The sequence below is a fragment of the Nocardioides antri genome (assembly GCF_008373765.1).
Taxonomy (GTDB): Bacteria; Actinomycetota; Actinomycetes; order Propionibacteriales; family Nocardioidaceae; genus Nocardioides; species Nocardioides antri.
This window is the reverse complement of record NZ_VUJW01000003.1, coordinates 113,712-170,921: the sequence shown is the minus strand read 5'-3', so window position 1 is coordinate 170,921 and position 57,210 is coordinate 113,712. Positions and strand designations below refer to the sequence as shown.

At 71.0% G+C, this 57,210-nt stretch carries 52 protein-coding genes (2 of these 52 running past the window's edge); 42 read left to right on the top strand and 10 right to left on the bottom strand.

Translation table 11 applies throughout. The features are described from left to right. The 4 genes from F0U47_RS06980 to F0U47_RS06965 form a co-directional block, all read left to right on the top strand. Positions 1 to 10: the 3' end of an SCO4848 family membrane protein gene (locus F0U47_RS06980; RefSeq protein ID WP_149749607.1), read on the top strand. Its footprint begins 215 nt before the window's first position; only the last 10 of its 225 coding nucleotides appear in the window; its start codon lies beyond the left edge, outside the window; it ends in the stop codon at positions 8 to 10. Between the two features lie 105 nt (positions 11 to 115). Next, positions 116 to 1,987: an ELWxxDGT repeat protein gene (locus tag F0U47_RS06975; protein WP_149749606.1), complete on the top strand. Its 1,872-nt coding sequence runs from the start codon at positions 116 to 118 to the stop codon at positions 1,985 to 1,987. Further along, on the top strand, positions 1,984 to 3,096 hold the full coding sequence (locus tag F0U47_RS06970; RefSeq protein WP_149749605.1) for a TIGR03032 family protein: 1,113 nt from the start codon (positions 1,984 to 1,986) through the stop codon (positions 3,094 to 3,096). Before F0U47_RS06975 ends, F0U47_RS06970 begins: the two co-directional genes overlap by 4 nt. 257 nt (positions 3,097 to 3,353) lie before the next feature. Next, positions 3,354 to 3,740, top strand: coding sequence for a hypothetical protein (locus F0U47_RS06965; protein ID WP_149749604.1), 387 nt, complete (start codon positions 3,354 to 3,356; stop codon positions 3,738 to 3,740). A gap of 283 nt (positions 3,741 to 4,023) precedes the next feature. On the opposite strand, the gene F0U47_RS06960 is transcribed toward F0U47_RS06965, so the two are convergent. Continuing rightward, positions 4,024 to 5,109, bottom strand: a complete 1,086-nt coding sequence (locus F0U47_RS06960) for a saccharopine dehydrogenase (protein WP_149749603.1) — start codon at positions 5,107 to 5,109, stop codon at positions 4,024 to 4,026. Positions 5,110 to 5,462: 353 nt separating this feature from the next. Here F0U47_RS06960 and F0U47_RS06955 point away from each other — a divergent pair, with 353 nt between their 5' ends. Next, the gene (locus F0U47_RS06955) at positions 5,463 to 5,903 is read left to right on the top strand and encodes an HIT family protein (RefSeq protein WP_149749602.1); all 441 of its coding nucleotides are present in this window, start codon (positions 5,463 to 5,465) and stop codon (positions 5,901 to 5,903) included. Positions 5,904 to 5,981: 78 nt separating this feature from the next. Here the strand turns inward: F0U47_RS06955 and F0U47_RS06950 are convergent, their stop codons facing one another. The 4 genes from F0U47_RS06950 to F0U47_RS06935 all read right to left on the bottom strand — a co-directional run bounded on the left by F0U47_RS06950 (position 5,982) and on the right by F0U47_RS06935 (position 10,620). After that, entirely contained in the window at positions 5,982 to 6,734 is a 753-nt protein-coding gene (locus F0U47_RS06950) for a class I SAM-dependent methyltransferase (protein WP_149749601.1), read from the bottom strand. Between the two features lie 358 nt (positions 6,735 to 7,092). After that, positions 7,093 to 7,836, bottom strand: a complete 744-nt coding sequence (locus F0U47_RS06945) for a succinate dehydrogenase/fumarate reductase iron-sulfur subunit (protein WP_149750508.1) — start codon at positions 7,834 to 7,836, stop codon at positions 7,093 to 7,095. A gap of 11 nt (positions 7,837 to 7,847) precedes the next feature. Beyond that, positions 7,848 to 9,869: a fumarate reductase/succinate dehydrogenase flavoprotein subunit gene (locus F0U47_RS06940; protein ID WP_149750507.1), complete on the bottom strand. Its 2,022-nt coding sequence runs from the start codon at positions 9,867 to 9,869 to the stop codon at positions 7,848 to 7,850. Positions 9,870 to 9,906: 37 nt separating this feature from the next. Next, a complete protein-coding gene (locus tag F0U47_RS06935) occupies positions 9,907 to 10,620 on the bottom strand; it encodes a succinate dehydrogenase cytochrome b subunit (protein WP_246159500.1) in 714 nt (237 codons plus the stop codon). A gap of 202 nt (positions 10,621 to 10,822) precedes the next feature. Here F0U47_RS06935 and sdhC point away from each other — a divergent pair, with 202 nt between their 5' ends. The 3 genes from sdhC to F0U47_RS06920 all read left to right on the top strand — a co-directional run bounded on the left by sdhC (position 10,823) and on the right by F0U47_RS06920 (position 14,342). Next, a complete protein-coding gene (sdhC, locus tag F0U47_RS06930; protein ID WP_246159499.1) occupies positions 10,823 to 11,623 on the top strand; it encodes a succinate dehydrogenase subunit SdhC in 801 nt (266 codons plus the stop codon). A 75-nt stretch (positions 11,624 to 11,698) separates the two neighbouring features. Next, positions 11,699 to 13,558, top strand: a complete 1,860-nt coding sequence (locus F0U47_RS06925) for a fumarate reductase/succinate dehydrogenase flavoprotein subunit (protein WP_246159498.1) — start codon at positions 11,699 to 11,701, stop codon at positions 13,556 to 13,558. A gap of 7 nt (positions 13,559 to 13,565) precedes the next feature. After that, entirely contained in the window at positions 13,566 to 14,342 is a 777-nt protein-coding gene (locus F0U47_RS06920) for a succinate dehydrogenase/fumarate reductase iron-sulfur subunit (protein WP_149749599.1), read from the top strand. Positions 14,343 to 14,361: 19 nt separating this feature from the next. Here the strand turns inward: F0U47_RS06920 and F0U47_RS06915 are convergent, their stop codons facing one another. Next, on the bottom strand, positions 14,362 to 15,012 hold the full coding sequence (locus F0U47_RS06915; RefSeq protein WP_149749598.1) for a hypothetical protein: 651 nt from the start codon (positions 15,010 to 15,012) through the stop codon (positions 14,362 to 14,364). Between the two features lie 107 nt (positions 15,013 to 15,119). On the opposite strand from F0U47_RS06915, the gene F0U47_RS06910 reads away from it, so the two are divergent. From F0U47_RS06910 to F0U47_RS06900, 3 genes are all read left to right on the top strand, one after another. Further along, positions 15,120 to 17,162 carry a GAF domain-containing sensor histidine kinase gene (locus tag F0U47_RS06910; protein WP_149749597.1) on the top strand — a complete coding sequence of 681 codons (2,043 nt, stop codon included), beginning with the start codon at positions 15,120 to 15,122 and terminating at the stop codon, positions 17,160 to 17,162. Then, positions 17,162 to 17,800: a response regulator transcription factor gene (locus tag F0U47_RS06905; RefSeq protein ID WP_246159570.1), complete on the top strand. Its 639-nt coding sequence runs from the start codon at positions 17,162 to 17,164 to the stop codon at positions 17,798 to 17,800. The genes F0U47_RS06910 and F0U47_RS06905 overlap by 1 nt, the downstream gene beginning before the upstream one ends. A gap of 146 nt (positions 17,801 to 17,946) precedes the next feature. After that, on the top strand, positions 17,947 to 18,153 hold the full coding sequence (locus F0U47_RS06900; protein ID WP_149749595.1) for a hypothetical protein: 207 nt from the start codon (positions 17,947 to 17,949) through the stop codon (positions 18,151 to 18,153). Positions 18,154 to 18,163: 10 nt separating this feature from the next. Here the strand turns inward: F0U47_RS06900 and F0U47_RS06895 are convergent, their stop codons facing one another. After that, positions 18,164 to 19,216, bottom strand: coding sequence for a glycosyltransferase (locus F0U47_RS06895; RefSeq protein WP_149749594.1), 1,053 nt, complete (start codon positions 19,214 to 19,216; stop codon positions 18,164 to 18,166). A gap of 351 nt (positions 19,217 to 19,567) precedes the next feature. Here F0U47_RS06895 and F0U47_RS06890 point away from each other — a divergent pair, with 351 nt between their 5' ends. The 15 genes from F0U47_RS06890 (at position 19,568) to F0U47_RS06820 (ending at position 40,550) form a co-directional block, all read left to right on the top strand. Continuing rightward, complete coding sequence (locus F0U47_RS06890) at positions 19,568 to 21,352, top strand: methylmalonyl-CoA mutase family protein (RefSeq protein ID WP_149749593.1); 1,785 nt, start codon at positions 19,568 to 19,570, stop codon at positions 21,350 to 21,352. Further along, positions 21,349 to 23,493 carry a methylmalonyl-CoA mutase gene (scpA, locus tag F0U47_RS06885; protein WP_149749592.1) on the top strand — a complete coding sequence of 715 codons (2,145 nt, stop codon included), beginning with the start codon at positions 21,349 to 21,351 and terminating at the stop codon, positions 23,491 to 23,493. The genes F0U47_RS06890 and scpA overlap by 4 nt, the downstream gene beginning before the upstream one ends. Next, the gene (gene meaB, locus F0U47_RS06880) at positions 23,493 to 24,470 is read left to right on the top strand and encodes a methylmalonyl Co-A mutase-associated GTPase MeaB (RefSeq protein ID WP_149749591.1); all 978 of its coding nucleotides are present in this window, start codon (positions 23,493 to 23,495) and stop codon (positions 24,468 to 24,470) included. Before scpA ends, meaB begins: the two co-directional genes overlap by 1 nt. Before the next feature lie 45 nt (positions 24,471 to 24,515). Next, positions 24,516 to 24,968: a WXG100 family type VII secretion target gene (locus F0U47_RS06875; RefSeq protein ID WP_149749590.1), complete on the top strand. Its 453-nt coding sequence runs from the start codon at positions 24,516 to 24,518 to the stop codon at positions 24,966 to 24,968. Further along, positions 24,965 to 25,777 (top strand): ESX secretion-associated protein EspG, encoded by an 813-nt coding sequence (locus tag F0U47_RS06870; protein WP_149749589.1) that lies wholly within the window; start codon positions 24,965 to 24,967, stop codon positions 25,775 to 25,777. The genes F0U47_RS06875 and F0U47_RS06870 overlap by 4 nt, the downstream gene beginning before the upstream one ends. Then, complete coding sequence (locus F0U47_RS06865) at positions 25,774 to 27,120, top strand: lipase family protein (RefSeq protein WP_149749588.1); 1,347 nt, start codon at positions 25,774 to 25,776, stop codon at positions 27,118 to 27,120. The genes F0U47_RS06870 and F0U47_RS06865 overlap by 4 nt, the downstream gene beginning before the upstream one ends. Beyond that, positions 27,117 to 27,521, top strand: a complete 405-nt coding sequence (locus F0U47_RS06860) for a hypothetical protein (RefSeq protein WP_149749587.1) — start codon at positions 27,117 to 27,119, stop codon at positions 27,519 to 27,521. The genes F0U47_RS06865 and F0U47_RS06860 overlap by 4 nt, the downstream gene beginning before the upstream one ends. Before the next feature lie 12 nt (positions 27,522 to 27,533). Further along, a complete protein-coding gene (locus tag F0U47_RS06855; RefSeq protein WP_149749586.1) occupies positions 27,534 to 28,775 on the top strand; it encodes an amidohydrolase in 1,242 nt (413 codons plus the stop codon). 111 nt (positions 28,776 to 28,886) lie between these two features. Continuing rightward, positions 28,887 to 29,987 (top strand): BMP family lipoprotein, encoded by a 1,101-nt coding sequence (locus F0U47_RS06850; RefSeq protein WP_246159497.1) that lies wholly within the window; start codon positions 28,887 to 28,889, stop codon positions 29,985 to 29,987. 101 nt (positions 29,988 to 30,088) lie between these two features. Continuing rightward, positions 30,089 to 31,609, top strand: a complete 1,521-nt coding sequence (locus F0U47_RS06845) for an ABC transporter ATP-binding protein (RefSeq protein WP_149749584.1) — start codon at positions 30,089 to 30,091, stop codon at positions 31,607 to 31,609. 5 nt (positions 31,610 to 31,614) lie between these two features. Next, positions 31,615 to 32,820 carry an ABC transporter permease gene (locus F0U47_RS06840; RefSeq protein ID WP_149750504.1) on the top strand — a complete coding sequence of 402 codons (1,206 nt, stop codon included), beginning with the start codon at positions 31,615 to 31,617 and terminating at the stop codon, positions 32,818 to 32,820. Beyond that, the gene (locus F0U47_RS06835; protein WP_149749583.1) at positions 32,817 to 34,148 is read left to right on the top strand and encodes an ABC transporter permease; all 1,332 of its coding nucleotides are present in this window, start codon (positions 32,817 to 32,819) and stop codon (positions 34,146 to 34,148) included. The genes F0U47_RS06840 and F0U47_RS06835 overlap by 4 nt, the downstream gene beginning before the upstream one ends. Before the next feature lie 9 nt (positions 34,149 to 34,157). Next, on the top strand, positions 34,158 to 34,559 hold the full coding sequence (locus tag F0U47_RS06830) for a cytidine deaminase (RefSeq protein WP_149749582.1): 402 nt from the start codon (positions 34,158 to 34,160) through the stop codon (positions 34,557 to 34,559). Then, positions 34,556 to 35,863: a thymidine phosphorylase gene (locus F0U47_RS06825; RefSeq protein WP_149749581.1), complete on the top strand. Its 1,308-nt coding sequence runs from the start codon at positions 34,556 to 34,558 to the stop codon at positions 35,861 to 35,863. The genes F0U47_RS06830 and F0U47_RS06825 overlap by 4 nt, the downstream gene beginning before the upstream one ends. 115 nt (positions 35,864 to 35,978) lie before the next feature. Next, a complete protein-coding gene (locus F0U47_RS06820) occupies positions 35,979 to 40,550 on the top strand; it encodes an FtsK/SpoIIIE domain-containing protein (RefSeq protein WP_149749580.1) in 4,572 nt (1,523 codons plus the stop codon). Positions 40,551 to 40,629: 79 nt separating this feature from the next. Here F0U47_RS06820 and F0U47_RS21040 read toward each other — a convergent pair whose 3' ends face one another. Then, on the bottom strand, positions 40,630 to 40,932 hold the full coding sequence (locus tag F0U47_RS21040; RefSeq protein ID WP_188111204.1) for a WXG100 family type VII secretion target: 303 nt from the start codon (positions 40,930 to 40,932) through the stop codon (positions 40,630 to 40,632). A gap of 275 nt (positions 40,933 to 41,207) precedes the next feature. Here F0U47_RS21040 and F0U47_RS06810 point away from each other — a divergent pair, with 275 nt between their 5' ends. The 15 genes from F0U47_RS06810 to F0U47_RS06740 all read left to right on the top strand — a co-directional run bounded on the left by F0U47_RS06810 (position 41,208) and on the right by F0U47_RS06740 (position 55,197). After that, entirely contained in the window at positions 41,208 to 41,783 is a 576-nt protein-coding gene (locus tag F0U47_RS06810; RefSeq protein ID WP_149749578.1) for a hypothetical protein, read from the top strand. Then, positions 41,780 to 42,796: a hypothetical protein gene (locus tag F0U47_RS06805; RefSeq protein ID WP_149749577.1), complete on the top strand. Its 1,017-nt coding sequence runs from the start codon at positions 41,780 to 41,782 to the stop codon at positions 42,794 to 42,796. The genes F0U47_RS06810 and F0U47_RS06805 overlap by 4 nt, the downstream gene beginning before the upstream one ends. 63 nt (positions 42,797 to 42,859) lie before the next feature. Further along, on the top strand, positions 42,860 to 43,588 hold the full coding sequence (locus tag F0U47_RS06800) for an SAF domain-containing protein (RefSeq protein ID WP_149749576.1): 729 nt from the start codon (positions 42,860 to 42,862) through the stop codon (positions 43,586 to 43,588). After that, positions 43,585 to 44,364, top strand: coding sequence for a CpaE/TadZ family protein (locus tag F0U47_RS06795; RefSeq protein ID WP_149749575.1), 780 nt, complete (start codon positions 43,585 to 43,587; stop codon positions 44,362 to 44,364). The genes F0U47_RS06800 and F0U47_RS06795 overlap by 4 nt, the downstream gene beginning before the upstream one ends. Before the next feature lie 5 nt (positions 44,365 to 44,369). After that, positions 44,370 to 45,686, top strand: a complete 1,317-nt coding sequence (locus tag F0U47_RS06790) for a TadA family conjugal transfer-associated ATPase (protein ID WP_149749574.1) — start codon at positions 44,370 to 44,372, stop codon at positions 45,684 to 45,686. Further along, the gene (locus F0U47_RS06785; RefSeq protein ID WP_149749573.1) at positions 45,683 to 46,555 is read left to right on the top strand and encodes a type II secretion system F family protein; all 873 of its coding nucleotides are present in this window, start codon (positions 45,683 to 45,685) and stop codon (positions 46,553 to 46,555) included. Before F0U47_RS06790 ends, F0U47_RS06785 begins: the two co-directional genes overlap by 4 nt. Next, positions 46,552 to 47,469, top strand: coding sequence for a type II secretion system F family protein (locus F0U47_RS06780; protein ID WP_149749572.1), 918 nt, complete (start codon positions 46,552 to 46,554; stop codon positions 47,467 to 47,469). Before F0U47_RS06785 ends, F0U47_RS06780 begins: the two co-directional genes overlap by 4 nt. Positions 47,470 to 47,523: 54 nt before the next feature. Further along, positions 47,524 to 47,715 (top strand): Flp family type IVb pilin, encoded by a 192-nt coding sequence (locus F0U47_RS06775; protein ID WP_149749571.1) that lies wholly within the window; start codon positions 47,524 to 47,526, stop codon positions 47,713 to 47,715. Further along, entirely contained in the window at positions 47,715 to 48,104 is a 390-nt protein-coding gene (locus tag F0U47_RS06770; RefSeq protein ID WP_149749570.1) for a TadE/TadG family type IV pilus assembly protein, read from the top strand. The genes F0U47_RS06775 and F0U47_RS06770 overlap by 1 nt, the downstream gene beginning before the upstream one ends. Before the next feature lie 23 nt (positions 48,105 to 48,127). After that, a complete protein-coding gene (locus F0U47_RS06765) occupies positions 48,128 to 48,511 on the top strand; it encodes a TadE family protein (protein ID WP_149749569.1) in 384 nt (127 codons plus the stop codon). Then, complete coding sequence (locus F0U47_RS06760) at positions 48,508 to 48,918, top strand: hypothetical protein (protein ID WP_149749568.1); 411 nt, start codon at positions 48,508 to 48,510, stop codon at positions 48,916 to 48,918. The genes F0U47_RS06765 and F0U47_RS06760 overlap by 4 nt, the downstream gene beginning before the upstream one ends. After that, entirely contained in the window at positions 48,918 to 51,671 is a 2,754-nt protein-coding gene (locus tag F0U47_RS06755; protein WP_149749567.1) for an AfsR/SARP family transcriptional regulator, read from the top strand. Before F0U47_RS06760 ends, F0U47_RS06755 begins: the two co-directional genes overlap by 1 nt. A 10-nt stretch (positions 51,672 to 51,681) precedes the next feature. Continuing rightward, on the top strand, positions 51,682 to 52,005 hold the full coding sequence (locus F0U47_RS06750) for a hypothetical protein (RefSeq protein ID WP_149749566.1): 324 nt from the start codon (positions 51,682 to 51,684) through the stop codon (positions 52,003 to 52,005). A 1-nt stretch (position 52,006) separates the two neighbouring features. Beyond that, on the top strand, positions 52,007 to 54,592 hold the full coding sequence (locus F0U47_RS06745) for a WXG100 family type VII secretion target (protein WP_149749565.1): 2,586 nt from the start codon (positions 52,007 to 52,009) through the stop codon (positions 54,590 to 54,592). An 8-nt stretch (positions 54,593 to 54,600) separates the two neighbouring features. Beyond that, a complete protein-coding gene (locus F0U47_RS06740; RefSeq protein ID WP_149749564.1) occupies positions 54,601 to 55,197 on the top strand; it encodes a hypothetical protein in 597 nt (198 codons plus the stop codon). Positions 55,198 to 55,211: 14 nt separating this feature from the next. Here the strand turns inward: F0U47_RS06740 and F0U47_RS06735 are convergent, their stop codons facing one another. After that, entirely contained in the window at positions 55,212 to 55,667 is a 456-nt protein-coding gene (locus F0U47_RS06735; RefSeq protein ID WP_149749563.1) for a MaoC family dehydratase, read from the bottom strand. Positions 55,668 to 55,715: 48 nt separating this feature from the next. Between F0U47_RS06735 and F0U47_RS06730 the strand changes: the two genes are divergently transcribed. Continuing rightward, positions 55,716 to 56,813: an adenosine deaminase gene (locus F0U47_RS06730; RefSeq protein WP_149749562.1), complete on the top strand. Its 1,098-nt coding sequence runs from the start codon at positions 55,716 to 55,718 to the stop codon at positions 56,811 to 56,813. Here F0U47_RS06730 and F0U47_RS06725 read toward each other — a convergent pair. Continuing rightward, positions 56,810 to 57,210: the 3' portion of a hypothetical protein gene (locus F0U47_RS06725; protein WP_149749561.1), read on the bottom strand. Its footprint extends 127 nt past the window's final position; 401 of the gene's 528 nt are visible here — the last part of the coding sequence; its start codon lies off the right edge, out of view; it ends in the stop codon at positions 56,810 to 56,812. The genes F0U47_RS06730 and F0U47_RS06725 overlap by 4 nt on opposite strands.

Here is a 57,210-nt window from a genome sequence, read left to right as displayed (position 1 = left end):
CAAGGCGTGAACCGGTTCTGACGGCAATCGCGCGACTGCCTGACGAACGCCCGTGTGGCGTGCATACTTCGGATCGGCGAGGGCTCGGTCTGCGGGCCGACCAAGGAGGTCCGGGATGAGTCGACGACAGCGGTCCGAGCGGGAGAAGGCACTGCGGTCGCGGGTCGCCCGCGCCAAGACGCTGCGGCGCCGGGCTCGTGCGGCCCAAGCGCGCCGAGCGGCGACCGCTGCCGCGGCGGCGGTGACCCTGGCCGGCACCGGGACCGCTGCGGCAGCGCCGTCCGCGACCGCCCCGACGTCGGAGGTCGCGGGTTCCTCGCTCGTCCACTGCGACGGGGCGACGACCCCCGGCAGTTCGCCGAACAGCCTGACCGACGTCGACGGGACACTGTTCTTCACCGCCTCCGACACCCGCGGCACCGGCCTGTGGCGGTCCGACGGCACCGCGGACGGGACCGTGCGGCTCAAGCACCTCGGGTCCGGCGGCGACGGCGACTACGAGTACCACTACGACGGAAGCAGCATGGTCGGTGTCAACGGCGCGCTGTTCTTCACGGTCGAGGGTGGGGGCGGCGACGAGCTGTGGCACTCGGACGGCACCAAGGCCGGCACCGTCCTGGTCAAGCGGTTCGAGCCCTCCGACGACGGTGGGTACGACGAGGACGGCGGTCTCTCGAGCCTGACCGCGGTCGGTGACACGCTGTTCTTCACCGCGGACGACGGCGTCCACGGCGAGGAGCTGTGGAAGTCCGACGGGACGCCGGGCGGCACCGTCCTGGTCAAGAACATCCGGCCGGGCGACGACGGCGGCTACTACGACTACGGCCCGTCGAACCTGACGGCGGTCGGTGACACGCTGTTCTTCACCGCCGACGACGGGACCCACGGTGACGAGCTGTGGCGCTCCGACGGCACCACGGCGGGGACCGTCCTGGTCAAGGACATCCGCCCGGGCTCCTACAGCAGCAGCTCCGGCCGGCTGGTCGGCGTCGGCGACGTCCTGTTCTTCCGGACCAGGGACGGTGTCCACGGCCGGGAGCTGTGGACCTCGGACGGCACGGCAGCCGGGACGACCCTGGTCAAGGACGTCTACCCCGGCGCGCGGTCCAGCGACCCCGAGGCGATGGTGGCGCTGGGTGACACGGTGTTCTTCGCCGCCGACGACGGCACCCATGGCCGTGACCTGTGGACCTCCGACGGCACGGAGGCGGGCACGGTCCTGGTCAAGGACCTCCCGTCCGACGACGAGTACTACGGCCTCAGCGACCTGGAGCCTGTGGGCGACACGTTGTTCTTCGCCGCCGCCGACGGCGCCCACGGCCAGGAGCTGTGGCGATCGGACGGCACGGAGGCCGGCACCGTACTGGTCAAGGACATCCGGCCCGGCGAGTACCCCGGCTACCCCTCGCAGCTGACCGAGGCCGGAGGCGCGTTGTTCTTCACCGCCCGCGACGGCGTGCACGGGCGGGAGCTCTGGCGTTCCGACGGCACCGAGGCGGGCACCTCCCTGGTCGAGGACATCGGACGCGACACCGAGGGCCGCAGTCCGAACACCCTGGTCGAGTCCGACGACGAGCTATTCTTCGCCGCCGACGACGGCACCCATGGTGAGGAGCTGTGGCGCTCGGACGGCACCGAAGCCGGCACGGCCCTGGTCAGGGACATCAACACCGGCGGTGATTTCGCCGTCGCCTCCCGGGGTGACGCCAACACCACCACCGGCACGCTGCGGGTCCGGGTCGTCGTCGACGGTGCCGGGACGCTCGTGCTCGCCCCGGCCGGTGAGCGCCGCTGGATCAAGCGGGCAGTGCGCGAGGTGAGCGGCTCGGACCGGATCAGGACCAGCATGACCCTGGAACCGACCCGTGCCGCGAAGAGACAGCTACGACGCAACGGGGAGCTCCGGGTGCGGGCCCGGTTCACGTTCACCTCGTGTGGCGGGACCGTCAGCAGCGTGACCCGTCGCTACACACTGAAGATGCGGTGACCGCACCGCACGACACGCCGGCCCCCTCGCCTGGCGGGCCCCCGCCGACCGAGGTCCGGTTCCACCACAGCATCGGCCTCCCGGGACTGCTCGACGAGGCGCAGTGTGCACTGCTGGTCTCCACCTACCAGGCGGGGCAGGTCGTCGCCGTCGGGGCCGCCGACGAGCGGCTGACCTTCTCCTTCCGCCGGTTCGACCACGCCATGGGCCTCGCCCTGGGTGCCGACGGTCTCGCGGTCGCCGGGAAAGGGCAGGTATGGATGCTCCGCGACCACTCCGAGCTCGCGCCCGCCATGTCTCCCGCCGGCCGTCACGACCGCTGCTGGCTGCCGCGCTCCTCGGTGGTCACGGGCGGAATCCAGTGCCACGAGATCGCGTGGGGGACGACCCCGGCCGGCGAGCCCGACCTCTGGATCGTGAACACCCGGTTCTCCTGCCTCGCCGGGCTCGACGAGCGCTTCAGCTTCGTGCCGCGCTGGCGTCCGCCGTTCATCTCGGCCCTGGCGCCGCAGGACCGGTGCCACCTCAACGGCCTCGCCATGCGCGACGGGTCCCCGGCCTTCGTGACGGTGATGGCCCTCTCCGACGAGCCGGGCGGGTGGCGCAAGCGGCGCAACGACAGCGGGGCCGTGCTCGACGTGGCGTCGGGCTCGCCGGTGACCACCGGGCTGGCGATGCCGCACTCGCCGCGGTGGTACGACGGCCAGCTGTTCGTGCTGAACTCCGGGATGGGGCGGCTCGAGCGGGTGGACCTCGCGACGGGAGGGCGCGAGGTGGTGGCCGCCCTTCCCGGCTATGCCCGGGGCCTCGCGATCCACGGCGGCCTCGCCTTCGTCGGGCTGTCGAAGATCCGCGAGACGGCCATCTTCGGCGGTGCCCCCATCGCGGCCTACCACGACCAGCTCAAGTGCGGCGTCGGCGTCATCGAGCTCAGCACCGGCACCACGGTCGGCACCTTGGAGTTCGCCTCCGGCGTCGAGGAGATCTTCGACGTCCAGGTGGTCCCGGGCGCGCTCAGCCCCACCTTCGGGGAGACGGACGGGGACGCCGACGACATCTGGGTGCTGCCGCACCAGCGCGAGCCGCACCGTGAGGAGGTCGGACGATGAGTCGACCTCAGCGTCCGCCGCCAGGTGGAGCCCGCTCGTCCGAGCCGCCGCTGGACCTCGCCTTCCAAAGCAGCGCGTCGCGCCATCAGCTCCTCGTATCGATCTCCAGCCACGATCGCTTCCTCCCATGGCTCGCGTCAGCAATGCGCTCTACACCAGACGCGGAAGTAGCGTGCGGCTCCGCACGCCGTGCGGCGTGAGCGGGCGTGCAGGGGGCGCCGACGGGGTCGTCGTGTCGTTGACCGATCATGAACCTCATGGAGGACCAGCAGGTGCCGCAGTCTGCCGAGGGTGAGGCGAAGGTCATCACGCTCTGCGGCTCGACCAGGTTTGAGGCTGAGTTCGCGGAGGTCAACCAGCGGCTCACGATGGAAGGTTGCGTAGTGATCAGCCTCGGAATGTTCAGCCTCCCCGATCTTCCGGACTACGACTGGACAGCCGACAGCTCGGACCTGAAGGGGCGGCTCGGCGGCGTGCACTTCCAGAAGATTCGCATGGCTGACGAGGTGTACATCGTGGATCCGGGCGGCTACGTAGGTGAGTCGACCCGACGGGAGATTGCCTACGCGGAGTCGCTCGGCAAGCCGGTTCGGTATCTGAGTCGCGAGCGCTTGGCTCGAACGGGAGACGGCCCCCAAGGGTGAGCCGGCAGGACGGTCCCGGTTACCACTGGTGGCGGAGCGACCTCATCTTCCGGCGGTCAGCGGCTGTTGTGAGAACTCATGCCTACCGCGACTATCCCCACCAGGCCAGCGGCGACGCACGCGCAGCCTGTGAGAGTCAGCCAGTCGCCGCCCATCGCGTCCTCGAGGACCGTCCCTCCGACGCTGAAGAGGACGATGCCGATCACGGCGTACAAGCCGCCCACGTCCAGGCCTGCACTCTTGCGTCTGGCCGACCTGGCTGTGCGCCTGCCGCGCGCCAGGGCTAGGAGGAGCCTTCGGGTGCCTCGAGCCTTCTCATCGCCTCATCGAAGGCGCGACCGGCTGCCCGCCAGGGCCCCGACGGCCCGCCCTCCTCGGCCAACCCGAGCAGGTGCGGGGTCAGGTCACCGCTGAAGCCCTCGCTGGCTTCGCGCGGCAGCAGCGAGGGCAGGTTGTCGATGGCGACGACCTCCAGCGGCGCGGTGCCGCGCTCCGGGGCGCCGGAGTGCAGTCGCCGGACCGGCTCCTGCCATGTGGTGATCTCGGTGTTCACCGGGAGCATGTTGGAGGGACCGGTGACGTCGCAGGTCACGTCCGCGAGCACCCGCAGCCGCCGCTCGTGGTCCAGGTCCGCATGCTCCACGAACGGAGTCGTCGGGGTGTGCGTGACCACGCAGTTCACCAACAGGTCATGGCCGAGGAGCGCCTGCTTGTGCAGGTCCCGGGTCTCCTGGCGATCCCATCGGGTGATCGCCAAACCGGCGGTCATGAGTGCCCGTTGGGCACCGCGACCGGATCGCCCCTGCGCCCCGGTGACGAGCGCCAGCAGTTGATCGGTCCCGGCCTTTCCGGCCTGCTCCAGCGCGGCGTCGAGCTCGTGCCTGGCCGTCGGGGCGAGCGGCGCGGCCAGCGATCCGGCCAGGTGCAGCACGCCGAGTGCGGCACCCACGTAGCCGGCCCAGTAGCCGAACGCGACCACCCGCTTGCCGTCATTGTCGGTGAGGTACTCGATGTCGAGCAGCCGACCGCCGCCGCGGCGGAACCGCTCCAGGGTGCGCCGAGCGCCCTCTTGGCCCTTGAACGCGTGCGCGAAGTAGATGTGCCGGTGGCGCAGCGACGCCGGCTCGTCGGGGAGCTCCTTGATCCCGAGGACGTAGGCGTCCTGGGGCGCGTCGGGCCACGTGCCCTGGCCCACGACGGACGCCCCGGCCGCGGCGTACTCCTCGACGGCGAAGATGCGTTGGGGCGACTCCTCGACCGTCACCTCGAACCCGGCGTCCAGCAGCAGCGGGACGTCGCCGGGTGCGAGAGGCGCACGCCGCTCGGTGCTGCGGGACTCCGAACGGATCCACACATGGACGGGCTGCATGCGGTCAGGATGCCACCACCCCCACGGAGAACGCGCGACACCAGTCGTCCAGAACCAGTCACAATGCTGTGGTGCCAGTCATCCTCGTCCTGATCTGCGTGGTACTCCCGCTGGTGATCCTGACGGGAATCGGAGCACGCCGTCGTGGGCTGGCCGTGCTCCCTGCGTCGATCGCAGGACTGCTCTTCCCAGTGAGCTGGACCGTCTGGTACGTACGTGACGAGCACCCCTATCAGCGTGCCCACCGACGAGCAGCCTGACGACACAGCGCTCTGCTTTCGGCAAGTGCGCGGACCTTGGTGCGGCAGTAGCGTGCGCTTCTCATCATGGCGGCCGATGCGTAGCCTTCGAGCGTGACCGACCCGGCATGTCCCATCTGCGCCGGTCATCGTGGGGAGGGCGATCTCGTCGCTCCAGTGGTGTGGCGCGACGAGCTGGTGTGGGTCAAGCATCTGGTCAACCGACCCATGCCCGTCACGTTGGGGCATCTCATTGTCGAGACCGACCGGCACGCGCCGTTCGTTGACTCCCTCACGGATGAGGAGTCGGCAGCGGTCGGACGAGCGGTTCGGGACGCGGCGAGAGCGTTGCGCTCCGAGCTTGATATCGATGCAGTGCATGCGATGGTGATCAACACACGGCTCGAGCATTTCCATGAGCACGTGGTGGTTCGGCACCGCGGCACCCCGGACGACTACTCCTGGCACCAGGTCGATGAGTGGTCGGATGCTCCCACGGGTGGACCTTCCGAGGTAGCCAGTCTGTGCAAGCGTCTGGCTCGACACTTCCGGTAGATGGCGACCGCTCATCGGCATGTGCGCGCAGGGCGGAACAGGCACCGTGCCAGACATTGGTAGTCCAGTCTTCGCGGTTCAGTCCGGTTCGCAGATGTAAAGCTGGAGCGCCGCATCTGCGGTGAGTGGCGCACGGGACCAGTCGCCGAATCGTTCAACAACCCGGAGGCCGCCGAGCCTGAGCAGCAGCGGTAACTCCTGGGGGAAGATGCTCCTGATCTCAAGCGGGGCGACCACGAAGTCGGCCTCGGAATCGGTCGAGAAGTACCACCTCCCGCGAGTCACCTGCGCGGCCGCGTCGTAGGTCTCCGCGACATCGACATGCACTACGCCACGATCGGGATCCACGAACGACAACGCGTCGCGCCTTCGTCGAACGCCGTCGGCCTCGGCAAGCATGCGCACGCTCGGGTTGAACACGTCGAAGACGAGCTGCGCTCCGGGCGCCAGGTGCCTTCGCACGGACCGGAAGCAGCCCACCAAGTCCTCAGCCTCATGCAGATGGAGCAATGAATTGGCGGCGATCAACACGAGGTCGAACGTTCGGCCCAGGTCGAACTCGCGCATGTCGCCCTGCACCCACTCCACCTCCACGCCGCGCTCGCCCGCCTTGCGCTGAGCCTCGGTAAGCATGTCCGGCGAGAGCTCCAGGCCCATGCACGGATGCCCGTCGGACGCGATCGGGATCAGCTTGGTTCCGGTGCCACACCCGAGTTCCAAGACACACCCGCCTTGCCGATCGGCCTCGACCCTGTAGAACTCGAGGGCCTGTTCGCCTCCGGGGAACAACCGGTCGTACAACCTCGCGTCCGAGTAGAACTGCTCGCTCATGAAGCGCACCCTCCTGGCCGGATCTTGGGCAAACCTGCCTCTCGGCCGACAAGCAGCACCCGGGCCATTGTCGCGATCAGGCCGAGATCGCTCCACGGCTTATCGAAGCGACCGCACATCGGCAGCGCCCTCGGCGCGGCAATAGCGGGCGTCGGGGTGCAGAGACAGTCGCCGGCCCTCACGCCCGGGTAGTGGCTACGACACCCGGGCAGTGGCCGAATCGACAACTACCATGGAGCTGTTGTCACTACCCGGGTGGTCGACCACCCGGACAGGGACCACAGCACCCGGGCAGTCCGCGGCGTCGCGCTCTTCTCGGCAGCTGCGGGGATGAGCCGGGGCGAGATGGCGCTTGGTGTCAGTGGCCGTGCCGCATCGCCGTGCGAAGGTCCTTGTTGAGCTGGCTGATCACGTCCAGCGGGATCTCCTTCGGGCACGCAGCGGCGCACTCGCCGATGTTGGTGCAGCCGCCGAAGCCTTCGTGGTCGTGCTGGGCGGTCATGTCGACGACCCGGCTCCACCGCTCCGGCTGGCCCTGCGGCAGCTCGGCGAGGTGGGTGATCTTGGCGCCGAGGAACAGCGACGCCGAGCCGTTCGGGCACGCGGCCACGCAGGCACCGCAGCTGATGCAGGTCGCGACGTTGAACGCCCGGACCGCGTTGTCGCGGGGGACTGGGACCGAGTTCGCCTCAGGTGCCGAGCCGGTGTTGGCCGAGATGTAGCCGCCGGACTGGATGATCCGGTCGAGCGCCGAGCGGTCGACGCAGAGGTCCTTGAGCACCGGGAACGCGCCCGACCGCCACGGCTCGATGGTGATCGTGTCGCCGTCCTTGAAGGAGCGCATGTGGAGCTGGCAGGTCGTGGTGACCTCGGGTCCGTGCGCTTCCCCGTTGATCATCAGCGAGCACATGCCGCAGATGCCCTCGCGACAGTCGGAGTCGAACGCGATCGGCTCCTCGCCGAGCTCGTTGAGCTGCTCGTTGAGGACGTCGAGCATCTCCAGGAAGCTCATGTCCTCGGAGATCCCGGACACCTCGTAGGTGTGGATCCGGCCCTTGTCGGCAGCCCCGCTCTGGCGCCAGATCTTCAGGGTGAGGTTCATCGTCCCGGCGCTCACTTGTAGGACCTCTGCTTCATCTCGATGGCGGTGTAGACCAGGTCTTCCTTGTGCAGGACCGGCGGCTGGTCCTCGCCGGCCCACTCCCAAGCGGCGACGTAGGCGAACTCGTCGTCGTGGCGCAGGGCCTCGCCGTCCTCGGTCTGCGACTCGGCCCGGAAGTGGCCGCCGCAGGACTCGCGCCGGTTGAGCGCGTCGATGCACATCAGCTCGCCGAGCTCGAGGAAGTCGGCGACGCGGCCGGCCTTCTCGAGGCTCTGGTTGAGCGAGTCCGCCGTGCCGAGCACCTTGAGGTCGGTCCAGAACTCGCGCTTCAGCTCGCGGATCATGTCGATCGCCTTGCGCAGGCCCTCGGCGTTGCGCTCCATGCCGCAGTACTCCCACATGATGTGGCCGAGCTCGCGGTGGAAGCTGTCGACCGAGCGGGAGCCGTTGATCGACATCAGCTTGTCGATGCGCTCCTGCACCGAGGCCTTGGCCTCGGCGACGGCCGGGTGCGACTCGTCGAGGGGCTCGAACGGTCCCTCGGCGAGGTAGTCGCGGATGGTGTGCGGCAGGACGAAGTAGCCGTCGGCCAGGCCCTGCATCAGCGCCGACGCGCCGAGGCGGTTGGCGCCGTGGTCGGAGAAGTTCGCCTCGCCGGTCACGAACAGGCCGGTGATGGAGGACTGCAGGTCGTAGTCGACCCACAGCCCGCCCATGACGTAGTGCACGGCGGGGTAGATCCGCATCGGGACCTCGTAGGGGTTCTCACCCGTGATCCGCTCGTACATGTCGAAGAGGTTGTCGTACTTCTCGCGGACCGCATCCTCACCGAGACGCTCGATCGCGTCGGCGAAGTCGAGGTAGACGCCGCGGCGGAAGTCGCCGACCATCGGGCCGACACCACGGCCCTCGTCGCACACGTTCTTCGCCTGCCGGGACGCGATGTCGCGGGGGACCAGGTTGCCGAAGGACGGGTAGATCCGTTCCAGGTAGTAGTCGCGGTCCTCCTCGGGGATGTCCCGCGGGTCCTTGGTGCAGTCCTCGGCCTTCTTGGGGACCCAGATCCGGCCGTCGTTGCGCAGCGACTCCGACATCAGGGTCAGCTTCGACTGGTGCTCACCCGACACCGGGATGCAGGTCGGGTGGATCTGCGTGTAGCAGGGGTTGGCCATGTAGGCGCCCTTGCGGTGTGCGCGCCACGCGGCGGTGACGTTCGAGCCCATCGCGTTGGTCGAGAGGTAGAAGACGTTGCCGTAGCCACCGGAGGCGAGTACGACGACGTCGGCCAGGTGGGTCTCGATCTCGCCGGTGACCATGTTGCGCGCGATGATGCCGCGGGCCCGACCGTCGGCGACGATCACCTCGAGCATCTCGTGACGGGTGTACTCAGTGACGGTGCCGGCCTTCACCTGGCGCTCCATCGCCTGGTAGGCGCCGATGAGGAGCTGCTGGCCGGTCTGGCCGCGGGCGTAGAAGGTCCGCGACACCTGGACGCCGCCGAACGAGCGGTTGTCGAGGAGGCCGCCGTACTCACGCGCGAACGGGACGCCCTGCGCGACGCACTGGTCGATGATGTTGGTGCTGACCTCGGCCAGCCGGTAGACGTTCGACTCGCGCGAACGGTAGTCGCCGCCCTTGACGGTGTCGTAGAAGAGCCGGTGGACGGAGTCGCCGTCCTCCTTGTAGTTCTTGGCCGCGTTGATGCCGCCCTGCGCGGCGATGGAGTGTGCCCGGCGCGGGGAGTCCTGGTAGCAGAAGGACTTCACGTTGTAGCCGGCCTCGCCGAGCGTGGCGGCTGCGGCGCCACCGGCCAGGCCGGTGCCGACGATGATGATCGAGAGCTTGCGGCGGTTGGCCGGGTTGACCAGGCGGGCCTCGAACTTGCGGGTCTGCCAGCGGTCGGCGATCGGCCCGTCGGGCGCCTTGGTGTCGGCGATCGGCGCGCCCGGCGTGTAGTAGCCGGCGGCGTCGTCGTACTGGCCGGGGGACGGCTCGTCGTGGGAGCGGTCGGACGTGAGGGTGGTGTCCGGCATGTCAGTCATGTCAGGTCTCCGTTGAACCTTGGCGCGGTCAGTCGATGATGCCGGCGAGGATGGCGATCGGGACGATCGAGAAGCCGCCCGCGATCAGGATCGCGATGGCGAACGAGATCGTCTTCGCGCGCGCCCGGCTCGCCGCCGTACCCGTGAGGCCGAGTGTCTGCAGCGAGCTCCAGACGCCGTGGTGGAGGTGGGCGCCGAGCATCGCCATCGCCGCGAGGTAGATCAGCGTCATCCACCAGACGTCGAAGGTGTCGACCAGCAGGTTGTAGGGGTCGTCGGTCTCACCGCCCTGCACGTTGACCTTGCCGAACGTGAAGTTCACCAGGTGCCAGACGATGAAGAGGAGGAGGGTGAAGCCGCCCCAGCGCATGAGCCGGCTGGCCGGGATGGCGCCGGTGTGCTTCTTGACGACGTACTTCACCGGCCGCGCCTTGCGGGCCCGCCGGGTCAGTTCGACCGCGGCCGCGACGTGCACGATCAGCGCGATCAGCAGTCCGACGCGCATGAGCCAGATGAAGCCCATGTGGGGAAGCAGCGGCTCGCCGAACTCGCGAAGGTGGTGGGCGTACTCATTGAAGGCGTCGTGGCCCGAGAAGGCCTTGAGGTTGCCGTACATGTGCCCCAGCACGAAGCCGACGAACGCGAGGCCGCTGACGGCCATCAGGAGCTTCAGCGCGATCGACGTGCGGGACGCGCGAGCTCCGTCGACGAGAGTTGGCCTGGTCGTTACGGGATCTGCCACGGCCGGTCACGCTACCGCGCGACGCCTGTCACAGTGAAAGCAGTCTCGTGTGACTTACGTCCGGTTAGGTTACCCTTACCAGATTTTGGCAGCGCTCCCTATGCACCCCGTCGGTGTGGCCCCTTTCACAATCGCTGTCGAGTGTGCAGACTCAGGCCCGGCAGAGCGGGATGGGCATCCGGAGGTGCAGGTGGCGACTGGCGTGCAAGGCCCAGGTCGAGCAGAGATCGAGGAGCGGACGCTCCGGACCGACCGATGGTGGTTGTCGCCGCTGGCGACCTTCCTCGTGTTCAGCGCCTTCGTCGTGTACGCGACGATCCGCGCGTTCATGGGGACGGACTACTTCGCCGACCCCTACCTGTCGCCGTTCTACTCGCCGTGCCTCGGCGACTGCGTCGAGGGTGCGTCGGACTTCGGCCAGCCGTTCCAGTGGTGGCCGCTGTCGGCGGCGCTGATCATCCTGATCTTCCCGCTCGGCTTCCGGATGACCTGCTACTACTACCGGAAGGCCTATTACCGGGCGTTCTGGCTGTCGCCGCCGGCGTGCGCGGTCGCGGAGCCCCACGGCTCCTACAGCGGCGAGACCAGGCTCCCGCTGCTCCTGCAGAACCTCCACCGCTACTTCTGGTACGCCGCGGTGCTGGTCGCGCTCATCCTGAGCTTCGACGTGATCCTCGCGTTCCGCGCGATGCCGGACGAGTACGCCGTCGGTGACGGCGAGACCTCCGGCATCCACATGGGCCTCGGCACGGTGCTGATGGCTGTGAACGTCGTGCTGATCTGGCTCTACACGCTCTCCTGCCACTCCTGCCGCCACATCGTGGGCGGCCGGCTGCGGCACTTCTCCAAGCACCCGGTGCGCTACCGCATGTGGACCTGGGTGTCGAAGCTCAACGCCCGCCATCCCCAGTACGCCTGGTACTCCCTGTTCTCCGTGGCACTGGTCGACCTCTACATCTTCCTGCTCGCCACCGACGTGATCGACGACCTGAGGTTCTTCTGACCACCCCACGAAGTGCTCAGCTCCCCCGCTTCGTTCCTCCGCTGACAACTCCGCGGGGACCCCGGAAGGCAACCAATGACTGATTCTCCAACCGGCACCAGGCACCCGATGACCGGCAACGAGATGTCCGGCGACGCCCAGGGCGGGATCGAGCGCCACCAGTACGACGTGATCGTGATCGGCGCCGGCGGGTCCGGCCTGCGGGCCGCGATCGCCGCGCACGAGGCGGGCGCCCGGGTCGCGGTGGTGTGCAAGTCGCTGCTCGGGAAGGCGCACACCGTGATGGCCGAGGGTGGGTGCGCCGCGGCCATGGGCAACCTCTACCCGGACGACAACTGGCAGGTGCACTTCCGCGACACGATGCGTGGCGGAAAGATGCTCAATCACTGGCGGATGGCGCAGATCCACGCCCAGGAGGCGCCCGAGCGGGTGATGGAGCTCGAGGACTGGGGGGCGCTCTTCGACCGCACCCAGGACGGGCTGATCAGCCAGCGCGACTTCGGTGGCCACCGCTACGCGCGGCTCGCGCACATCGGCGACCGCACGGGTCTCGAGATCATCCGCACCCTCCAGCAGCGGCTGGTCGCCCTCGGCATCGACGTCTACATGGAGTGCACGGTCACCGACCTGCTGAAGCGCGACGGCGCGATCGCGGGCGCGTTCGGCTACTGGCGGGAGTCCGGGCGGTTCATCGTCTTCGATGCCCCGGCGGTCGTCCTCGCCACCGGCGGCTTCGGCAAGGCCTGGAAGGTCACGTCGAACTCGTGGGAGTACACCGGCGACGGCCACGCGCTGGCCCTGCGCGCCGGCGCGACCCTCATCAACATGGAGTTCGTGCAGTTCCACCCCACCGGGATGGTGTGGCCGCCCTCGGTCAAGGGGCTGCTGGTCACCGAGTCGGTGCGCGGTGACGGCGGCATCCTCAAGAACTCCGAGGGCAAGCGGTTCATGTTCGACCACATCCCCGACTACTTCCGGAAGGAGACCGCCGACTCGATCGAGGAGGCGGACCGGTGGTACGAGGACAAGAAGAACAACCGGCGTCCCCCCGAGCTGCTGCCGCGCGACGAGGTGGCGCGCGCCATCAATGCCGAGATCAAGGCCGGCAGGGGTTCACCGCACGGTGGCGTCTTCCTTGACATCGCCTCGCGTCGTACGCCGGAGTTCATCAAGAAGCGGCTGCCGTCGATGTACCACCAGTTCAAGGAGCTGGCCGACGTCGACATCACGGCGGAGCCGATGGAGATCGGCCCCACCTGCCACTACGCGATGGGCGGCATCGAGGTCGACCCTGACACCGAGGTCTCCGTCGTCCCCGGCCTGTACGCCGTCGGCGAGTGCTCGGGCGGCATGCACGGGTCCAACCGGCTCGGCGGCAACTCGCTGTCCGACCTCATCGTCTTCGGGCGTCGCGCCGGGGACGCAGCAGCGTCGTACGCGACGTCGCTGCCGTCGCGACCGGAGGCCGCCGACGACGACATCGCCGCCGCCCAGGCGAGCGCGCTAGCACCGTTCGAGCTGGAGGGTCGCGAGAACCCCTACACGATCCAGCAGGACCTCCAGCAGACGATGAACGACCTGGTCGGCATCATCCGCGAGGGGAGCGAGCTGGAACGCGCGCTGGAGGAGGTCGAGCGGCTCAAGGAGCGCGCGGCGAGCATGTCGGTCGAGGGGCACCGGCAGTACAACCCGGGCTGGCACCTCGCGATCGACCTCCGCAACATGCTGCTGGTGGGGGAGTGCGTCGCCAAGGCAGCGCTCGCCCGGCAGGAGTCGCGAGGTGGCCACACCCGCAACGACTACCCCGGCCCCGACCCGGAGTGGGGCGACAAGAACCTCGTGCTGCGGCTCAACGACGACGGCACCGGGGTCGACATGACCGAGCAGGCGCTCCCGGCGATGCCCGACGATCTGAAGAAGTTCTTCGAGGAGTGAGCAGGCGATGGGCTATCAGCTGAAGATGCGGGTCTGGCGCGGTGACGCCGACGGCGGCGCCCTCGGTGACTACACCGTGGAGGTGTCCGAGGGCGAGGTCGTGCTCGACGCCCTCCACCGCCTCCAGGCGACCCAGACCGGGGACCTCGCCATCCGGTGGAACTGCAAGGCCGGCAAGTGCGGGTCCTGCAGCGCCGAGATCAACGGCAAGCCGCGGCTGCTGTGCATGACCCGGCTCTCCGACTTCGACACGAGCGAGACGATCACGGTGACGCCGCTGCGCGCCTTCCCGGTGATCCGCGACCTCGTCACCGACGTCTCCTACAACTACGAGAAGGCGCGCGAGCTGCCGAGCGTCGAGCTCGGTCCGCGCGACGCCGACGGCAAGCGCCGGATGATGCAGGTCGACGTCGAGCGGGGCCAGGAGTTCCGCAAGTGCATCGAGTGCTTCCTGTGCCAGAACACCTGCCACGTCGTACGCGACCACGAGGACAACAAGCCGGCGTTCGCCGGACCGCGGTTCTTCCTGCGCTACGCCGAGCTCGACATGCACCCGCTCGACATCCGCGACCGCCGGGAGACGACCCGGCGCGACGCCGGCATCGGTCTGTGCAACATCACGAAGTGCTGCACCGAGGTCTGTCCCGAGGGCATCAAGATCACCGACAACGCGATCATCCCGATGAAGGAGCGCGTCGTCGACAAGAAGTACGACCCGCTGGTGTGGCTGGGCAACAAGATCGGCCTGCGCAACAAGGACGACGACGGCCGCACCGAGGTCTGACGCTCCTGGAGCGCGACCGTCACCGCCCCCGGACCAGGCCGACGACGCCGGTCGCGACGCACCAGACCCCGATGAGGGACGCGACCGGGAAGATCGGGTCGAACAGGTCGGTGAACGCGATCGTCGCGGTGGCCAACGCGAACGCGAGGCCGCCGACGAGCCCCAGGGCGAGGACGATGCGGTTGCCGACCGTGCGTGTCACTCCACCGACGACAGCCAGCGTCGCGATCGCCAGCCCCCAGAGCGGGTTCACGACGGTCTCGACACCGGTGAACACGAGGACCAGGAACGACGTCCCACCGTCCTCGATCGCATCGGACTGGGTCGCGGCGAAGAGGTGGATGACCGCGCCGAGGGCGCCGATCACGGCGACGACGGCCAGGACCCGCACCACGCGTGCGACCCCCGACGGCAGCTCGGTGCGCCGGCCGAGGATGACGAGGGCAGCCGCGATGCCGGCCATCGCGAGCAGCATCACGGTGTGCGCGGGATACCAGAGAGAGTCGACGAGCATCGAGTGCAGCTGCTCGCTCTTGTCGCCGTGGTCGGACCCCTTCGGGTGGAGGGCGCCTCCGGCGAAGAAGGCGATGCCGCCGAGGATGAGGAGGAGCCAGGAGGACCGGCTCTCGGTGGTGCGGGTCGGGGTGGCGCTGGGAGCAGTGGTGGTCATGGCTCCACGGTCGTGCCGTCCCACCCCTGCGCGCACGAGGGCGGCCCCTGCGTTCTTCCAGGGTTAACCCTCGTACGACGAGCCCTCCGCTGTGCCAACATCAGGACATGTCAGCCGCGGCGTCCGCGGACCGTGCTCCGGCGGAGCCGCCGCGCCCGCCGGCTGCCGATGACGACGCACCGTCGCCGGTCCGCGAGGTCGGCGTCGCAGTGGTCGGCCTGGTCGTCCTCGGCCTGGTCGGCTACGGCGCCTGGCTCGGCCTGCACGTCAGCAACCTGCACAACGGTCTGCTCGCGCTGACCTTCACCGCCGTGGGTCTGTACGTCCTGCGGATGAGGCCGGGCCACCGGATCGGCCTGCTGTTCGTGGTCGCCGGCGTCCAGTCGGCGGTCATGTACTTCGGCCGTCAGTACGGGCTCCACGACGACCCGCTTCCGGCGGGCGACTGGCTGGCGTGGTTCTCGATCTGGCAGATCCCGATCAGCATGGCGGTCGTCGGGCTGTCGGTGATGATCTTCCCGACCGGCCGACTGCTCTCCCCGCGGTGGCGGGTCGCGGCGACCGTGATGGTCGTCCTCTGCGTGCTGCTCGCGGTCGCCTCGGCCCTGTGGCCGATCGAGGACGACTGGCGCAGCGACGCGCTGGAGTTCCCGTTCGAGTTCGGGATGCACGAGGAGGTCACCGGGTGGCTCGAACCGGTCCAACGGGTCGGCTACCAGGCTCTCCTCGTGCTGTGGGTCGCTGCCGTCGTTGTACGGATCCGTCGCGCGAGCGGCGACGAGACCCGCCAGCTGCGCTGGTTCGTGTCCGCGGTTGCGGTGATGGCGGTGGTGCTGACCGGTGGTCTGGTCACCATCGGATCGGCGGTCCCCGGCCTGATCGCGACCGCGCTGGTCCCGGTGGCTGCCGGCGTGGCGATCCTCAAGTACCGGCTCTACGGCATCGACCCGGTGATCAACAAGGCCATCGTGGTCGGCGTCCTCGCGCTCGCGATCACTGCCGGGTACGTCGCCGTCGTGGTCGGCGTCGGGCGGCTGCTGCCCGTCGGCAGCGGGATCCTGTCGCTGGCTGCCACGGCGCTGGTGGCGGTCGCCTTCGAGCCGGTACGACGACGGGCGCAGGGTCTCGCCGACCGCCTGGTCTACGGCCACCGTGCCACGCCGTACGAGACGCTCGCCCAGCTTTCCGCCCAGCTCGACGAGGGGTCGGACGCGCTGCTCGACGGAATCGCCGCGACGGTCGCCAAGGGCGTAGGAGCGACGATGGTCGAGGTGTGGGTCGGAGACGACGACGCCCTGACGAGGGCGGCCGCCTGGCCGGAGCCGGCCGGCTCTCGCCCGCGCGCCGCGCTCGCCGACCTCGGCGGGCGGCGTCGGCACGTCCTCCCGGTCGTCCGGCACGGGGAGGTGCGGGGCGCGATCGTCGTGGCCAAGCCGGCCGGGGCGCAGCTGACCCAGGTCGAGCGTCAGCTGCTCGTGGACCTCGTGGCGCAGACCGGCCTCGTGATCGACCACCAGGCGCAGGAGCAGCAGCTCCGGGCGGCCGCGCGTCGGATCGTGACCGCCGCGGACGAGGCGCGGCGCAGGATCGAGCGCGATCTTCACGACGGTGCGCAGCAGCGGCTGGTCGCGCTGAGCATCGACCTCGCGGTGCTCGCCGAGCGAGCCGAGGCCGTAGGAGCACCGGACCTGGCGGCGCGGGCCTCCTCCGCCCGGGCCGGCCTCGCGGAGGCGACGACCGAGCTGCGCGAGCTGGCTCGCGGCGTGCACCCGACGATCCTCACCGAGTCCGGTCTGGCAGCGGCGATCGACGCGCTCGCCGACCGCGCCACCGTCCCGGTCCGCGTCGACCTCGACCTGGACGGGCGTCCGCCGCCGGAGGCGGAGGTCACGGCGTACTTCGTCGTCGCCGAGGCGCTCACGAACGCCGCGCGTCACGCGCACGCGACCGCGGTGGAAGTGTCGGTGGCCCGGGTCGACGATTGCCTGCGGGTGGCGGTCACGGATGACGGCGTGGGCGGCGCAGACCCCGGGCGGGGGACCGGCCTCCAGGGACTCGCGGACCGGCTGCGGACGCTCGGAGGCACGTTGTCGGTCGTCAGCCGACCCGGGCGTGGTTCGACGATCTCGGCGGTGATCCCGTGCGGGTGATGCTGGCCGACGACGCCGTCCTCTTCCGCGAGGGCGTGGCGCGCATCCTCGAGGCCGACGGGTTCGAGGTCGTCGGCCGTGCGGGGGACGCAGCGACCCTTCTCGCCATGGTCGCGGCCGACCCGCCGGACGTGGCGATCATCGACCTCCGGATGCCGCCGGGCTTCGGCGACGAAGGCATCGAGGCCGCCGTCCGGATCCGGAAGCAGGCCCCGAAGGTCGGGCTGTTGCTGATGTCGCAGTACGTGGAGGTCCATCACGCGCTCAGACTGATGGACGACTTCGACGGCGGTGTCGGCTACCTGCTGAAGGACCGGGTCTCCGACCTGGCCGCCTTCGGCGTGGACGTACGGCGAGTCGCGGCGGGTGAGGTGATCATCGACCCGGAGCTGGTGTCCCGGCTGGTCGCGCGCCGTCGTACGCAAGACCCGCTCGAGCGGCTCTCTGCGCGCGAGCGGGCGGTCCTCGAGCTGATGGCGCAGGGGAGGTCCAACGCCGCCCTCTCGGCCGAGCTCCACCTGAGCCCGAAGACGGTCGAGGGCCATGTCCGCAGCATCTTCACCAAGCTGGACCTGGCCCCCGACGAGGGCGAGAACCGCCGCGTCCTGGCGGTGCTGCGCTTCCTGCGCCAGGCGTGATCATCGCCGCCACCTCAGCGACGTGGCTCGGCGGCCGCACGAAGGTCTGAGGCACCCCCTGGCTGAAGATAAGGCGTCCTCCCGATGCCGACGCCGCGGCTTAGCGCGAGCGTCGGAGCCGTTCGATCGGCACCGAGGAGGCCACGATGTTCAGCGATCCGCACTTCCAGGCAGCAGTCGCCCGTCAGCGGCAGGACGACATCCGCGCGGCGGCCCAGGCGTCTCGGACCGCACGCGTGCTCCGGCTGGCCCGCCGCGAGGCCCGTCGCGAGCGCCGTGCGGCGGCCGCCCTGGTGGCTCCGCCGGCACCTGTCCCGACCGGGGTGACCCGGGTCGCCGACGCGACCGCGTGACTGCGGCGGATCAGGCCGCGAGGGGCGTCGGCACGGGGTAGTGGGAGCCGACCAGCTCGTCGACCGCGTCGACCCAGGTACGACGCACGGCCGTCGCGCGCGCCGCCTCACCGAGCAGTCCTCGATGCCGGTCGGCGGCGACGGCGGCGACCGCGCGGCGCAGGTCGCGCGGGTCGGCGGGGTCGTAGAGCACCCCGGTCTCCAGGTGCCGCACCACGTCGGTGGCGCCGCCCGAGCGCGGCGCCACCGCGGGCACGCCGGAGGCGGCCGCCTCGCGGAGCGCGTGGCAGTCGGTCTCGTGCTCACCGGGATGCACGAGCACGTCCAGGGTCGGCAGCGCGACGGTCAGGTCGCCGGTCTGCAGCGGCCCGGTGAACCGAGCACCCGGCAGCCTCTTCTCCAGCCATTCCCGCTCCGGGCCGTCGCCGATCACCACGAGCCGGGTCCCGCCGACCTGGGCGAGATCGGCGAGCCGTCGTACGCCGTTGCGCCGGTGCAGGCTGCCGACGTACCCCACGACGACCTGGGCGCCGTCCTTCGACCGGGCCCGCGACCAGGAGTCGTGGAGCCACGGGTCGCGCAGGGTGGGGTTGAAGGCCAGCGTGTCGACGCCGGGCTCCCACAGCGCGGCCTCCGCGCCGAGCTCGGCCACCCGGTCGACCATCCACGGAGCCGTGACGAGCAGGGTGTCGGCGCGGTCCGCGACCTTCGCGCGCCAGTAGTCCGCGGTGAGGTCGAGGACCGGCGACTGCTCGACGACCAGCGTCGGCACGCCGGTCCGGCGGGCGTGCTTGAGCGCCTTGCGTCCCACGAACCGCGGTGAGGCCGCGTGCACGAGGTCCGGTTCGAACGCGTCGAGCGCTGCGCGGATCTGGCCGCCGGTCGGCTCGAGCGGACGGACGCGGACGACATCGCAGCCGCGGTACGACGCCAGGCCCGGTCCCGGCGCGATGATCCGGACCGTGTGCCCGAGGTCCACCAGCCGGTCGGCGGTCGCCTTGAGCGTGGTCGTTGTGCTGTCGGCGGCCGGGTAGAACGTCTCCGTCACCAGTGCGATCCTCATGGCCCCAGCGTGGGCGGCCGACCTGTCCGGTTCCCCATCCGCCGGTGGCGGCCCGGTGAACGGTTGCCGCTGGTTGAGGCGCGAGGGCAGCGAGCCTCGGAACCATGGCGACTGTCCAGGATCGGTCGGGCACCTCGCGCCGCCCGTGGGATACCCGGTCAACCTCCTTTCCCACGGGTTGTCAGCCGTTGCAGAAGCGGACAACCCGCGGAATACCCGGTCGACCGGGTATTCCGCGCCCCTCCCCGACCCCCCACCGCGATCCCGTGTCGCACACACGCCCGCATCCCGGACGTCTCAAACCTCACACTGTGTAGCGACCCACACACGAGGGTTCGTAGGGTGCGCCCTATGACTGACCCCGCCGCTGGAGCTTCTGAGGGCGCGGGGGCCGTTTCCCTCGCCCTCGTGCAGCCCGAGGACCGGCACACCCGGGAGGAGTGGGAGGCGGCCACCGCAGCCGTGCTCCGCAAGACCCGCAAGCTCACCGACGAGGACCCCGACTCGGCGGTCTGGGACAAGCTGACCAGGACCACCCTCGACGGCATCGCGATCCCTCCGCTCGGCGTGCCGGGCGCCGCGCAGGCGGCGGTCCGGCCGAGCCGCGTCGGCGCCTGGGACATCCGCTCGCTGGTCTCGAACCCCAACGCCAAGCTCGCCAACGAGGAGGCGCTCGTCGACCTCGACGGCGGCGTGACCAGTCTCTGGGTCGCTGCCGACGAGACGACCGACCTCCCCACGGTGCTCGACGGGGTGCTGCTCGACCTCGCTCCCGTCGTCCTCGACGCGCCGACGGCGGCGAGCCAGGCGGCCCGGGCCCTGCTGGACTACGCCGACGAGCGCGGGCTCGACCTCCACCCCGACAGCAACCTCGGCGCGGACCCGCTCGGGGCCATGCTGCGCGAGCTGCCGCTCGCCGTCGACGAGGCCGTGGCCGAGCTGCGTGACTTGGCGATGGCTGCCCACGCCGCCGGCGTCCGCGCCGTCGTCGTCGACGCGACCGCGGCTCACGACCTCGGCGCGAGCGACGCGCAGGAGCTCGGCTGGTCGATCGCCGTCGGCGTCGCCTACCTGCGCTGGCTCACCGACCACGGGCTCGACCTGGCGGACGCGGCGAACCTGGTCGAGTTCCGCTACGCCGCGACCGACGAGCAGTTCCCGACGATCGCCAAGCTCCGGGCCGCGCGCCAGCTGTGGGCGAGCGTCCTCCAGCACTCCGGCCTCCCCGCCGACGTCGACGTCGAGCAGCGCCAGCACGCCGTGACCAGCCGGCCGATGCTCAGCAAGTACGACCCCTACGTCAACATGCTCCGCAGCACCGTCGCGGCGTTCGCCGCCGGCGTCGGCGGCGCCGAGTCGCTGACGGTCCTCCCGTTCGACGCGGCGCTCGGCCAGCCTGCCGGCTTCGGCCGGCGGATCGCCCGCAACGTCAGCCACCTGCTCATCGACGAGTCCCACGTCGCCGCGGTGGCCGACCCGGCCGGCGGTGCGTACGCCGTCGAGCAGCTCACGACCAGCCTCGCCGAGGCCGGCTGGGCAGCCTTCCAGCAGCTCGAGGAGGAGTGGGAGGGCGGCCACGACCTGTCGCCGTTCCGCGACCGGATCGCGGTGACGGTGGCCGAGCGTGAGCGCCAGATCGCCCGCCGCAAGCGGCCGCTGACGGGGCTCACGGAGTTCCCCAACCTCGCCGAGGAGCTCCCCGAGCGCGAGCCCGACCCGCTCAACGACCGGGTGACCCGTTACGGCGCCTCCTTCGAGGCGCTGCGTGACCAGCCCGCGTCCACCCCGGTCTTCCTCGCCACGCTCGGCACCATCGCCCAGCACACGGCGCGCGCGACCTTCGCGGCCAACCTGTTCGCCGCCGGCGGCATCCCGGTCGAGGTCGCCGGGCCGACGTCGGGCGTCGACGAGCTGCTGGCGGCGTACGACGGCCAGCGGGTCGTGTGCCTCGCCGGCACCGACGCCGCCTACGAAGAGTGGGGGGCCGCCGCCGTCGAGGCGCTCCGCGGGGCCGGTGCCCAGCACGTGATCATCGCCGGCAAGCCCGACGCCGTGGAGGCGGAGGTCGACGACGCCGCCGCCCTCGGCGTCGACGCACTGGCGTTCCTGACCGCTACCAGGGAGAAGCTGTCGTGAGCATTCCGAAGAGCTTTGCCGGGCTGCCCCTCGCCGGCGCCAGGGCCGCGGTCGAGGCCCCGACCGGCGAGGGCTGGCACAGCCCGGAGGGCATCGAGATCAAGCCGTCGTACGACGCCGACGACCTCGCAGGTCTCGACGCGCTCGACACCTGGCCGGGTCTGAGCCCGTTCCTGCGCGGCCCGTACCCGACGATGTACACCACCCAGCCGTGGACGATCCGGCAGTACGCCGGGTTCTCCACCGCCGAGGAGTCCAACGCCTTCTACCGCCGCAACCTCGCGGCCGGCCAGAAGGGCCTCAGCGTCGCGTTCGACCTGGCCACCCACCGCGGCTACGACTCCGACCACCCGCGGGTGCGCGGCGACGTCGGCATGGCCGGCGTGGCGATCGACTCGATCTACGACACTCGCACGCTCTTCGACGGCATCCCGCTGGACCAGATGAGCGTCTCGATGACGATGAACGGCGCGGTGCTCCCGGTGCTCGCCCTCTACATCGCCGCGGCCGAGGAGCAGGGGGTGAAGCCGGAGCAGCTCTCAGGGACCATCCAGAACGACATCCTCAAGGAGTTCATGGTCCGCAACACCTACATCTACCCGCCGGCACCGTCGATGCGGATCATCTCCGACATCTTCGCGTTCACCAGCCAGCGGATGCCGCGGTTCAACTCGATCTCGATCTCCGGCTACCACATGCAGGAGGCCGGGGCGACCGCCGACCTCGAGCTGGCCTACACGCTCGCCGACGGCGTGGAGTACATCCGCGCCGGCCTCGAGAGCGGGCTGACCATCGACCAGTTCGCGCCGCGACTGTCGTTCTTCTGGGCGATCGGCATGAACTTCTACATGGAGGTCGCGAAGATGCGCGCGGCCCGGGCGCTGTGGAGCCGGCTGGTGCGTCAGTTCGACCCGCAGAACCCGAAGTCGCTGTCGCTGCGGACCCACTCGCAGACCAGCGGCTGGAGCCTCACCGCCCAGGACGTCTTCAACAACGTCGGCCGCACCTGCATCGAGGCGATGGCCGCGACCCAGGGCCACACCCAGTCGCTCCACACCAACGCCCTCGACGAGGCGATCGCGCTGCCGACGGACTTCTCGGCCCGCATCGCGCGCAACACCCAGCTGCTGCTGCAGCAGGAGAGCGGCACGACGTACACCATCGACCCGTGGGGCGGCTCCTACTACGTCGAGAGGCTGACGCACGACCTCGCCGAGAAGGCGTGGGCGCACATCGAGGAGGCCGAGGCCGCCGGCGGCATGGCCGCGGCGATCGAGCAGGGCATCCCGAAGATGCGCATCGAGGAGGCTGCCGCCCGCACCCAGGCGCGGATCGACTCCGGCGCGCAGAAGGTGATCGGCGTCAACACGTTCCGGCTCGCGGCCGAGGACAAGCTCGACGTCCTCCGGGTCGACAACGACGACGTCTACCGCCAGCAGATGGCCAAGCTCGAGCGGCTGCGCGCCGAGCGCGACCAGGGTGAGGTCGACGCCGCGCTCGAGGCGCTCACCCGCAGCGCCGACACCGGCGAGGGCAACCTGCTCGACCTCGCGGTCGGTGCCGCGCGGGTCAAGGCCACCGTCGGCGAGATCTCCAACGCGCTGGAGAAGGTCTACGGCCGCCACCAGGCGGTGATCCGTACCATCTCCGGCGTGTACCGCGACGAGGCCCAGGAGTCTGGGGACACCCTGCTCACGCAGGTGCGGGCGGCGACGGACGAGTTCGCCGAGGCCGAGGGCCGCCGCCCCCGCATCCTGGTCGCGAAGATGGGCCAGGACGGCCACGACCGCGGCCAGAAGGTCGTCGTCTCGGCCTTCGCCGACATGGGCTTCGACGTCGACGTGGGCCCGCTGTTCTCCACGCCGGAGGAGGTCGCGCAGCAGGCGATCGACGCCGACGTGCACATCGTCGGTGTCTCGTCGCTCGCCGCCGGCCATCTCGCCCTGCTCCCGGCGCTCAAGAGTGCGCTCGCCGAGCACGGCCGCGAAGACATCATGGTCGTGATCGGCGGCGTGATCCCGCCCGACGACGTGCCGACGCTGAAGGAGATGGGCGCCGCCGCGGTGTTCCTGCCCGGCACGGTCATCGCCGAGTCGGCGCTCGACCTGCTGGCCAAGCTGCGCGACCAGCTCGACCACTGATGGACGTCGGCCGGCTGGTCGAAGGGATCCGCGAGGGCAGGCGTGCCCAGGTCTCGCGGGCGATCACGCTGGTCGAGTCGACCAGCCCGAAACACCGCGCCCTGGCGCGCGACCTGCTCGCGGAGCTGCCCCACGGCGACGCGGTCCGGGTCGGGATCTCCGGCGTTCCCGGGGTCGGGAAGTCGACGTTCATCGAGGCGCTCGGCAGCCGGCTGACGGCCGCCGGCCAGCGGGTCGGCGTCCTCGCCGTCGACCCCTCGAGCGTCCGCACGGGCGGCTCGGTGCTGGGTGACAAGACCCGGATGGCCAGGCTGTCGACCGACCCGAACGCCTTCATCCGGCCGAGCCCGTCGGCGGGGACCCTCGGCGGTGTCGCCCGCGCGACGACCCAGGCGATGGCCGTCCTCGAGGCGGCGGGGTACGACGTGATCCTGGTCGAGACCGTCGGCGTCGGCCAGTCCGAGGTGACCGTGGCCGGCATGGTCGACACCTTCCTGTTCCTCACCCTGGCGCGCACCGGCGACCAGCTCCAGGGCATCAAGAAGGGCATCCTCGAGATCGCCGACGTGATCGCGGTCAACAAGGCCGACGGCGACCGCGAGCAGGAGGCCAGGGGAGCGGCGCGCGAGCTCGCGGGGGCGCTGCGGCTGGTCCGCGGCCACGGAGAGTGGGCGCCGCCCGTGATCACCTGCTCCGGGCTCAACGACGTCGGTGTCGACGACGTGTGGCAGCAGGTCCTCGACCACCGCGCCCACCTGACGCCCGACGGGCTGGCGAGGAAGCGCGCCGAGCAGCAGCTGGACTTCACGTGGGCCCTGGTCCGCGACGAGCTGGACCAGCGGCTCCGCCACTCGCCGGGGGTCAAGGCGGTGCAGGCCGAGATCCGCAATGCTGTCCTGTCCGGCGAGCTGACCGCGCCGCTGGCCGCCGATCGCCTGCTCGCGGCGTACGACGCCGACCCGCGCCGCACGGACTGACGCCGCGCGGTTTGCGCCACGCCCCGTCCGGGAAGAGCGCACGTCATGGGATTCGCCGACCCGGACCAGCTGGAGCAGCTGGCGGGCCAGATCGAGGGCAGGGCTGCCGACGTGCGAGCCGAGTGCAGGACCTTCCGCACCCAGGTCTCCACCGTCGGCTGGCAGTCCGCCAAGGCCGCCGAGTACCGCGCCAAGTGCGAGGCCTTGCACCAGGGCCTTCTCGACGACGCTGACGGGCTGGACGAGGCCGCAGCGGCGCTGCGACGCCACGCAGCGGCGGTCCGCGCTCGGATCGAGTGGATCCAGGACCGGATCGACGACCTCGAGGCGCTGGCCCGTGAGGGCGTCGAGATCACGCAGGACATGATCGACGACGTCGCCCGGTTCGGCGGTGAGGTCGCCGACGAGGTGCGGGACCGGGTCGACGACGTGCTCGACGGGCTCACCGACCTCGGCGGCAGCATCAGGGACGGCATCGGCGCGGTGATCCCGGGATGATCAGGATCGGGGAGCGCGCGCCGCTCGCGCGACCGCGTCGGCTCGCGCTCGGCGTCGACAAGTGGATGGCGCTGCAGCAGGCCGCCGAGGCCACCGGCCTGACGCTGCCGAAGGACCTCCGGGTCATCCTCGACCCCATCGACGCTGCCGTGGCCGGCCTCGACGTCGAGGCCGGGCTGGACGCGGCCGCGGACCAGCTGCGCCGGCACGGCGTGCTCGACGACGACGGCCCGGTGCCCGCCGTCGCCGCGAACCTGGCCGCGCTCGGCAGCGCCGCGCGCCGGGTGCGGACTTCAGTCGCCGGCCCCGGCCTCCACCGGCTCGGTTACTACTGGGCCGACGCCCGCCTCGGCGGGTCCCTGGTGCGGGACGGCTTCACCCACACTCTCTCCCTGTACGACGCCCGCTCGCTCGGCGACGAGCTGCTGGCCCTGGTCCCGGCGCCCGAGGGAGAAGCCAGGGGGCGGGAGCCGTTCGCCGCGCCGCTCGACGCCGTCGGACCGGTCGCCGCGCTCGACGAGGTGCCCGACGCCGTTGCGCGCGCCCTCGGCGAGTTCGTCGACATGCCGGCCGACGACGTGGCGCGCCTGCGCGAGCGGGTCGAGAGCAACCGGGCGGTGCTGCACGTGACCGCGGTCGGGCCGGGCCGGCCGCCGTACGCCCTGGTGTGGTTCCTCTCCCGCGACGGCTGGTGGGCCGGTGCCACCCGCCGCCGCTCCGACGGCGTGCGCATGCTGACCCTGACGCCCCGCCGGCGCGAGGAGCTGCGCACCGACCTTGCCGGGCTGATGACGGGAGCGTGGCTGTGACGGGCTCCGAGTACGACGTCCACGGCGGCGCCCACGGCGTCGAGGCCGACATGGACGACATGGACGCCGTCGGCGGCACCATCCGCAGCACCGGCTTCGAGATCGTCGAGGTCGCCGGTGCGAGCCACGCGTTCCTGGTCGACGGCAACCTGCTGGAGAGCGCGGTGCTGTCACCCGGGACGTTCGCGACGTTCGAGGCGGAGATGATCGCCGCCCTGGACGGCCCTCACGCGCTGGCCGCCCACGGCCTCTCGATGTCCGCCGCGGGGATCTTCATGCAGGGGATGGCCAAGGCGTACGCCTTCACCGACCGGGCGGTGCAGATCAGCGACGACATCGGCGACTGGGCGCAGGGCTACACACTGCCGCTCCAGCTCGGGTGGAAGCTCTCGCCCGCAGGGCTGCCGGCCACGGTGCTCGACCTCGCCGAGCTCGCCGACGAGGGTCTGTTCTCCGATCCCGCGAAGTGGCTGGTGGAGCACCCCGACCAGCTCGAGGAGCTGGTCGCGAGCTCTCCCGGGTTCGTCGCCCTGCTCAGCACCCTGGCGCCCTCGTGGGCAAGCCCCCTCGTCGGCTTCCCGCTGGACGTCGAGCAGGCGTCCTCGACCCTCGCCGGCCTCTACAACCAGGAGCTCGAGGGCCTGACGGCGGCGGAGACCTACGCCTCGCAGTCGCCCAGCGACATCGAGGGCGCGCTGACGCGGCTGGACGAGGTCGCCAACCACGACGACCAGTTCCAGGTCGAGGTCGTCGACGGGGTCTACAACGTCTACCTGCCGGGCACGAAGGCGTTCGACGCGCCGTTCGACGAGTCGGGTCTCGTCCAGAACATGGGCACGAACTTCGCCGCGGTGGCCGGCGACGACAACGCCTACCAGCAGGCGGTGCTCGAGGCGCTGGCGGACGTCCCGCCCGGCGCCGAGATCAACTTCATCGGACACAGCCAGGGCGGTATCGTCGCCGCTCGCCTCGCCGAGGCGATCGCCAACGGCGAGACGGACGTCCAGGGCAACGTGAACGCGGTGCTGACGGCCGGCTCGCCGGTCGACGACATCGAGCTGCCGGAGGATGTCCAGATGGTCTCGCTGGTCAACGAGTACGACATCGTCCCGCGCCTCGACGGCGAGGCGTACGGCGACAAGAGCAACCACACCTCCATCGTGTTCGAGGAGCAGAACGGCGAGACGACGGCGAACCACAGCCTCGCGGAGGTCTACGTCACGCAGGCTGGCGAGATCGTGGCGTCCGACGACGCCGCCGTCGTGGACGCGCTGGCGGGGCTCGGCAGCTTCGGCGGCGGCGGCGACAGCACGGTCACCACCTACCAGATGGTGCGCGGATGAGGCGGCTCTCAGTGGCGACGGCGGTCGGGGTGCTCGCGCTGTTGTGCGCGTGCGAGCCCGACCCGGAGCAGGAGAAGGAGTCGATGGAGAACCAGCAGATCGTCGACGCGATCGCGGCCGACATCGACCGTCCCGCCGTCGGCTTCACCAAGGTCGACGGCGTCTACCGCGACGACGCCTCGACCGCGCAGCAGGTCAGCTTCAGCATCCGGTGCGACAACTGCGACGCGCGGACCGTCATCGACCAGGTCGTCGAGGCAGTGTGGACGTCCGAGGTCCGGCCGCTGCGGACGATCAGCGTCTCGGTCACCGGTCCGGACGGCTACGAGGGGGAGACGATCGTCCTCGCCGACCACGAGGCGGAGCTGACCGAGCGGTACGGCGCGCGTCCGAGCGACTAGGCTCGGGGGCAAATGTCCCCTACGTCCCTCACCTCTCCTACCGGCAGCGCGGACGAGTACCCGCGCGTCATCGACCATGTCGTCGAGAAGCACCATGACGACCTGATCGACCTCCGCCGCGACCTCCACCGGCACCCCGAGCTGTCCTGGGAGGAGCGTCGTACGACGGACCGCGTGGTCGAGATCCTCGAGCACCTCGGGTGGCGGGTGACCGCCTCCCAACGCAGCGGGGCACTCGCCGAGATCGGCGAGGGCGACCGCGTGGTCGCGCTGCGGGCCGACCTCGACGCGCTCCCCGTCCAGGACCTGACGCAGGACCCGTGGACCAGCATGGTCCCGGGCGTCGCCCATGCCTGCGGCCACGACGTGCACACGTCGGCCCTCATCGGCGCCGCGCACGCGCTTGCCGAGGTGCACGCCCGCGGACTGCTGCCCGGGCGGGTGCGCCTGCTGTTCCAGCCGGCGGAGGAGGTCATGCCCGGCGGCGCGGTCCACCTGATCAACCACGGCGCGATCGAGGACGTCGAGCGCATGTACGCCCTCCACGCGGAGCCGGCGGTCGACGTCGGGACGATCGGGGTCCGCACCGGCCCGATCACGAGCGCCGCGGACCGGATCGAGGTGCGGCTCGAGGGCAACGGCGGCCACACCTCCCGACCGCACCTCACGGGTGACCTCACCTTCGCCCTCGCCAAGCTCGCCGGCGAGCTGCCGGCCGTCCTGAGCCGGCGGATGGACCCCCGCTCGGGGGTCAGCGTGGTGTGGGGCGTGCTGCGCGCCGGCTCGGCTCCCAACGTGATCCCGGACCAGGGCATCGCGGCCGGCACCGTGCGGATCCTCGACTCCGTCGCCTGGGCGGGCGTGGAGGCCGTCGTCCGGGAGGCCGTGCTCGACATCGTCCGGCCCTACGGCGTGACGGCGATGGTCGACTACCTGCAGGGCGTGCCGCCCGTGGTCAACGACCCGGTGAGCGCGGCGCTCGTCGCCTCAGCGGTGGACGCGGTGCTCGGACCCCACCACCGCACCGACGTCCCCCAGAGCCTCGGTGGCGAGGACTTCGGCTGGTACCTCTCGTCCGTCCCGGGCGCGATGTTCCGGCTCGGGACCCGCACACCGGGCGGGGCGACGTACGACCTCCACCAGGGCGACCTGCGGATCGACGAGCAGTCGATCGGCGTCGGCGCGCGGGTGCTCGCCGCCGTGGCGGTCCGGACGCTGTCGACCGCGGCGACCCGAAGCGACTCAACTCGGTAACAACCTCAGAAATTTCCGTTGCAACGCCCCGCGGACCGGAAACTCGCCGTTAGGGTGCACGGGATGCCCCGCCGTGGGGCGCGACGAGTTACGAGGATCCAGGAGGACGCCGTGAAGAAGACGGCTCGAATCGCTGCGGTGGCTGCCATCGCGGCACTCGCCCTGACGGCATGCGGTGACCGCGAGGACAACGGTGACGAGGGCAGCGACAACAACTCGCCCACGGCCACCACCACCGAGGAAAGCAGCCCCACCGACGCGGGGACGCAGTACACCGACTTCAAGGCGTGCATGGTGTCCGACTCGGGCGGCTTCGACGACAAGTCGTTCAACCAGACGTCCCACGACGGCCTCGAGGCCGCCGCCGAGAAGTACGGCGTGCAGACCTCCGAGGCCGAGTCCAGCGACCCGTCGCAGTTCGCGGACAACATCCAGCGCCTCGTCGACGAGGGCTGCAACCAGATCACCACGGTCGGCTTCCTGCTCGGTGACGCCACCGAGGCGGCTGCCAAGAAGGCCAAGAACGTCGACTTCGCGATCGTCGACTTCGCCTACGAGAAGCCCCCGGCCAACCTGAAGGGCCTCACCTTCAACACCGCCGAGCCCTCCTTCCTCGCCGGCTACGTCGCCGCGGCGAAGTCCGAGTCGGGCGTCGTCGGCACCTTCGGTGGCCTCAACATCCCGACGGTGACGATCTTCATGACCGGCTTCGTCCAGGGCGTGGAGTACTACAACGAGGAGAACGGCGCCGCGGTCGAGGTCCTGGGTTGGGACGTCGAGGCCGGGGACGGCTCGTTCACCAACGACTTCGAGGACAAGACCGCCGGGCAGTCGCTCGCCCAGACGATGATCGACAACGGTGCCGACGTGATCTTCCCGGTCGCGGGCCCGGCCGGCCTCGGTGGTCTCCAGGCCGCTCAGGACGCCGACGCCTGGGGCATCTGGGTCGACACCGACGGCTGTGTCTCGGCCGCCGAGTACTGCGACTCGCTCCTCACCTCGGTCGTGAAGGGGATGGACGTCGCGGTGGAGCAGGCGATCGTCGACTCCGCCAGCGGTCAGTTCAACAACGAGGTCTACACCGGGACGCTCGAGAACGGTGGCGTCAGCCTCGCGCCGTACGGCCCCGAGGCCGACATCGACGAGGAGCTCTCCGGCAAGGTCGAGGAGCTCAAGCAGATGATCATCGACGGCGAGATCACCGTCGGCTGATCGCGCCACGAAGTTGAGCGGCAGGTCGGGGTGGAGTCTTCCACCCCGGCCTGTCGCCGTCCCATGACCAGCCCCAATGACCCCACTGGACAGGGGATCCCATGCGACTCGAGATCAAGGGCCTGACCAAGAGGTTCGGCTCGTTCACCGCGAACGACCGGATCGACCTCGTGGTCGAGCCGGGTGAGATCCACTGCCTGCTCGGCGAGAACGGCGCCGGCAAGTCCACCTTGATGAACATGCTCTACGGCCTGCTCACGCCGACCGAGGGCGAGATCCTCCTGGACGGTGAGCCGGTCAGCTTCGACGACCCCGGTGACGCCCTGGCCGCCGGCATCGGCATGGTCCACCAGCACTTCATGCTGGTGCCCGTCTTCACCGTCGCCGAGAACGTCATGCTCGGGCGCGAGCACACCTACGGCGCCGGCGTGCTCAACCGCCGCGCCGCCCGCAAGCTCGTGAAGGACCTGTCCGACCGCTACCGGCTGCACGTCGACCCCGACGCGCTGGTCGAGGACCTCCCCGTCGGGGTGCAGCAGCGGGTCGAGATCATCAAGGCGCTGGCCGGTCAGGCGCAGATCCTGATCCTCGACGAGCCCACGGCGGTGCTGACGCCGCAGGAGATCGACGAGCTCATGGGCATCATGCGCGAGCTCAAGGCCCAGGGCACCTCGATCATCTTCATCACCCACAAGCTCCGCGAGGTCAAGGAGATCGGCGACCGGATCAGCGTCATCCGGCGCGGCAAGCTCGTCGGCACCGCGGAGCCGTCGGCCAGTGAGAAGGAGCTGGCGGAGATGATGGTCGGCCGGGACGTCCAGCTCGTGGTCGGCAAGGAACCCGCCAAGCCGGGCGAGCCGGTCCTGCGCGCCGAGGGCATCACCGTCGTCGACCCGCGCGGCCACCTGGTCGTGAAGGACGCGTCCTTCGAGGCACGTGCCGGCGAGGTGCTCGGCATCGCGGGCGTCCAGGGCAACGGCCAGACGGAGCTGATCAAGTCGCTGTTGGGGCTGGTCCGGCCCGACGCCGGCCGAATCGAGCTCGAGGGGCGCGACATCAGCAGGCACGGTCCGCGGCAGAGCCTCGAGGACGGCATCGGCTACATCCCCGAGGATCGCTCGCACGACGGTTACGTCGGCACGTTCAGCGTTCGCGAGAACCTCGTCCTCGACCTCTACCGCTCACGGGAGTTCTCCGCCGGCCCGGCGCTCAGGCTCGACGAGATCGCCGCCAACGCGCGGGACCGCATCAAGGAGTTCGACATCCGCACCGAGTCGCCCGAGACGCCGGTCGCCTCGCTCTCCGGCGGTAACCAGCAGAAGGTTGTCGTCGCCCGCGAGTTCTCGCGGCCGCTCAAGGTGCTCATCGCGTCGCAGCCCACCCGCGGCGTGGACGTCGGCTCGATCGAGTTCATCCACAAGCGGATCATCTCCGAGCGCGACCGGGGGACCGCGGTGATCATCGTGTCCACGGAGCTGGAGGAGATCTACGCGCTGTCGGACCGGATCGCGGTGATGTACGACGGCCGCATCGTTGCCACGGTGCCGCCGGACACCCCGCGCGAGGAGCTCGGGCTGCTCATGGCGGGCGCCACGCCCGAGGGCTCGGAGGTGGCGTCGTGACCGCGATGTCTCCCGCCCCCGAGACGATCGTCCCGGAGCCCGAGGAGGGGCAGCCGAAGGTCCGTGACCTGCGCTCGTGGCTGCCGACGATCCGCGACACCGTCGTGGCGATCCTGCTGGCGCTCCTCGTCGGCGCGTTCCTCATCGCGATCTCCGATGACGACGTCATCGAGGCGCTCGACAACCTCTTCACCTATCCCGGCTCGTTCGGGGTGTACGCCGGCGACGTCCTGCGCTACTCCGCCGAGGCCGTCTTGGAGGCCTACGCCGCGCTCGTGGACGGTGCCGTCGGCTCCGGCTCCTCGCTCCGGCGCACGCTGGAGCGGTCGGCGCCGCTGATCTGTGCCGGTCTCGGCGTCACCATCGCCTTCCGGGCAGGTCTGTTCAACATCGGTGCGACCGGCCAGATGCTGGTGGGCGCACTGGCGGCCGGCTACGTCGGCTTCACGTACGACCTGCCGCCAGGTGTGCACCTCCTCGCCGCGATCGGCGCCGGCCTCGTCGCCTCCATGCTCTGGGGCGGCATCGTCGGCGTGCTCAAGGCCCAGACCGGCGCCCACGAGGTGATCACCACGATCATGCTCAACCAGGTCGCCCGGTTCACGGTCCTCTACTTCCTCGCGAAGGAGTCGTTCCAGCGGCCGGGCAGCGACAACCTGCTGAGCCCCGCGGTCGCCGACAACGCGACGTACCCCTCGGTCTTCGGGCTCCACATCGGCATCCCGCTGGCCCTGCTCGCCGCGGTCGGCGTGTGGTGGCTGCTGGAGCGCAGCCGGCTCGGCTTCGAGATGCGGGCGGTCGGCGCCAACCCCGACGCGTCCCGCACCGCCGGCATGAGCATCGCCAAGGTCTACATCGCGACGATGACGATCGCCGGCCTGCTGTCGGGGCTCGCGATCACGATGACCCTCCTCGGCCTGCAGCAGTCGGTCACGGACCAGGTGGTCGGCTCGGTCGGCTTCGACGCGATCACCGTCGCGCTGCTGGGGCGCGCGACCCCGCTCGGGACGGTCCTCGCCGGGCTGCTGTTCGGCGCCCTGTCCGCGGGCGGCCTCGGGATGCAGACCTCCGCCGGCGTACCGCCCGAGCTGATCCAGGTCGTCCAGGCACTGATCGTGCTGTTCGTCGCCGCGCCTGCTCTGATCCGCGGCCTCGGCCGCATCCGGCGACGCCAGAAGACTGCGACCGAGGCGAAGGGAGCAACGGCATGACCGACGTGCTCGACACCCCGACCACCGCGGCGCCGGAGCCGCAGGTCCGCGACCGCGCCGACGTACGACGCCAGGTCAAGCTCGTCGTCGTGCTCGCGCTGGTGCTCCTGGCCGAGGTCTGGTTCAAGCTCCAGATCGACGACCCCACCGTCTACCAGCTGTTCAAGGGCGCACGGTCGAAGGACAACCTGCCCGTGGAGTTCGACGGCACCGCCGTCTCCTGGATCGCCGTCGCGCTGACGGCGGTCGCCCTGCTGCTGGCCGTCGTCAACCGCTACCCGCGGGGCTGGGCCGGTGTGCTGATCGCGGTCGTCGTCGGCATCGGCTTCTACGGCGCGTTCCTCATGTGGGCCTACGCCGACCCGAGCGGGACCTTCGCGCCGGCCATGACCAACCCGATCCCGGGCACCATCCGGATCGCGACCGCCCTGGTGTTCGGTGCGCTCGCCGGCGTGCTCTGCGAGCGGGCGGGCGTGGTCAACATCGCCATCGAGGGCCAGTTCATCTCCGGCGCCTTCTTCGGCTCGGTGTTCTCGAGCTTCGCGTTCGTCTCGCTCGGAGCGATCCCGGTGTTCTGGTGCCCGGTGTTCGGCCTGCTCGGAGGCATCCTGGCGGGGATGGGCGTCGCCGCGATGCTCGCTTTCTTCGCGCTGCGCTACCACGTCGACCAGGTCGTGGTCGGCGTCGTGCTGGTGGCGTTCGGCTACGGCATCACCAGCTTCCTGCTCGGCCAGATCCCCGACGGCCGCGAGGACCAGTTCAACAACCCGGAGCTCCTCCAGGCGGTCGACATCCCGGTCCTCGTCGACATCCCCTACCTCGGGACGGCCCTGTTCGGCCAGAACCTGCTGGTCTACCTCGCCTACCTCTCCGTCCCGGCGGTGTGGTTCCTGCTGTTCCAGACCCGCTGGGGGCTGCGGGTGCGGTCGGTGGGCGAGCACCCCAAGGCCGCCGACACCGTCGGCATCGCGGTCAACCGGACCCGGTGGCAGGCCGTGCTCCTCGGCGGCCTCTTCGCCGGTCTCGGCGGTGCGTCGTTCACCTTGAGCACCGGGGCCTTCGACAAGGAGATGACGGCCGGGCTCGGCTTCATCTCGCTTGCGGCCGTCATCATGGGCCGCTGGCACCCCGTCTACGCGGCGCTCGCGGCACTGATGTTCGGCTTCCTGCGCAACCTCAAGGACCAGCTGAGCATCCTCGACGAGAAGGTCCCCGGTGACCTGCTGTCGGCCCTGCCCTACCTGGCGACGATCATCGCCGTGGCCGGGTTCGTCGGCCGGGTGCGGGCGCCGGCTGCCGACGGCCAGCCCTACCAGAAGACGGACTGAGGTCCCTTGATGAGTGTCGACTGGCCCGCGCTGCAGCAGGCGGCGACCGAGGTATCGGCGCGCGCGTACGCGCCGTACTCCCGCTTCCACGTCGGTGCCGCCGGCCTCGCCGACGACGGCCGGCTCCTCGTCGGCTGCAACGTCGAGAACGCCGGGTACGGCGTCACCCTCTGCGCCGAGTGCGGCCTGGTGTCGCAGCTCCATGCCACGGGTGGCGGGCGGCTGACCCACGTCGTCTGCGTCAACGGCTCCGGTGAGGTGATCATGCCGTGCGGCCGGTGCCGGCAGATCCTCTACGAGGCAGGTGGTCCGGAGCTCGAGCTCCTCACCCCCGAGGGCGTGTGGACGATGGACCGGGTGCTGCCGCTCGCATTCGGTCCCGACGACCTCACCGCCGAGGCCCCGGCATGAACGCCCACGACGCCGTCGAGGTCATCAGCACGAAGCGCGACGGGGGCGCCCTGAGCCGCAGCCAGATCAGCTGGGTCGTCGACGCCTACACCAAGGGCGTGGTCGCCGACGAGCAGATGTCGGCGCTGGCGATGGCGATCCTCCTCAACGGCATGGACGGCCGCGAGATCGCCGACTGGACCGAGGCGATGATCGCGTCGGGGGAGCGGATGGACTTCTCCACGCTCTCCCGACCCACGGCCGACAAGCACTCGACCGGCGGCGTCGGCGACAAGATCACCCTCCCGCTGGCGCCCCTCGTGGCTGCGTGCGGCGTGGCCGTGCCGCAGCTGTCCGGCCGCGGGCTCGGCCACACCGGCGGGACGCTCGACAAGCTCGAGTCGATCCCCGGCTGGCGCGCGACCCTCTCCAACGAGGAGATGCTCGCCCAACTCGAGTCCGTGGGCGCCGTGATCTGCGCTGCCGGCGACGGGCTGGCGCCGGCCGACCGCAAGCTCTACGCACTGCGCGACGTCACCGGCACGGTCGAGGCGATCCCGCTGATCGCCTCGTCAATCATGAGCAAGAAGATCGCCGAGGGCACCGGCGCGCTGGTGCTCGACGTCAAGGTCGGCAGCGGCGCGTTCATGAAGGACGTCGACCGGGCGCGTGAGCTGGCCGAGGTGATGGTGGCGCTCGGCAGCAACGCCGGCGTCACCACGGTCGCGCTCCTCACCGACATGGACGTGCCGCTCGGCCTGACGGCCGGCAACGCGATCGAGGTGGCCGAGTCGGTCGAGGTGCTGGCCGGCGGCGGGCCTCCGGACGTCGTCGAGCTGACCCTCGCGCTGGCGCGCGAGATGCTCGCCGGCGCCGGCGTCACCGACGTCGACCCCGCCGACCGGCTCGCCGACGGCTCGGCGATGGACGCGTGGAAGGCGATGATCCGCGCCCAGGGCGGCGACCCTGACGCGCCGCTGCCCACCGCGCGGGAGTCCCACGTCGTCACCGCCGACGCCGGCGGCGTGCTGACCCGGCTCGACGCCCTCGCCGTCGGCATCGCCGCCTGGCGGCTCGGCGCCGGTCGCGAGCGCAAGGAGGACCCGGTCCAGGCCGGTGCCGGCGTGGTGTGGCACGCCCGACCCGGTGACGCGGTCACGGCGGGGCAGCCGTTGTTCACCCTGCTGACCGACACGCCGGAGCGGTTCGACCGCGCGCTGGCCGCGCTCGACGGGGGTTACCGGATCGACCCGCCCGGCACGTCGTACGACGCCCGGCCGCTGGTGATCGACCGGGTGGGCGAGGTCGCTCCCGTCCAGCGCTGATCCTGCGGCCGGACGTGTCGCCGACGGCCACTCGGGGTAGGAACGCTCGCCGGGGGGCCATGACCGGCCACGACTAGCATCGGCACGGCCCGCGCAGCGGACGGAAGGATTCTCGGTGCGATTCAGTCTCAGCGTCGTCAACGGAGCGACCGGCGTCCGGCAGGACGTCCTCGTCGACGCCGATCCCGAGACCGAGGTGGCCGAGCTCCTGCCGCGGTTGCTCGACGCGACGAACGGACAGGTGCACCCGGGCTTCGCCAAGCAGGTCGGCGTGTGGGTCGACGGACAGCCGGTCGAGGGCGGGCTCAGCCTGCGCGACGCGCGGGTCCGTCCCGGCTCGGTGGTCGCGCTCCACGAGCCCGACGGGTACGACGCCGCGCTGCCGCGCGGGGTGGTGGAGGTGCGCGTCGTCTCCGGGCCCGGCGCGGGCCGGATCCACCGGTTCGGGATCGGCGAGCACCAGATCGGCAACGGCGCGTCGGGGATGTCGTTGCCCGACCTGTTCCTGCCCGCCGACGCGCTGCTCATCCGCGTGACCGCGGATGCCGACGTCGAGATCGTCGAGCGCGACCGCGCCGTACGCATCGACGGAAGGGATCCGTCGGCGCCCGACCCCGAGCACGACGAGGAGGACGCGACCGCTGTCGAGCTCCTCCCGGTGGAGGCCCTGACCCGGCGCGAGCAGAAGCGGCGCAAGCGGACCGAGAAGCGCGAGCGGAAGGCCGCGCGCAAGGACGAGAAGCGGGCCGCGAAGGGCGCGCCGGCCGACGCCGAGGACGAGGTGCTCGAGCCCGTCGCGTGGCCGGAGGGGGCGGACCTCCGGATCGGCGAGTCGCTTCTCCAGTGGCACCGGGTCTGGGTTCCCGACGCCGACGCGGCTCCGAGCGAGGACACCCTCGGCATCGACTTCAACCGCCCGCCACGGCTGCTGCGTCCCGAGCGCGAGAGCTCCTTCGTGCTCCCGGCCGAGCCGGTCAAGCCTCGACGCCAGACGATCCCGTGGCCCGTCGTCGTCGCGCCGATGTTCATGGCGGTGCCGATGTGCCTGCTCTTCGGGAGCTGGCGGTTCATGGCGTTCGCCCTGCTGTCGCCGGTGCTGGCGCTCTTCAACTTCATCGCCCAGCGCAAGGGCGCCGCGACGGAGTACCGCCGCCAGATGATCGAGTTCCGCGAGGACACGATCTCGGTCCGGAAGCGGGTCGCGCGCGCGCAGCGGCTGTTCCGGGAGGACCTCCGCCGCGACCGGCCCGACCCGGCGCGGGTGCTGCTCGTCGCCGTCGGCCCCGGGCAGGAGCTGTGGATGCGGCGGCGTGCGGACCCCGACTACCTCGAGCTCCGCCTCGGCGTGGCGGACCGACCGTCGCCGATCAAGGTCAACGACCGGTCCCTCAAGGAGACCGACGAGCCCCCCGAGCCGGAGACGCTCGGCGACGTGCCGGTCTCGCTCTCGATGCGGGACCTCGGCGTGATCGGCCTCTGCGGCGAGACCGGGGGAGTGGACTCGCTGGCCCGGTGGCTCATCGGCCAGGCAGCCGTCCTGCACGCCCCGGGCGACCTCGACATCGTCGTGCTCACCAACACCGAGCGGGAGCAGCAGTGGGGCTGGACCCGCTGGCTCCCGCACTGCCGGCGCGCCGGCGAGCCCGTCGCGGCTGTGCTCGGCACCGAGCAGCAGTCCGTGTCCCGCCGGCTGGCCGAGCTCGGCCGGCTCATCGCCGACCGGGCCGGTGACGAGCGCAAGATCAAGCTCCCGGGCGACGTGACGCCGCGGCCCGACGTGCTGGTCGTCGTCGACGGCGCCCGGCGGCTCCGGGCGCTCCCCGGCCTGGTGACCCTCCTGCGGGAGGGCCCCGCCGTCGGCGTCAAGGTGATCTGCATCGACGAGGACGTGCGGCTACTGCCGGAGGAGTGCCGGGCCGTCCTCGACGTCCACGAGGGCCTCCTCGAGCTGCGACGCACCGGCTCCGAGGCGGTCGCCCGGATCCGGCCCGACCTGGTGGAGCCGACCTGGGCGCTCCGGGTCGGGCGGGCGCTCGCGCCGGTGCGCGACACGACGCCGAGCGTCGAGATCTCGGGCCTGCCGGCGTCGGCGCGGCTCCTCGAGTGCATCTCCCTCGAGCACCCCACCCCCGAGGGCGTCGCGAGCCGCTGGGGACCGGACGCTCGGACCGACGTCGTCATCGGCGAGGGCTTCGACGGGCCGTTCCGCCTCGACCTCCGCAAGGACGGCCCGCACGCGCTGATCGCGGGCACGACGGGCTCCGGGAAGTCCGAGCTCCTCCAGACCATCGTCGCGTCGCTCGCGGTCGCCAACAGCCCGGAGCAGCTCACGTTCGTCCTCGTGGACTACAAGGGCGGGTCGGCGTTCAAGGACTGCGCCCGACTGCCGCACACGGTCGGCATGGTCACCGACCTCGACACCCACCTGGTGAGCCGGGCGCTGACGTCGCTGGGAGCGGAGCTCAAGCGGCGCGAGCACCTGCTCGCCGTACCCGGCGCCAAGGACCTCGAGGACTACTGGGCGCTCCAGCGCCGCGAGCCCGGCCTGCCGACGATCCCGCGGCTCGCGATCGTGATCGACGAGTTCGCGAGCCTCAAGGCCGAGCTCCCCGACTTCGTGACGGGCCTGGTCACCATCGCCCAGCGCGGCCGGTCGCTCGGGATCCATCTCGTGCTCGCGACGCAACGGCCGTCGGGCGTGATCTCCAACGACATCCGGGCCAACACGAACCTGCGGATCGCGCTGCGGGTCACCGACGAGTCGGAGTCGAAGGACGTCATCGACGCGCCCGACTCCGCGACGATCGGGCCGGACCAGCCCGGTCGCGGCTATGCCCGGCTGGGCCACTCCTCGCTGCTGCCGTTCCAGGCCGGTCGCGTCGGCGGCGCGCGGCCGGAGGCGAAGCCGGTCGAGGACGTCGTGCGCGAGCCACCGCTCGTCTGGCCCGTCGGCTGGGACGTCGTCGGACAGCCGGCCCCCGGCCGGCCGAAGGAGGAGGGCAAGCAGACCGACGAGGGCGAGACCGACCTCTCGGTGCTGGTGGAGGCGATCAACGGCGCGACCAGGCTGCGCGGGATCGGCCCCCAGCACTCGCCGTGGCTGCCCGAGCTGCCGGCGCCCGTCACCCTGCCCACGCTCCGCGGGCTGCTGGGCCCGGATCCCGACGCCGCCACGCGGGTGACCGGATGGTCGGCACCGTGGGTGCTCGAGGACCACCCCGGCGACCAGGCCCAGCGGCCGCGAGAGTTCGTCCTCGGGAGGTCCGGCCACCTCTACATCGCCGGCGGTGCCCGGTCCGGCCGGTCGACCGCGCTGCGGACGCTCGCGGCCGGCCTCGCCGAGGTCACCCGCTCGCGGGACCTGCACCTCTACGGGCTCGACTGCGGCAACGGCGCGCTCCTCCCGCTCACGGCGCTGCCCCACACCGGAGCGGTCGTGCAGCGCACCGAGGTCGAGCGGGCGAGCCGGCTGCTCGACCGGCTCGGCGACGAGGTGAAGCGGCGCCAGGACGTGCTGGGGCAGTCCGGATTCGCCGACATCGACGAGCAGCGGCAGGCGGTCAGGGCCGACGAGAGACTGCCGTACGTCGTACTCCTGCTCGACCGGTGGGAGGGCTTCGTCTCCGACCTGAGCGAGGTCGACGTCGGCCGGCTCAACGACCGCATGCTCGGCCTGCTGCGGGAGGGCGCGAGCGTCGGCATCCACGTCGTGGTCTCGGGCGACCGGTCGCTGCTCTCGGGCCGGGTGGCGTCACTCGTCGAGAACAAGCTGCTGCTGCGCCTGCCCGACCGCAGCGACTACACCAGTGGCGGCCTGAAGACGAAGGACGTGCCCGAGCACCTCGGGGACGGGCGCGGCCTGTGGGCAGAGTCGGGGATCGAGGCCCAGGTCGCGGTCCTCGGCGACGACGTCGCGGGCGCCGCGCAGAGCGCCTTCGTGCGCGAGCTCGGTGCCCGCCTCACGGCAGAGGAGCGCTCCGAGGCCAGCGTTCCCCCCTCGCAGCAGCCGTTCGGGCTGGCTGCGCTGCCGAGCGAGATCGACGCGGCCCCCGTCCTCGCCGCGCTTCCCACGCTGCCGCGCGGGCACGTCCCGGTGGGCATCGGCGGCGACCGCCTGGAGCTGCTGGGTGTCGACGCCGGGAACACGCCGGTCCTGGTCGTCGGTCCACCGTCGAGCGGCCGCACCAACACGCTCCGCTTCATCAGCCGCTGGGCGAGGGCCGAGGGTCGACAGCTCCTGGCCTTCACCCCCTCGGGCAACCTGTTGAGCGAGGAGCTCGGCGACGACGCCCTGGTCGGCATCGACCACACCCAGGAGGACGTCGTCGGACGGCTGCGGGCGCTCGAGTCCGGCGCGATCATCCTCATCGACGACGGTGAGCGCCTCAAGGAAGGGCCTCTGGCCCCGGTGATGGGCGCGCTGGTCCGGCAGGCCCGCGACCGCGGATTCCACGTCGTGCTCGGCGGTGGCGTGAGCGAGCTCAGCTCCGGCTTCTCCGGCTGGGTCGTCGAGGCGCGGTCCGGCCGCAAGGGGCTCCTGCTGTCGCCCCAGGAGCCGCTCCAGGGCGACGTCTTCGGCAGCCGGGTCTCTCGCACGTCGCTCGTCCCGCGGGTCCAGCCGGGGCGGGGAGTCGTCTTCCCCGGCACCGGCGACCAGATCGGCGTGCAGGTCCCGCTGGCGACCTGAGGGGAAAACGCAGAACGGCCCGACACCCTCGGGGTGCCGGGCCGTCGTCGGTGGCGGCGTCCTGAGAGCGCCGCCACCCTCACAGCTTGATCGTGAAGGCCTGGTCGACCTCGGAGAAGGCCGAGGACGCCTTGCCGAGGTAGGTCACGAACTCGTCGATGACCGCGAAGAGGTCCTGTCCCTCCTTGTGCCATCGCGCGAAGATCTCCTGGAAGGACGAACCCGACAGTCCCTTGAAGGCGCCGGAGTCGTAGAGGCTCTGGATCTGGCCGCTGGTGGTCTGAACCGCGTTCTCCAGCTCGTTCTTGAGGTCACCGAGGTTCCTGGCCTGGGCCTCGATGGAACCGTGGTCGATGGAGATGCTGCCGTCGGGTCCTGCCATGTCGAACTCCTGTGGTCTGGTCGAAACGCTGACGCGGACCGGCCTACCCGGGCTGTGGTGCGGCAAACATCGGTCGCGGAAATGACGCGGGCCGCGCATATCATGCTGCCTCGGCCCACCCTCTCGGACTTCTGATGCAACCTGCGTGGTTCGCACGTCGTCTGAAGGGGTACACGGGTTCCGTCGCAAGGCGGACCCGAGCAAGCGGGTCTCTCGGAATCTCGGAACATCTCGGAAGGACGACAGTGGCATCTCGGGGTCAAGTTCTCGGTGTCGTGACCAGTGCAGCGCTGCTGCTCGCTCTTGCGGGCTGCGGCGACGACAAGACCACGCCCGAGCCGAACCTCGGCGGGTCGCCGACCGAGGAGTCGTCCGCGACGACGCCGACGTCCGACGCGACCGAGGCCACCGAGCCGTTCGACGGCGAGGGCGACGAGGTCCACGCCGGTCGGATCAAGGCCGGCAGCCCGGCGGAGGAGGCCGTCGGCCAGGCGTGGGTCGACTACTGGCAGGTCCGGGTGACGGCCTACCACAAGACCCGCGTCGACGCCGACGCGCTCGGGAGGGTCGCCCGTGGCGGCGCGCTGCAGGAGGTCATCGACTACGTCGGCCGACTGCAGACGGACGGCACCACGATCGAGGGCGACACCCGCGTAGGCGTCACCGACATCGAGATCGCGGGCAGCTCCGCGGCTGTGAAGAGCTGCCTCCAGAGCAAGGCAGGTCCCGCCGGTTCCGGCGGTGACGAAGAGACCTCCTACGCGACGATCGTCGGAGCTCTCGTGCAGGAAGGCCAGCAGTGGCTGGTCGAGACGATCACCGTGACAGGAGACAAGCGGTGCACGGCATGAGCTGGCGACGGATCGTCGTCACCCTCCTGACAACGGTCGCGATCGGCACCGGCCTGCAGGCGGTCACGGTCGCGCCCGCCGCGGCCGAGTGCCCCCACGACCCGTGGTGCGTCGACACCGGCGGCAACGGCGGAAGCGTCCAGGTGCAGTTCCACGGGACGGCGGTCTCCTCGACGGGTGGCGGGTCCTCGACCAGCGTGCCGCCCGACTGCTGGTTCGCCGACGGGCTCCCGCTCGAGCCGGCGCTCGCCCAGCGCCAGATCCTCGCGCTGCTGGAGTGGCTGATCCCGCTGCTGAGGCTCCCGCTGGCGCCGGTCTCCGAGTATCGAGCCGCGCTCGACGCGCACCCGGTGGGCGGACCCGACTACGACCAGTGGAAGTGGTACTTCCTCAAGTGCCGGCCGGGCTTCAACTTCACGTCCGACGAGGCGATGAGCGTGGGCGAGACGACGGAGTGGTACGGCCAGCAGGTCGCCCGTCTCGACCTGCTCCTCAAGGACGGTACGCCGACCCCGGGTGCGGTGAGCGTCGAGACCCTGCTCGAGGTCGCCCAGGACGCCTTCACGATCCCGGAGCCGGAGGTCCAGCAGAACCCGACGGCGGAGCAGTTCGACGACGCCACGCTCGTCAACCTCGACACCTGGTTCTGGTCCGACACTGCCCAGCGGAACTACACGATCACGGCTACCGCCGGGCCGGTCTCCGTGACCCTCTCCGCGGAGAACGCCGGTTACACCCTCACCTCGCCCTACGGGTCCACGAGCTGCACCTACGAGCAGTTCACCACCGCCTGGTCGCCCGAGCTGGACGGCAACCCCGACGCCGGCTGCCGGCTGACCTTCGACCGTCCCTCCCCGGAGGGCAGTGCCGGGCACGAGGTGCAGGTGACCTCGCAGTGGGACGTCACCTGGACGGCCACCGGCATCACCGGCACCAACACGCTCGACCCGCTCACGCCGTCGTCGACGTTCAACGTTCCCGTCATCGAGCAGGGTGCGCTCGTCATCGACTGAGCAGTCATCGCCCGATCGGCATCGGGGAGGCGAGACCGCCGCTCCCGGCAACTGGAGGAAATCGTGAGCACCGACATCAGTGGCACCGTCGCCGACCGCCAGCGCAGCCGGGCCGGTCGGCGGGCAGCCGGGCCCGCCGGCGGCACCCAGATCGCCCCGCCGCGGCAGCGCCGTCCCGCGCTCGCCGCGCTCGCGCTGCTGCTCATCGTCGGCGGCGCGCTGGTGGCCGGCCTGCTCGCCGTACGCATGGACAGCCGGGTGCCGGTCCTGGTGGCCGCGCAGGACATCGAGCCCGGTGCCGAGATCGCCGCGGAGGACCTGGAGGTCGTCCGGGTGGCGAGCGAGGGTCTCGGCCTGATCCCCGAGGACTACACCGACCAGGTGGTCGGCGCCTACGCGACGACCACGATCCGGGCCAACACCCTGCTCGACGAGAACATGGTGTCGAGGGACAACCCCGTTCCCCGCGACCGCGCGGTCGTGTCCGTCCCGATCGCGGGCAACACCGCCCCTGGACGAGTCGCGCCGGGTGACCTGGTCCAGGTGATCCGCACCACCGACGCGGCCAGCGCCGACGACCCCGAGCTCCTCGGCACCGGCTACGTCCTCGAGGTGAGCCAGCCGTCGGCGGAGGACCTCGGAGGCAACGAGAACGCGGCGACGGTGAGCCTGCTCGTCCTCAAGACCGCCACGATCGCCATCGTCAACGCCGCGTCCGCCGGCAGGGCCGGCCTCGCCGTCATCGAGTCCGGCCAGGAGCCGGACGTCGAGCTCAGTGGAGCAGAGGAGTGACGGTCTACGCCCTCGCCTCCGCCAAGGGGTCGCCCGGGGTCTCGACCGTCGCTGCCGCCCTCGCGGCCTGCTGGCCGTCCCCAGCGGTCCTCGCGGACGTCGACCCCTCGGGCGGCGACGTGATGTGGCGACTCCGAGCCCGGACCGGTGGCCCGCTCGACCCCGACCGCGGGCTGCTCTCCCTGGGCGCCGCAGTGCGCCGGGGTGCCGCCCGGGCCGAGCTCGCCGAGCACCTCCAGCAGTCCGCCCTCGGCGTCGACGTGCTCGTGGGGCTCGCGTCCCCCGACCAGCTCGCCGGCCTCGGCGCCGCCTGGGGGCAGCTGCCCGCGGTCTTCGCCAAGCACCGCACCGACGTGCTCGTCGACTGTGGCCGGGTCGTCCCCGGCAGCTCGGCGATGCCGGTCCTCGCCGGTGCGGACGTGGTCGTCCTCGTCGTCCGGCCCGACATCTCCGGCACCGCCCACCTGAGGGAGCGACTCCGCTCGCTGCGCGCTACGGCCGGCATCGGCGGGCCTGGCGGCAGGCCGGTCGGCGTGATCGTCACGACGTCGTACCGCGACACCCGCAGCGCGTCGGACCTCCAGCAGCTGTTCGACGCCGAGCGGCTCGGGGTCAAGGTCCTCGGCATCGCCGCGGACGACCCGAAGGCCGCGATGATCCTGACGGGGGAGCGGGCCGGCCAGTTCCGCAAGACCCTGCTCGGCCGCTCGGCCATCCAGCTCGCCCAGAAGCTGGGGTCCGGGAGCCGCACCCCCGACCTCGCGAACGGCAGGTGAGCGGGGTGGACCAGCTACTGGTGCGCAACCTGCGTGAGCAGGTCGCCGACATCATCTCGCGGCAGCGCCGCGAGGACGCCGAGAACCACCTGCCGCCGATGTCGGCGGAGGACGAGCGGCAGTTCGCGCGGGCCGTCATCGGCCGGGTCCTCGACCAGTTCGCCCGGGATGAGGTCCGCGCCGGCCGGACGCCGCCGACCCCGGACGAGGAGCAGAACCTCGCCGACGGCATCCACGCCGCCCTCTTCGGGGTCGGTCGGCTGCAGCCGCTGCTCGACGACCCCGAGGTCGAGAACATCGACATCAACGGCTACGACCAGGTGTTCGTCGGCTACTCCGACGGCCGGGAGGAGCGTGCCGGGCCCGTCGCCGAGTCCGACGACGAGCTGATCGAGCTGGTCCAGACGCTCGGTGCCTACTCCGGTCTGACCAGCCGTCCGTTCGACACCGCGAACCCGCAGCTCGACATCCGGCTCCCGGACGGTTCCCGGCTCTCGGCGGTGATGGGTGTGTGTCCCCGTCCGTCCGTGTCGATCCGGCGTGCCCGCCTCTCGAGGGTCTCGCTCGACACCCTGGTCGACTACGGCACGATGTCGCCCGACCTCGCCGCGTTCCTCTCGGCCGCCGTCCGGGCCCGCAAGAACATCATGATCGCGGGCGCGACCAACGCCGGGAAGACGACGCTGCTGCGGGCACTGGCCAACGAGATCGACCCGTCGGAGCGGCTGATCACGGTGGAGCGCGCACTGGAGCTCGGCCTCGGCGAATTCCCCGACCTGCATCCCAACGTCGTCGCCTTCGAGGAGCGGCTCCCCAACTCCGAGGGCGCGGGCGCGATCGCGATGGCCGAGCTGGTCCGGCGCTCGCTCCGCATGAACCCGAGCCGGGTCATCGTGGGTGAGGTGCTCGGCGACGAGATCGTGACCATGCTCAACGCGATGAGCCAGGGCAACGACGGCTCGCTGTCGACGATCCACGCGAACTCCTCGGCAGAGGTCTTCAACCGAATCTGCACCTATGCGATCCAGAGCGCCGAGCGGCTGCCGGCCGACGCGACGATGATGCTGATCGGCGGCGCCATCGACTTCGTGATCTTCATCGAGCGGGTCAACGAGTTCGCCGAGGGCGGCACCCTGCGCCGGATGGTGACGTCGGTGCGCGAGGTCAACGGCGTCGACGGGCGGGTGCTGTCGAGCGAGGTCTTCGCCCGGGGTCCCGACGGGCACGCCGTGCCGGCCGCCTCGGTGTCCTGCCTGCCCGAGCTCGAGGCGGTGGGCTACCGCTCGGGTGCAGCGTCGACCTGGGTGGAGCGCGCAGGATGACGCTCACCCCGACCATCCTGCTCATCGTCCTCCTCGGCGGGGTCGTGGGCAGCGGGATCGTGCTGCTCGTCCGATCGCTGGTCGGGTTCCCCGTGGACGATCGCATCGCCGACTCCGGACCGAGCCTGACCGAGCGCGTGCAGGCGGCAGGACGACGGGTCCCGTTCGCGATGCTGGCGTTCCTGCTGGTGCTGCTGCTGACGCGCTGGCTCGTGGTCGCGATCGCCTGCGGACTGCTGGTCCTGTTCTGGAACAGGCTGTTCGGCGGAGCGCGCGAGTCCCGCCAGGGCATCGCCCGGCTGGAGGGGCTCGCGGCCTGGACCGAGTCGCTGCGGGACACGGTGGCGGGCGCGGTCGGCCTCGAGCAGGCGATCCCGGCGACGTCGTACGCCGCGTCACCGGCGATCCGGGACGACCTGACGACCCTGGCCGACCGGCTCCGGGTCCGGATGCCGCTGCCCGAGGCGCTCCGGCGGTTCGCCGAGGAGGTCGATGACGCGGGAGCCGACCTGATCATCGCGGCGCTCATGCTCAACGCGCGGCTGCGCGGCCCCGGCCTCCGCGAGGTCCTCACCTCGCTCGCCCGCTCCGCGCGGCTGGAGCTCGAGATGCGGCAGCGGATCTACGCCAGCCGTGCGTCGACCCGTCGCAGCGTGACGATCGTCGTCGGCGTCACCGTCGCGTTCGTCGTAGGGCTCCGGGTGTTCAACCCGGCCTACGTCGCCCCCTACTCCACGCCGGTCGGCCAGGTCGTGCTTCTCGTGATCATGATGATCTTCGCCGCCGGCGTGATGTGGCTCCGGGCGCTGGCGAAGGACGACACCCCCGGCCGTTTCCTGCACTTCCGGCGGACGGAGGTCGCGCGATGACGCTCACACTGACCATGCTCGCCGGCGGGTTCGTCGGTGTGGGCGTGCTCCTGGCGACGTGGCTCCTGGTCCAGCCCAGGGCGTCCGGGCCCGTCGCGCTCGCGCTCCTGGACGCCCGACTCGCTCGAGGACGCCGAGATGCGTCGTTGACCGTCGATCGGCGCCATGCAGAGGAGTCGCCACGGATGCGCCGGCTCGGTGCTCGCATCGGCGACGCACTCGAGGAGCAGGGCTACGGCCTGCCCCGACGGCTCGAGGCCGATCTCGGCATGGTCGGCCAGTCCCGCGAGATGTTCATCGCCCGCACCGCCCTGGGTGCGCTGCTGGGCGCGGTCCTGCCCAACGCCGTACTGATCCCGTGGGCTCTCCTGGGTCTGGTCGGGTTCGTCGTGCCCCTGTGGCTCGTGCTGATCGGCGCTCTGGTCGGTGCGCTCGTCCCCTACTCGAGGCTCCGCAGCGAGGCCGAGGAGAAGCGCCGAGCATTCCGCCACATGGTCAGCGCGTTCCTGGACCTGGTGTCGATGAATCTCGCCGGTGGACGCGGCGTGCCCGAGGCCCTCCAGTCTGCCTCGAACGTCAGCGACAGCTGGGGCATGGTGCGCATCCGCGACACCCTCGAGGCGGCCAGGCTGCAGGGCATCACCCCGTGGGCCGCGCTCGGCCAGCTCGGTGACGAGGTCGACGTCGACGAGCTTCGTGACCTCTCCGCCGCGCTCGCCCTGGTCGCCGAGGACGGCGCCAAGGTCCGCGAGTCGCTGACGGCACGCGCCGCGTCCATGCGGCACCGCGAGCTCGCCGACGCCGAGGCCAAGGCCGAGGCCCGCTCGCAGTCGATGCTCGTCGCCCAGCTGCTGCTGTGCGCCGGGTTCCTCATCTTCCTGGTCTATCCAGCGATCGCCCGGATTCTCGGTTAGCACCGTTCGATCTGGGAACGGTCACCGTCATCGAAGTTGAAAGGACAATCTCGGATGAGTCCCGAACTCCAGTACCTGTGGATCATGGCTCGCGGTCACCTGGCGCGCGCACGTGACGACGAGCGCGGCGTCTCGGCCGTCGAGTGGGTGATCATCACCGCGGTGCTGATCGCGCTCGCCGTCGGCGTCGGCGTCGTCATCAGCAGCGAGGTGAACGACAAGGCCAACACCATCTCCATCGAGTGATGACCTCGCGCCGACGTCGCGATGACTCGGGGGTCAGCAGCGTGGAGCTCGTGCTCTACATGCCGCTGCTGATGTTCATCATCTTCATCGCGGTGCAGTTCTCGCTCGTCTGGTTCGGCAACCAGGCGGCGAGCTCGGTCGCGCGCGAAACCGCCCGGAGCGCGCGTGTCTCCGGCGACCTGGCCCTTGCGGAGCGCGAGGGCGAGGCATACGCCGACCGGCTCGGAGGCGGCGTCCTCGAGGACGCCGACGTCACCGTGGTCCTGGTGGAGGGCAACCGGGTGCGCGTCACGGTGACGGGCCATGCGCAGGAGATCTCGCCGATCGGCGTCCCGACCGTGAGCGAGACGGTCGAGGGCCCGCTCGAGGAGTTCGAGGACACCCAGTGACGTCGCGCGACGAGAGAGGATCGATGGCGGTCGAGGTCGTGGTTCTCGCGCCGGTCCTCTTCATGTTCGCCCTGCTCGTCGTCGCCGGCGGCCGCTACGTCAGCGTGGAGGGCGACATCGAGGCCGCCGCGCGCGACGCCGCGCGGGCGGCGTCGTTCGAGGACTCGAGGGCCGCCGCCGCGCAGGCGGCCTACGACACCTACCAGGCCTCGCGCGACGCCTCGCTCGGTGACGCGGACTGCACCTTCGCCTACGACGACTCGGACTACGGCCCCGACGGCACCCTCTACGTCACTCTCCGCTGCAAGGTGCCGTACGACGACCTGGGCCTGATCGGGCTCGGCGGGACCGTGACGGTCGATGCCGACTCCCAGGTCAGGCTCGATCCCTACCGGAGGTTCGAATGACGCGGGCAAGGACGAGGGACGAGCGCGGAGCCGCGTCCGCCTTCATCGTGGGCATGACGATCACCATGCTGGTCGTCGCGGGCCTCGTCGTCGACGGGGGAGGGGCGCTCAACGCGAAGTCGACGATCGCCGACGACGTCGAGGCCGCGGCCGTAGCCGGCGCCCAGGCCACCGACGAGCTGCACTACCGACAGCACGACGAGCTCGTCGTCAACCCGGCAGAGGCCGAAGCCCGGGCACGGGAGGTGCTGGCGAGCCGCGGCTACACCGACATCCGCGTCTATGCGACCGAGACGACGGTGACCGTGTCCGCGCGTGACACCGTCGCCACGAAGATGCTGCTCCTCATCGGCTTCAACGAGTTCGACATCGACGCCACGGCCACCGCGGAAGCAGGAGTGCTCTGATGAACCCAGCAGGCCAGACCGACGCCGCCCGACGGGGACCTGAGCGGTTCAGCGCGCCGGCAGCGACGGCCGAGAAGTCCTCGCCCGTCGCCGTGCTGGGCGCGGTGCTCGCCCTCGCCGCCCTGGTGGTCGGCGTTCCTGTCGGCCTCTGGCTGTGGCAGGGCCCGCCGCCGGTGCCGACGGGCCTGCCGTCGCGGGACGACCTCACCCAGCCGCTGACGGTCGACGCCCTGATCGTCGTGCTGCTGGTGGTCGTCTGGCTGGCCTGGCTGCAGTTCACGGTCTGCGTGGTCGTCGAGGCCGTCTCCCTCCTCCGCGGCGGAGGGCTGCCGCGACCGGTGCCGCTCTCCGGTCGCTCCCAGGCGCTGGCCCGCGCCCTCGTCGGCACCGTGCTCGTCGGCGCCTCGCTGATCGGCAGTGCGGGGACGGCATCCGCCGACGACGGTGGCCGGCACGTCCAGCGGGACGCGACCGTCGCCGTCCACGACGCGGCTCGGAACACCTCGGACGGGCCGGGCCGCCCGATGCAGCAGGGGGCGCCCGAGCAGTACGCCGCTCCGGCGATCTACACCGAGACCACCCAGGAGCTCCGGGACGTCGCCGACCAGCTCCTCGGCCGGAAGGTCGTGGTCGTCAAGCCACCCGAGGGCCGCTACCACCACAACCTGTGGGACATCGCCGAGGAGCACCTCGGCGACGGGCGGCGCTGGAAGGAGATCTTCGAGCTCAACAAGGGCCGCCCGCAGCCCGACGGCGGAGAGCTCGTGATCGGCCGGCTGATCCAGCCCGGCTGGGTGCTCGTCCTGCCCGACGACGCGGTCGGTGCCGACCGGGTCGACCGGGCCCACCAGCAGCAGGACGACCGCGACGGTGGCGGCGACCAGCAGACCGCCCCCTTCGTCGACCACTCGGGCGGCGGGGTCGACGCGGTCGAGTCGTCGTACGACGGCCTGGCGGGTGACCTCGTCGGCGGCGGTCTCCTTGCCGCCAGCCTGGCCGCCGCGCTCGCCGCGGAGCGGCGTCGGCGACGCGGCGCGAACGTCGCCGCGTCGGAGATCGAGGCGGAGGTCGCGATGCTCGTGGGCGCCGACACCGACCGGGCCGAGCGGGTCGACCGCGCGCTGCGCCGCCTCGCCGTGAGCGCACGCGCCGACGGCGTCCCCCTGCCGCCGGTCTACGCCGTGACCGTGGACGACGACGAGATCGAGCTCAGGATCGCCCCCGCCGCGCCGAGCCCGCCTGCGCCGTGGATCGCCCTCAAGGAGGGACGTCGGTGGCGGCTCGACCGGGAGTCCGCCGAGGCCGACCAGGGTCCGCTCGGCAGTGCGCCGTACCCCGGGCTCGTGTGCATCGGGCGCGACGACGACGGCGCCGACGTGCTCATCGACCTCGAGGCGGTCGGTGGGCCGGCCTCGGTCAGCGGCGCCGACGCCGTTGCCCGGGAGGTCGTGTCCGCGCTCGCCGTCCAGCTCGTGACGTCGCCGTGGTCGGACGACCAGGTCGTGCACTCCTTCGAGCTGTCGCCGGTTCTCGCCCGCGTGTCCGACCGCAGCTTCTCCGTCGTCGACGACCTGCCCACCCTGGTCGGCGCCTTCGAGGTCGATCGACCGGACCGCAACGGCCAGGACGTGCTCTCCGGGCGGGTCGGTCGCAAGCCGGACCTGACGCCGCAGTACCTCATGCTCGGCGCCGTCCCCGACGACGAGCTGGTGGAGCGCCTGCAGCCGATGATCCGCACCGGCGACCGCGGCCTCGGCGTGGTCGCGGTCGGCAAGCTGCCGGGAACCCGGTGGCACCTGACCGTCGACGAGTCCGGCCACCTGGCCCTGCCGCTGCTCGACATCGCCGTCACCGCCGTACGCCTCACCGAACGCACGGCCGTCCAGCTCGCCGGACTGTTCGCGAAGGCGCGGGAGCAGCGGTCGCCGGCGACGGAGTCCGGCGTGCTCATCCCGCGGGCGCCGCGGCCCGGCGACGACGCGCAGTGGGCGTCGGCTGCCGTGCGGGTCGGCGTGCTCGGTCCGCTGGAGACCCGGGTGCCGGGCCAGATGGACGAGGTCAGGCTGGCGCTCGCCACCGAGGTCGCGACGTTCCTCGCGCTGCAGACCGCACCCGTGCACCCCAGCGTGCTGGCGGCGTCGGTGTGGCCCCGCGGCGTCACCTCTGAGGTGCGCGACGCGACGATCGCACGGGTCCGGGAGTGGCTCGGCAACGCCGCCGACGGCTCCTACCTGCTGCGGGAGAACGACGAGGGGCGGCTGTTCCTCGCCGACGAGGTCGCCGTCGACTGGCACGCGTTCTGCACCCTCGTGCAGCGGTCGCGCGGTGCCGCGGTCAAGACCGAGATGGAGCTCCTGCGGCGCGCCCTCCAGCTGGTCCGCGGTCCGTTCCTCGACCGGCGGGACCGCGGCCGCTACACCTGGCTGGCCCGCACCCGGCTTGACAGCACGGTCGCCGACGCCGTCGAGGCGACCGCGCACCGGCTCGTCGAGCTGTCGACCGACGACCCCGGCGGCGCGGCCGGTGCCGCCCGCGCGGGGCTGCGGATGGTTCCGCACTCGCAGCTGTTGTGGCGGGACCTCCTCCGCGCGGAGTACGACGGTCCGGGCGGGCCCGCCATCGCCGCCGCGTCCCAGGAGATGGTGGTCGCGCTGGCGGAGCGTGGCGCCGAGCTGGAGGCGGAGACCGAGGCGCTCGTCGAGGAGCTCCTGCCCGGGGCACGTCCGGCTGCCGCCGGCACCCTGGCGGGCTGACGGGACCGCCGTGGTTCGCCCGGACGGAGGGGGCTCGGGACCGGCGCCCGTGCTGAAGATGACCGACGAGGCCGTGCGCACGGTGCGCCAGCGGTTCGACGGGCTGAGTGAGCTGTGCGAGGGGATCGTCGAGGACCTCCCGGACGGCTACACGCAGGTGACGGAGGGGTGCGGCTCCTTCTTCGCGCAGATCGACCCGGGCATCACCGCCTTCACCGCGTCGTGGCAGGTCACCTTCGCCCTGTCCTCGGACCAGGCGAAGGCCATCTCCACCAACATCAACCAGATGTCGATCGACCTCTCCGGTCTCGACCGCACCCTCGCCGGCGGCTGACGTGGGGCACTACCAGCTCGACGTCGACCCCGGGCCGCTGCGACAGGTCAAGCGGCGCTACGCCGCGGCGGCCGAGCTCCTCGGGCAGCGGGCGACCAAGGTCAGGTCCACGCCTGACGAGATCGGCGACTCCTGGCTCGGCAGCGCCGCGACCTCGGTGAAGACCGACATGGGCACGGTCGCGACCATGCTCGTCGCTTTCCAGGGTCACCTCGAGACCGCATCCGAGGCGCTGGGCACCCTCGCCAAGGTCTACGACGACGCGCTCGACACCCTGGGCCGGCTCAACCGCCGGCGTGCGGAGGCCGAAGCGGACTGCCAGGCGGAGCTGACGTCGCTGGACCGGAAGTTCGAGCAGGACCGGGATGGCCTCACCGACGGCGGCCGGCGGTCGAGCAGGTGGGAGCACGAGGAGCTCGCCGACGTCTACTCCGGCAAGCGGTCGGCAGCGACCGGCGAACGGGACCGGGTCTTCGGCAACCTCGACACCCGCTACGAGGAGCTGGTCGAGGAGTGCCGGACCGCTACCTCGACCTGCGCACGGGCCCTCGAGAACGCGGTCTACGTCACGGTCCCCAAGGACATCAAGCTCAACCTCAGCGACCCCCGGGCCGCCCAGGGCGCCTACCTGGCGATGTACGACGCGGCCGAGGAGGCCCTCGGCGACGAGCTGATCCTGCTGCAGGACCTCGACGCGCTGGACGACGGGCAGAAGATCGAGGATCGCGACCGCGTCGCGGAGATGATCTACAACTACAGCAACTTCCCTCCGGAGGATCGGGAGGAGCTGCTCGAGATCCTCGAGCGGCACCAGGGCGACCCGGAGTTCGCCGGGCTGCTCGCCAACGGTGTCGACGTACAACACCTGGCCAACGCCCTCGGACTGGCCCACGACGGTCCGTGGGCCGACGGCACCGACATCGAGGACTCCGACGCCTACAACCAGCGCCTCATGAAGGCGCTCGGGCCGCTGCTCGGTCTGGGGACGATGGTCCAGGGCGACTACCGGCTGCCCGACGACAAGGTCGACGAGTGGTACGACGCCATCACCGGCGGCTACCAGCCAGGGACCATGGACGTCGCGGCCGGCAGCCAGACCCTGATGGCCTCGCTGCTCGGCCAGGGCGGGTGGGACCCGGAGTTCCTCTCCGAGCTCAGCGCACGGGTCATCGAGTTCGAGCGCGACGAGCTCGAGGGCGCCGACGGGTGGTGGCACCACACCGGGTCGAGCGGCGTCTTCACGCTCGACGGCTACTACCTCGACCCCGTCCAGGCGCTGGCGACGGCGCTGTCGCGCAACCGGGCAGCAGCTCAGACGCTGCTCACCGAGGGCGGCACCCGCACCCTCGGTCTCGAGGGCGAGGACATCGAGGTCTCGGACGTCCTGGCGTACCTCCTGCTCGAGCGGGAGTGGCTGGGCGCCAACGGCGAGCCGGCCATCGGTGCGCTGCTCACGACGGCGTTGTCCGAGAAGCCGGGCGACCTGGTGCCGGCCGAGCTCGCGCGGCAGCTGCAGGGCGTCGTCGCCTACGGCGAGGAGCAGGCGGCCAAGGCCAAGGAGGAGGCCGAGAAGAACGACAAGCCGTGGTACGTCGACCTCGGCCACCTCGTCCTCGACCTCGGCGGCCTGATCCCGCTCGTCGGCGAGATCGCCGACCTCATCAACGCCGGCTGGTACGAGCTCGAGGGCGACCACGTGAACGCCGGCCTCTCGGCCGCCGGTGCGATCCCGTTCGCCGGCTGGGCGGCGACCGGCGGCAAGCTCACCCTCAAGGGACTCAAGGGCGTCGTCTCGCCCGAGCTCTACGCCAAGCTCAGCAAGCAGATCGAGGCACTCGGCGACCGGGCGTCCTACAACGTCCAGTACCTCAACGGGCAAGAGCTCGTCCACATCGACTTCCAGCACGCCGACGACCTCGCAGCCGCGCTGAAGGCCCCGCAGCCGAACACGATCTACCAGTCCGGCGACCTGATCTTCTACACCGACGCCAAGGGCGTCATCACCGTCGGCGGCAAGGGCGGCATGCGCCGGTTCATGGCGCTCGGCGACCACTTCAAGCACCTGCCACCGGCGACCGAGCTGCGCTACGGCGGCCACACGTTCCGACTCGGCGACGACGGCGCGCTCGAGGTCGTCGCCATCAACCGCTGGAAGCCGATCTGGGGCCACGGCGAGGCGTTCAACGCGCAGAACTGGCACAGGTACAGCTACAACGAGATCCACCTGGCCAATGGAAAGCGCCTGGATTCGTATGATCCGGGTGACTGGATCGTCGAGCGCAAGTACCGGCAGTACGCCGCTCTGAAGAACCCGGGCCAGCTGGCGAACGACATCGCCCTGATCCGCCGCCAGTACCCACCGGGATTGACGGTCCCGAGAACTCCCGGCAACCTCCAGCACTTTCCGGGGCTGTTCGACGGGGCGGGCCCGGGAGTGCTGGCGGGGAAGAACGTCCTGGAGATCCCACCCCAGAACGGTCCGCTGGACATCGCCGCGCTGCGCGACGCGATGAACGGAAGGCCGCCGGTCGTCATTCGTGACACGGACGGCAAGATCTACACCCCCAAGTACCCCTCAGGAAGGTGACCGGGCTGATGGCGAAGCTGTTCTTTGGTGAGTGGTGGAACGAGGAGCACAAGTTCCTCAGCGTTCCGATGACCGAGGAGGAAGCGCGCGCCGTCTACGAGGCCGGAGGAGAGATCTCGGTGGTGCTGGCCGAGGGCGAGGTGGCGACGTACCACCCGGACGTCAACCCGGACTTCGACGCGGAGGACGACGGCGGCGATCCGGTGCAGTGGTTCCTGTACGCAGACCTGCGTCGGTCGGTCCGGCTGCCCGACCAGCCCGATGTCGTGCTCGTCGACTTCTTCGACTTCTGGGGGAGCGTCGACGCCAGCTATCGGTTCGAGCTGATGAGCGACGGTCGCCTGTTCCTGACCCAGGTTGCGGAGTACGACTATCCCGACGCGACCCGGTACCACGAGTCCACGTCATGGGAGACCCTCACCACCCACGGCTTCGCGCCCGAGGGCACGAGCTCGGTCACGACGGCGAGAAGGTTGGCCGACGGAACCAAGGAGATGTCGCGGACCGACTTCCGGAACGGGGACTTCTCCACCCACTGGGAGCCGGTGCCGGCGTGGGGCGAATGGGCGTCGATCACCCGCCGCGACCGGTCGCGCCCGGCCTGACCGGCTGCGGCCGGTCAGCTCGGCAGCAGCAGGACAACCGTCTCGGCGACGCAGGCCGGCTTGTCCTGGCCCTCGATCTCGATCGTGTGCTGGACGGTCATCTGCTTGCCGGTCGGGATGTCGGTCACGCTCGTGACCACCAGGTGGTCGCGGATCCGGGAGCCGACGAGGAGCGGGGAGGGGAACCGGACCTTGTTGACGCCGTAGTTGAGCTTCGCGCCGGGCGTGGCGAGCTTGAAGACCTCGCTGCCGAGCCAGGGGATCAGGGCCAGCGTGAGGTAGCCGTGCGCGATCGTGCCGCCGAAGGGTCCCTGCTTCGCGCGCTCCACGTCGACGTGGATCCACTGGTGGTCCCCCGTGGCGTCCGCGAACTGGTTGACGCGACGCTGGTCGATCGTGACCCAGTCGCTCGTGCCGATGTGCTCGCCTGCAGCGGCCTCGAGCTCCTCGAACGTCGTGAAGACCCGCATCCATCGTCTCCTTCGTGCGGTATTTGACCCGGTGGAACAATGCTCGGCATGGAACCTACACGCGTGCCCCCCGTCGAAGAGCTGAGGTCCGCGCCGAAGGTTCTGCTCCACGATCACCTCGACGGTGGGCTACGCCCCGCGACGATCGTCGACCTCGCCGCCGAGGCGGGCCACGAGCTGCCGACGAACGACGCCGACGAGCTCGCCGTCTGGTTCGCCGAGTCCGCGGACTCCGGCTCGCTGGTGCGCTACCTCGAGACGTTCGAGCACACCGTCGGCGTGATGCAGTCGGCCGACGCGCTGACCCGGGTCGCGCGGGAGTGCGCCGAGGACCTTGCCGCGGACGGTGTCGTCTACGCCGAGATCCGCTACGCACCCGAGCTCCACGTCCAGGGTGGCCTCACCCTGACCGAGGTCGTCGCCGCCGTGCAGGAGGGCTTCGACCAGGGGATCGAGGCGAGCGGCGGCCGGATCGTCGTACGACAGCTGCTGACGGCGATGCGGCAGGCTGCGCCGTCGCTGGAGATCGCCGAGCTCGCGATCGCGGCGCGCGACCGCGGGGTGGCGGGCTTCGACATCGCCGGCCCCGAGGCGGGCTACCCGCCCACCCGGTTCCTCGACGCGTTCGACTACGTCCGCCAGGAGAACGGGCACGCCACCTGCCACGCCGGTGAGGCGTTCGGACTGCCCTCCATCTGGGAGGCGGTCCAGTGGTGCGGCGCCGACCGGCTCGGTCACGGCGTGCGGATCATCGACGACATCCATGTCAAGGAGGCGGCCGGGGACGGCGCCCCTGTTCGAGCCGAGCTGGGCCTGCTGGCGTCGTACATCCGGGACAAGCGGATCCCGCTCGAGATGTGCCCGTCCTCCAACGTGCAGACCGGCGCCGCCGAGTCCATCGCGACGCACCCGATCGGCCTGCTCACCGACCTGCGGTTCCGGGTCACCGTCAACACCGACAACCGGCTGATGAGCCGCACCTCGATGACCGAGGAGTTCCGGTTGCTCTGCGAAGCGTTCGGCTGGGGGCTCGACAAGGTCGAGTGGCTCACCGTCAACGCGATGAAGTCCGCCTTCCTGCCCTACGACGAGCGCTACCGCCTGATCATGGAGACCATCAAGCCCTGGTACGCCGAGCGCCGCTAGACGACGAACCAGAGGTAGTTCCACCCGGCGACGCCGACCTTGTGCTCGCGCCAGCGGTCGGCGGGGACGGTTGCCAGGGCGCCCCCGGCGGGGTCGAAGAGGCGTACGGCGGCGCCCGTGGGGTCGGCGGCGAAGGCGAGCACGACGTGGCGGGGGAGCCAGCGGTTGCCGAGGTAGACGGCGACGGGCCGGGTCCGGGCCTGCTCGGTCAGCACGTCGTAGCCGACGTGCGGTCGGGGACGGGCGTTCACGGTCGCGATCCGCTCGCCGGTGAGCGCGGTCAGTGCGTTGGCGACGGCCCACGGCGGCGTGCCCAGGCGACGCGGCCAGGGTGCGTGGAACCGGTCGCGGTCGCTGCGCGACGACGTGAGCCGGCGATGGGTGCGTGCGATCTCGC

Coding starts and splice junctions, on each gene's coding strand:
- F0U47_RS06975 (WP_149749606.1), top strand. CDS start 116: ATGAGTCGACGACAGCGGTCCGAGCGGGAGAAGGCACTGCGGTCGCGG.
- F0U47_RS06965 (WP_149749604.1), top strand. CDS start 3,354: ATGGAGGACCAGCAGGTGCCGCAGTCTGCCGAGGGTGAGGCGAAGGTC.
- F0U47_RS06960 (WP_149749603.1), bottom strand. CDS start 5,109: ATGCAGCCCGTCCATGTGTGGATCCGTTCGGAGTCCCGCAGCACCGAG.
- F0U47_RS06950 (WP_149749601.1), bottom strand. CDS start 6,734: ATGAGCGAGCAGTTCTACTCGGACGCGAGGTTGTACGACCGGTTGTTC.
- F0U47_RS06945 (WP_149750508.1), bottom strand. CDS start 7,836: ATGAACCTCACCCTGAAGATCTGGCGCCAGAGCGGGGCTGCCGACAAG.
- F0U47_RS06940 (WP_149750507.1), bottom strand. CDS start 9,869: ATGCCGGACACCACCCTCACGTCCGACCGCTCCCACGACGAGCCGTCC.
- F0U47_RS06925 (WP_246159498.1), top strand. CDS start 11,699: ATGACTGATTCTCCAACCGGCACCAGGCACCCGATGACCGGCAACGAG.
- F0U47_RS06920 (WP_149749599.1), top strand. CDS start 13,566: ATGGGCTATCAGCTGAAGATGCGGGTCTGGCGCGGTGACGCCGACGGC.
- F0U47_RS06915 (WP_149749598.1), bottom strand. CDS start 15,012: ATGACCACCACTGCTCCCAGCGCCACCCCGACCCGCACCACCGAGAGC.
- F0U47_RS06910 (WP_149749597.1), top strand. CDS start 15,120: ATGTCAGCCGCGGCGTCCGCGGACCGTGCTCCGGCGGAGCCGCCGCGC.
- F0U47_RS06905 (WP_246159570.1), top strand. CDS start 17,162: ATGCTGGCCGACGACGCCGTCCTCTTCCGCGAGGGCGTGGCGCGCATC.
- F0U47_RS06900 (WP_149749595.1), top strand. CDS start 17,947: ATGTTCAGCGATCCGCACTTCCAGGCAGCAGTCGCCCGTCAGCGGCAG.
- F0U47_RS06895 (WP_149749594.1), bottom strand. CDS start 19,216: ATGAGGATCGCACTGGTGACGGAGACGTTCTACCCGGCCGCCGACAGC.
- F0U47_RS06890 (WP_149749593.1), top strand. CDS start 19,568: ATGACTGACCCCGCCGCTGGAGCTTCTGAGGGCGCGGGGGCCGTTTCC.
- meaB (WP_149749591.1), top strand. CDS start 23,493: ATGGACGTCGGCCGGCTGGTCGAAGGGATCCGCGAGGGCAGGCGTGCC.
- F0U47_RS06875 (WP_149749590.1), top strand. CDS start 24,516: ATGGGATTCGCCGACCCGGACCAGCTGGAGCAGCTGGCGGGCCAGATC.
- F0U47_RS06870 (WP_149749589.1), top strand. CDS start 24,965: ATGATCAGGATCGGGGAGCGCGCGCCGCTCGCGCGACCGCGTCGGCTC.
- F0U47_RS06860 (WP_149749587.1), top strand. CDS start 27,117: ATGAGGCGGCTCTCAGTGGCGACGGCGGTCGGGGTGCTCGCGCTGTTG.
- F0U47_RS06855 (WP_149749586.1), top strand. CDS start 27,534: ATGTCCCCTACGTCCCTCACCTCTCCTACCGGCAGCGCGGACGAGTAC.
- F0U47_RS06845 (WP_149749584.1), top strand. CDS start 30,089: ATGCGACTCGAGATCAAGGGCCTGACCAAGAGGTTCGGCTCGTTCACC.
- F0U47_RS06840 (WP_149750504.1), top strand. CDS start 31,615: ATGTCTCCCGCCCCCGAGACGATCGTCCCGGAGCCCGAGGAGGGGCAG.
- F0U47_RS06835 (WP_149749583.1), top strand. CDS start 32,817: ATGACCGACGTGCTCGACACCCCGACCACCGCGGCGCCGGAGCCGCAG.
- F0U47_RS06830 (WP_149749582.1), top strand. CDS start 34,158: ATGAGTGTCGACTGGCCCGCGCTGCAGCAGGCGGCGACCGAGGTATCG.
- F0U47_RS06825 (WP_149749581.1), top strand. CDS start 34,556: ATGAACGCCCACGACGCCGTCGAGGTCATCAGCACGAAGCGCGACGGG.
- F0U47_RS21040 (WP_188111204.1), bottom strand. CDS start 40,932: ATGGCAGGACCCGACGGCAGCATCTCCATCGACCACGGTTCCATCGAG.
- F0U47_RS06805 (WP_149749577.1), top strand. CDS start 41,780: ATGAGCTGGCGACGGATCGTCGTCACCCTCCTGACAACGGTCGCGATC.
- F0U47_RS06785 (WP_149749573.1), top strand. CDS start 45,683: ATGACGCTCACCCCGACCATCCTGCTCATCGTCCTCCTCGGCGGGGTC.
- F0U47_RS06780 (WP_149749572.1), top strand. CDS start 46,552: ATGACGCTCACACTGACCATGCTCGCCGGCGGGTTCGTCGGTGTGGGC.
- F0U47_RS06775 (WP_149749571.1), top strand. CDS start 47,524: ATGAGTCCCGAACTCCAGTACCTGTGGATCATGGCTCGCGGTCACCTG.
- F0U47_RS06770 (WP_149749570.1), top strand. CDS start 47,715: ATGACCTCGCGCCGACGTCGCGATGACTCGGGGGTCAGCAGCGTGGAG.
- F0U47_RS06765 (WP_149749569.1), top strand. CDS start 48,128: ATGGCGGTCGAGGTCGTGGTTCTCGCGCCGGTCCTCTTCATGTTCGCC.
- F0U47_RS06760 (WP_149749568.1), top strand. CDS start 48,508: ATGACGCGGGCAAGGACGAGGGACGAGCGCGGAGCCGCGTCCGCCTTC.
- F0U47_RS06755 (WP_149749567.1), top strand. CDS start 48,918: ATGAACCCAGCAGGCCAGACCGACGCCGCCCGACGGGGACCTGAGCGG.
- F0U47_RS06740 (WP_149749564.1), top strand. CDS start 54,601: ATGGCGAAGCTGTTCTTTGGTGAGTGGTGGAACGAGGAGCACAAGTTC.
- F0U47_RS06735 (WP_149749563.1), bottom strand. CDS start 55,667: ATGCGGGTCTTCACGACGTTCGAGGAGCTCGAGGCCGCTGCAGGCGAG.
- F0U47_RS06730 (WP_149749562.1), top strand. CDS start 55,716: ATGGAACCTACACGCGTGCCCCCCGTCGAAGAGCTGAGGTCCGCGCCG.